This is a genomic window from Streptomyces sp. 6N223 (assembly GCF_052246635.1).
Classification (GTDB): Bacteria; Actinomycetota; Actinomycetes; order Streptomycetales; family Streptomycetaceae; genus Streptomyces.
Window position 1 is genome coordinate 55505 of the sequence record NZ_JBQQCA010000022.1, and the last position, 48714, is coordinate 104218.

The 48714-nt window shown below is 73.7% G+C and carries 50 protein-coding genes and 2 pseudogenes (1 of these 52 running past the window's edge); 24 read left to right on the plus strand and 28 right to left on the minus strand.

The genetic code is table 11. From position 1 onward, the window contains the following. The 3 genes from cobT to ACTWQH_RS15910 all read right to left on the minus strand — a co-directional run. Positions 1–1188, minus strand: partial view of a nicotinate-nucleotide--dimethylbenzimidazole phosphoribosyltransferase gene (cobT, locus tag ACTWQH_RS15900; RefSeq protein WP_443287189.1) — the 5' portion only. It extends 702 nt beyond the left edge of the window; the window shows 1188 of its 1890 coding nt (coding positions 1–1188); it begins with the start codon at positions 1186–1188; its stop codon lies off the left edge, out of view. Positions 1189–3137: 1949 nt separating this feature from the next. After that, positions 3138–4385: a precorrin-6y C5,15-methyltransferase (decarboxylating) subunit CbiE gene (gene cbiE / locus ACTWQH_RS15905; RefSeq protein WP_443287190.1), complete on the minus strand. Its 1248-nt coding sequence runs from the start codon at positions 4383–4385 to the stop codon at positions 3138–3140. Positions 4386–4479: 94 nt separating this feature from the next. Then, positions 4480–5094, minus strand: a complete 615-nt coding sequence (locus tag ACTWQH_RS15910; protein ID WP_443287191.1) for a GNAT family N-acetyltransferase — start codon at positions 5092–5094, stop codon at positions 4480–4482. Between the two features lie 227 nt (positions 5095–5321). Between ACTWQH_RS15910 and ACTWQH_RS15915 the strand changes: the two genes are divergently transcribed. Both ACTWQH_RS15915 and ACTWQH_RS15920 read left to right on the plus strand, forming a co-directional pair. Then, positions 5322–5696: a hypothetical protein gene (locus ACTWQH_RS15915; protein WP_443287192.1), complete on the plus strand. Its 375-nt coding sequence runs from the start codon at positions 5322–5324 to the stop codon at positions 5694–5696. Next, a complete protein-coding gene (locus tag ACTWQH_RS15920; RefSeq protein ID WP_443287193.1) occupies positions 5689–6135 on the plus strand; it encodes a hypothetical protein in 447 nt (148 codons plus the stop codon). The genes ACTWQH_RS15915 and ACTWQH_RS15920 overlap by 8 nt, the downstream gene beginning before the upstream one ends. A 28-nt stretch (positions 6136–6163) precedes the next feature. Here the strand turns inward: ACTWQH_RS15920 and ACTWQH_RS15925 are convergent, their stop codons facing one another. Both ACTWQH_RS15925 and ACTWQH_RS15930 read right to left on the minus strand, forming a co-directional pair. Further along, complete coding sequence (locus ACTWQH_RS15925) at positions 6164–6661, minus strand: GNAT family N-acetyltransferase (RefSeq protein ID WP_443287194.1); 498 nt, start codon at positions 6659–6661, stop codon at positions 6164–6166. A gap of 233 nt (positions 6662–6894) precedes the next feature. Continuing rightward, positions 6895–8061 (minus strand): glycerophosphodiester phosphodiesterase, encoded by a 1167-nt coding sequence (locus tag ACTWQH_RS15930; protein ID WP_443287195.1) that lies wholly within the window; start codon positions 8059–8061, stop codon positions 6895–6897. A gap of 235 nt (positions 8062–8296) precedes the next feature. Between ACTWQH_RS15930 and ACTWQH_RS15935 the strand changes: the two genes are divergently transcribed. After that, on the plus strand, positions 8297–8977 hold the full coding sequence (locus ACTWQH_RS15935) for a lysophospholipid acyltransferase family protein (RefSeq protein ID WP_443287196.1): 681 nt from the start codon (positions 8297–8299) through the stop codon (positions 8975–8977). Positions 8978–9121: 144 nt separating this feature from the next. On the opposite strand, the gene ACTWQH_RS15940 is transcribed toward ACTWQH_RS15935, so the two are convergent. Further along, positions 9122–10093, minus strand: a complete 972-nt coding sequence (locus tag ACTWQH_RS15940) for an aldo/keto reductase (protein WP_443287197.1) — start codon at positions 10091–10093, stop codon at positions 9122–9124. Between the two features lie 122 nt (positions 10094–10215). Here ACTWQH_RS15940 and ACTWQH_RS15945 point away from each other — a divergent pair, with 122 nt between their 5' ends. From ACTWQH_RS15945 to ACTWQH_RS15960, 4 genes are read left to right on the plus strand one after another with little or no spacing between them, the layout of a single operon-like run. Beyond that, positions 10216–11274: a Gfo/Idh/MocA family protein gene (locus ACTWQH_RS15945; protein ID WP_443287198.1), complete on the plus strand. Its 1059-nt coding sequence runs from the start codon at positions 10216–10218 to the stop codon at positions 11272–11274. Positions 11275–11305: 31 nt separating this feature from the next. Next, a complete protein-coding gene (locus ACTWQH_RS15950) occupies positions 11306–12865 on the plus strand; it encodes a circularly permuted type 2 ATP-grasp protein (RefSeq protein ID WP_443287200.1) in 1560 nt (519 codons plus the stop codon). Between the two features lie 2 nt (positions 12866–12867). Further along, positions 12868–13842 carry an alpha-E domain-containing protein gene (locus ACTWQH_RS15955; protein WP_443287240.1) on the plus strand — a complete coding sequence of 325 codons (975 nt, stop codon included), beginning with the start codon at positions 12868–12870 and terminating at the stop codon, positions 13840–13842. Beyond that, a complete protein-coding gene (locus ACTWQH_RS15960) occupies positions 13839–14708 on the plus strand; it encodes a transglutaminase family protein (RefSeq protein ID WP_443287201.1) in 870 nt (289 codons plus the stop codon). The genes ACTWQH_RS15955 and ACTWQH_RS15960 overlap by 4 nt, the downstream gene beginning before the upstream one ends. A 1-nt stretch (position 14709) precedes the next feature. Here ACTWQH_RS15960 and argH read toward each other — a convergent pair whose 3' ends face one another. Then, positions 14710–16158 (minus strand): argininosuccinate lyase, encoded by a 1449-nt coding sequence (gene argH / locus ACTWQH_RS15965; protein WP_443287202.1) that lies wholly within the window; start codon positions 16156–16158, stop codon positions 14710–14712. Continuing rightward, positions 16155–17351 carry an argininosuccinate synthase gene (locus ACTWQH_RS15970; RefSeq protein WP_443287203.1) on the minus strand — a complete coding sequence of 399 codons (1197 nt, stop codon included), beginning with the start codon at positions 17349–17351 and terminating at the stop codon, positions 16155–16157. The genes argH and ACTWQH_RS15970 overlap by 4 nt, the downstream gene beginning before the upstream one ends. 106 nt (positions 17352–17457) lie before the next feature. Between ACTWQH_RS15970 and ACTWQH_RS15975 the strand changes: the two genes are divergently transcribed. From ACTWQH_RS15975 to ACTWQH_RS15990, 4 genes are all read left to right on the plus strand, one after another. Continuing rightward, positions 17458–18090, plus strand: coding sequence for a pyridoxamine 5'-phosphate oxidase family protein (locus ACTWQH_RS15975; protein ID WP_443287204.1), 633 nt, complete (start codon positions 17458–17460; stop codon positions 18088–18090). Continuing rightward, positions 18068–18664 carry a GNAT family N-acetyltransferase gene (locus ACTWQH_RS15980; protein WP_443287205.1) on the plus strand — a complete coding sequence of 199 codons (597 nt, stop codon included), beginning with the start codon at positions 18068–18070 and terminating at the stop codon, positions 18662–18664. The genes ACTWQH_RS15975 and ACTWQH_RS15980 overlap by 23 nt, the downstream gene beginning before the upstream one ends. 192 nt (positions 18665–18856) lie before the next feature. Then, positions 18857–20020: a flavodoxin-dependent (E)-4-hydroxy-3-methylbut-2-enyl-diphosphate synthase gene (gene ispG / locus ACTWQH_RS15985; RefSeq protein ID WP_443287206.1), complete on the plus strand. Its 1164-nt coding sequence runs from the start codon at positions 18857–18859 to the stop codon at positions 20018–20020. Next, positions 20017–21069: a polyprenyl synthetase family protein gene (locus ACTWQH_RS15990; protein WP_443287207.1), complete on the plus strand. Its 1053-nt coding sequence runs from the start codon at positions 20017–20019 to the stop codon at positions 21067–21069. The genes ispG and ACTWQH_RS15990 overlap by 4 nt, the downstream gene beginning before the upstream one ends. Before the next feature lie 13 nt (positions 21070–21082). On the opposite strand, the gene ACTWQH_RS15995 is transcribed toward ACTWQH_RS15990, so the two are convergent. From ACTWQH_RS15995 to ACTWQH_RS16020, 6 genes are all read right to left on the minus strand, one after another. After that, positions 21083–21634, minus strand: a complete 552-nt coding sequence (locus tag ACTWQH_RS15995) for an arginine repressor (protein ID WP_443287208.1) — start codon at positions 21632–21634, stop codon at positions 21083–21085. A 19-nt stretch (positions 21635–21653) separates the two neighbouring features. Beyond that, positions 21654–22859 (minus strand): acetylornithine transaminase, encoded by a 1206-nt coding sequence (locus ACTWQH_RS16000; protein WP_443287209.1) that lies wholly within the window; start codon positions 22857–22859, stop codon positions 21654–21656. Next, positions 22856–23779 carry an acetylglutamate kinase gene (argB, locus tag ACTWQH_RS16005; RefSeq protein ID WP_443287210.1) on the minus strand — a complete coding sequence of 308 codons (924 nt, stop codon included), beginning with the start codon at positions 23777–23779 and terminating at the stop codon, positions 22856–22858. The genes ACTWQH_RS16000 and argB overlap by 4 nt, the downstream gene beginning before the upstream one ends. After that, a complete protein-coding gene (gene argJ, locus ACTWQH_RS16010) occupies positions 23776–24927 on the minus strand; it encodes a bifunctional glutamate N-acetyltransferase/amino-acid acetyltransferase ArgJ (protein ID WP_443287211.1) in 1152 nt (383 codons plus the stop codon). The genes argB and argJ overlap by 4 nt, the downstream gene beginning before the upstream one ends. 376 nt (positions 24928–25303) lie before the next feature. Beyond that, on the minus strand, positions 25304–26332 hold the full coding sequence (argC, locus tag ACTWQH_RS16015) for an N-acetyl-gamma-glutamyl-phosphate reductase (protein WP_443287212.1): 1029 nt from the start codon (positions 26330–26332) through the stop codon (positions 25304–25306). Between the two features lie 207 nt (positions 26333–26539). Further along, positions 26540–27370, minus strand: coding sequence for a helix-turn-helix domain-containing protein (locus tag ACTWQH_RS16020; RefSeq protein WP_443287213.1), 831 nt, complete (start codon positions 27368–27370; stop codon positions 26540–26542). Positions 27371–27473: 103 nt separating this feature from the next. On the opposite strand from ACTWQH_RS16020, the gene ACTWQH_RS16025 reads away from it, so the two are divergent. Continuing rightward, positions 27474–28244 carry an SDR family oxidoreductase gene (locus ACTWQH_RS16025; protein WP_443287214.1) on the plus strand — a complete coding sequence of 257 codons (771 nt, stop codon included), beginning with the start codon at positions 27474–27476 and terminating at the stop codon, positions 28242–28244. 38 nt (positions 28245–28282) lie between these two features. Then, positions 28283–29062 (plus strand): SDR family NAD(P)-dependent oxidoreductase, encoded by a 780-nt coding sequence (locus ACTWQH_RS16030; RefSeq protein ID WP_443287215.1) that lies wholly within the window; start codon positions 28283–28285, stop codon positions 29060–29062. A 119-nt stretch (positions 29063–29181) separates the two neighbouring features. Here the strand turns inward: ACTWQH_RS16030 and ACTWQH_RS16035 are convergent. Further along, a pseudogene (locus tag ACTWQH_RS16035) lies at positions 29182–29298 on the minus strand (HAD family hydrolase); the annotation flags it as partial. Between the two features lie 85 nt (positions 29299–29383). Further along, a complete protein-coding gene (locus ACTWQH_RS16040) occupies positions 29384–29902 on the minus strand; it encodes an AAA family ATPase (RefSeq protein WP_443287216.1) in 519 nt (172 codons plus the stop codon). A 627-nt stretch (positions 29903–30529) separates the two neighbouring features. Here ACTWQH_RS16040 and ACTWQH_RS16045 point away from each other — a divergent pair. Next, positions 30530–31243, plus strand: a complete 714-nt coding sequence (locus tag ACTWQH_RS16045; protein WP_443287217.1) for a glycoside hydrolase family 11 protein — start codon at positions 30530–30532, stop codon at positions 31241–31243. A gap of 72 nt (positions 31244–31315) precedes the next feature. On the opposite strand, the gene ACTWQH_RS16050 is transcribed toward ACTWQH_RS16045, so the two are convergent. The 8 genes and pseudogenes from ACTWQH_RS16050 to ACTWQH_RS16085 all read right to left on the minus strand — a co-directional run bounded on the left by ACTWQH_RS16050 (position 31316) and on the right by ACTWQH_RS16085 (position 36576). After that, positions 31316–31576 (minus strand): BBE domain-containing protein, encoded by a 261-nt coding sequence (locus ACTWQH_RS16050; protein ID WP_443287218.1) that lies wholly within the window; start codon positions 31574–31576, stop codon positions 31316–31318. Positions 31577–31588: 12 nt separating this feature from the next. After that, positions 31589–32761, minus strand: coding sequence for an FAD-binding oxidoreductase (locus tag ACTWQH_RS16055; RefSeq protein ID WP_443287219.1), 1173 nt, complete (start codon positions 32759–32761; stop codon positions 31589–31591). 36 nt (positions 32762–32797) lie between these two features. Further along, positions 32798–33169, minus strand: a complete 372-nt coding sequence (locus ACTWQH_RS16060; protein ID WP_443287243.1) for a hypothetical protein — start codon at positions 33167–33169, stop codon at positions 32798–32800. 131 nt (positions 33170–33300) lie between these two features. Then, positions 33301–34140: pseudogene (locus tag ACTWQH_RS16065) on the minus strand (pentapeptide repeat-containing protein); the annotation flags it as partial. A gap of 262 nt (positions 34141–34402) precedes the next feature. Continuing rightward, on the minus strand, positions 34403–34705 hold the full coding sequence (locus ACTWQH_RS16070; protein WP_443287220.1) for a hypothetical protein: 303 nt from the start codon (positions 34703–34705) through the stop codon (positions 34403–34405). 116 nt (positions 34706–34821) lie between these two features. Then, positions 34822–35298, minus strand: a complete 477-nt coding sequence (locus tag ACTWQH_RS16075) for a hypothetical protein (protein ID WP_443287221.1) — start codon at positions 35296–35298, stop codon at positions 34822–34824. 15 nt (positions 35299–35313) lie between these two features. After that, positions 35314–35664 (minus strand): hypothetical protein, encoded by a 351-nt coding sequence (locus tag ACTWQH_RS16080; RefSeq protein ID WP_443287222.1) that lies wholly within the window; start codon positions 35662–35664, stop codon positions 35314–35316. Positions 35665–35670: 6 nt separating this feature from the next. After that, positions 35671–36576 carry a helix-turn-helix domain-containing protein gene (locus ACTWQH_RS16085; protein WP_443287224.1) on the minus strand — a complete coding sequence of 302 codons (906 nt, stop codon included), beginning with the start codon at positions 36574–36576 and terminating at the stop codon, positions 35671–35673. Positions 36577–36922: 346 nt separating this feature from the next. On the opposite strand from ACTWQH_RS16085, the gene ACTWQH_RS16090 reads away from it, so the two are divergent. From ACTWQH_RS16090 to ACTWQH_RS16110, 5 genes are all read left to right on the plus strand, one after another. Further along, the gene (locus ACTWQH_RS16090) at positions 36923–37303 is read left to right on the plus strand and encodes a hypothetical protein (RefSeq protein ID WP_443287225.1); all 381 of its coding nucleotides are present in this window, start codon (positions 36923–36925) and stop codon (positions 37301–37303) included. Next, a complete protein-coding gene (locus ACTWQH_RS16095; RefSeq protein WP_443287226.1) occupies positions 37300–37548 on the plus strand; it encodes a hypothetical protein in 249 nt (82 codons plus the stop codon). Before ACTWQH_RS16090 ends, ACTWQH_RS16095 begins: the two co-directional genes overlap by 4 nt. Continuing rightward, positions 37545–37820 carry a hypothetical protein gene (locus ACTWQH_RS16100; protein WP_443287227.1) on the plus strand — a complete coding sequence of 92 codons (276 nt, stop codon included), beginning with the start codon at positions 37545–37547 and terminating at the stop codon, positions 37818–37820. Before ACTWQH_RS16095 ends, ACTWQH_RS16100 begins: the two co-directional genes overlap by 4 nt. 158 nt (positions 37821–37978) lie before the next feature. Beyond that, complete coding sequence (locus ACTWQH_RS16105) at positions 37979–38110, plus strand: hypothetical protein (protein WP_443287228.1); 132 nt, start codon at positions 37979–37981, stop codon at positions 38108–38110. Positions 38111–38292: 182 nt separating this feature from the next. Then, positions 38293–38478, plus strand: a complete 186-nt coding sequence (locus ACTWQH_RS16110; protein WP_443287229.1) for a hypothetical protein — start codon at positions 38293–38295, stop codon at positions 38476–38478. Positions 38479–38619: 141 nt separating this feature from the next. On the opposite strand, the gene ACTWQH_RS16115 is transcribed toward ACTWQH_RS16110, so the two are convergent. Both ACTWQH_RS16115 and ACTWQH_RS16120 read right to left on the minus strand, forming a co-directional pair. Then, positions 38620–39180 (minus strand): histidine phosphatase family protein, encoded by a 561-nt coding sequence (locus ACTWQH_RS16115; protein WP_443287230.1) that lies wholly within the window; start codon positions 39178–39180, stop codon positions 38620–38622. Between the two features lie 123 nt (positions 39181–39303). Continuing rightward, positions 39304–40755, minus strand: coding sequence for an aminotransferase-like domain-containing protein (locus tag ACTWQH_RS16120; RefSeq protein ID WP_443287231.1), 1452 nt, complete (start codon positions 40753–40755; stop codon positions 39304–39306). A gap of 16 nt (positions 40756–40771) precedes the next feature. Here ACTWQH_RS16120 and ACTWQH_RS16125 point away from each other — a divergent pair, with 16 nt between their 5' ends. After that, entirely contained in the window at positions 40772–41734 is a 963-nt protein-coding gene (locus ACTWQH_RS16125) for a DMT family transporter (protein ID WP_443287232.1), read from the plus strand. A 33-nt stretch (positions 41735–41767) separates the two neighbouring features. After that, entirely contained in the window at positions 41768–41971 is a 204-nt protein-coding gene (locus tag ACTWQH_RS16130; protein WP_443287233.1) for a DUF1918 domain-containing protein, read from the plus strand. Positions 41972–41999: 28 nt separating this feature from the next. Here ACTWQH_RS16130 and ACTWQH_RS16135 read toward each other — a convergent pair whose 3' ends face one another. Beyond that, on the minus strand, positions 42000–43298 hold the full coding sequence (locus tag ACTWQH_RS16135; RefSeq protein ID WP_443287234.1) for a glycoside hydrolase family 10 protein: 1299 nt from the start codon (positions 43296–43298) through the stop codon (positions 42000–42002). Positions 43299–43527: 229 nt separating this feature from the next. Here ACTWQH_RS16135 and ACTWQH_RS16140 point away from each other — a divergent pair, with 229 nt between their 5' ends. Next, positions 43528–45810, plus strand: coding sequence for a WD40/YVTN/BNR-like repeat-containing protein (locus ACTWQH_RS16140; RefSeq protein WP_443287241.1), 2283 nt, complete (start codon positions 43528–43530; stop codon positions 45808–45810). Between the two features lie 76 nt (positions 45811–45886). Then, entirely contained in the window at positions 45887–46747 is an 861-nt protein-coding gene (locus ACTWQH_RS16145; protein WP_443287235.1) for a 3-hydroxybutyryl-CoA dehydrogenase, read from the plus strand. Positions 46748–46752: 5 nt separating this feature from the next. Here ACTWQH_RS16145 and ku read toward each other — a convergent pair whose 3' ends face one another. Beyond that, positions 46753–47757: a non-homologous end joining protein Ku gene (gene ku / locus ACTWQH_RS16150; protein ID WP_443287242.1), complete on the minus strand. Its 1005-nt coding sequence runs from the start codon at positions 47755–47757 to the stop codon at positions 46753–46755. 44 nt (positions 47758–47801) lie between these two features. Here ku and ligD point away from each other — a divergent pair, with 44 nt between their 5' ends. Continuing rightward, positions 47802–48689, plus strand: a complete 888-nt coding sequence (gene ligD / locus ACTWQH_RS16155; protein WP_443287236.1) for a non-homologous end-joining DNA ligase — start codon at positions 47802–47804, stop codon at positions 48687–48689. Positions 48690–48714: the final 25 nt, after the last annotated feature.

The window sequence follows — 48714 nt, forward strand, 5'->3', positions numbered from 1 at the left end:
GCCGCGGACGCCCACGTCGACGACGCACACCTCGGCGCCGACCTGGTTGGCGAAGGCGTTGCAGACCGCTCCCCCGCCGAGGAAGTTGGCCACCATCTGGCCGGTGACCTCCTGCGGCCAGGCGGTGACGCCCTGGGCGTGAACGCCGTGGTCGCCGGCGAAGACCGCGACGGCGGCCGGCTCGGGCACGGGCGGCGGGCAGGAGCGGGCCAGGCCGCAGAGCTGGGCGGCGATGACCTCCAGGGCGCCGAGGGCCCCGGAGGGCTTGGTCATCCGCTTCTGCCGCTCCCAGGCCTCGCCCAGCGCCTGCGCGTCGAGCGGGCGGATCTCGGCGAGGGTCTCGCTGAGGAGGTCGTGCGGCGCGGCGCCGGGCAGGGCGCGGCGGCCGTAGGACTCCTCGTGGACGACCCACGACAGCGGGCGGCGCTGGGAGCCCGCGCCGGGCACGGGCTCGGGCTCGTCGGGGAACTCGTCGACGTAGCCGATGCAGAGGTAGGCGACGATCTCCAGGTGCTCGGGGAGTTCGAGGGCCTTGATGAGCTCGCCCTCGTCGAAGAAGCTGACCCAGCCGACGCCCAGGCCCTCGGCGCGGGCGGCGAGCCAGAGGTTCTCCACGGCGAGGGCGGCGGAGTACGGAGCGATCTGCGGGTGGGTGAGCGGCCCGAGCGCCTGGCGGCCGCCGCGGGTGGGGTCGGCGGTGACGACGATGTTGACCGGGGTGTCGAGGATCGCCTCGACCTTGAGTTCCTTGAACTGCCGGGCGCGGGCCTTGGGGAGGGAGGTGGCGTACGCCTCGCGCTGGCGGGCGGCGAGCTCGTGGACGCGCTGCCGGGTCTCGGCGGAGCGGATGATGACGAAGTCCCAGGGCTGGGTGAGGCCGACGCTGGGGGCGGTGTGGGCGGCCTGGAGGATCCGCAGCAGCACGTCGTGCGGGATGGGGTCGGGGCGGAATCCCTGGCGGACGTCGCGCCGCTGCCGCATGAGGCGGTGCACGGCCTCCCGTTCGGCCTCGGGGAGGCCGAGCGGGGCGGGCTGCTGCGGTTCCGGCGCCTCGGGCGCGGGGGCCGCGGGGGCGGCCGGGGCCGCCGAGGGCCAGGCGTTCGCCTGCGCGGGCACGACGACGGGCTGCCGCGGGGGCGCGGGGGCCGCGGGGGCGGGCTGCTGACCGTCCGCCGGGGCGTCGGGCACGGGAACGCCGGATGCCGGGGTTCCCGCGGCGGGCTCCCCTTGGGCGGCCGCCTCGGCGGCGGCCGGAGCGGGCGCGGTGGCGACGGGCGTTGACGCACCGGAGGCGGGGACAGCCGGGGTCGGGGTGCCTTCCGGCGGAGTCCCCTGTGCAGGGGTTCCGTGCGGCGGGGTGCCTGGCGCTGGCGCGGCACCTTGCGCGGGCGTGCCGTGCGGCGGGGTGCCGGAGGCGGACGGCGTTCCCGGGGCCGCCGAAGCAGCGGTTGCGGGGGGCGCGCCGGGCGTGCCAGGCGCGGGGGCAGGATCGCCGGGCGCGGGAGTTCCGGGGGCTTGCGCGCCAGCGGCCGGCGTGCCCGCGGCCGGGATCCCGGCGCCGGGAGCGCCGGTGGCCGGAGGACCAGGGGCCGCAGCACCGGCCGCCGGCGCGTCCGAAGCCGGAACGCCGGAGGCCGGAGTGCCCGCATCAGGAACGCCGGCCGCCGGAGCGCCCGGGACCGGCGTGCCCGACGCCGGCGTGCCCGACGCCGGGGTGCCCGGAACCGCAGTGCCGCCAGCCGGAGCACCGGCCCCCTGGGCATCGGGTGCCGGAGCACCCGAGCCGGGAACGCCCGGAGACGGGCTCCCGGCAGCCGGGACACCCGACGCCGGGGTTCCGTCGGCCGGAGCAGCGGACCCCGGGGCACCGGACGCTGGCGTGCCGGAGGCGGGAACATCCGCAGGCGAGCCGCCGGCAGCCGCGCCATCGGAGACGGGGGTGCCCGGAGATGGAGTACCGGACGCCGGCGTACCCGGATGGGGAACGCCCGGAGACGGGGGCACCGGACCTGGACCACCAGGATTCGCGGCACCCGCAGCCGGAACGCCCGAGGGCGGAGTAGCGGGGACCGGGGTGCCCGACGCCGGGGCGCCCGGAACCGCAGCGCCGCCAGCCGGCGCACCCGAGGCGGGAACATCCGGAGAAGGGCTTCCGGCAGCCGCAGCCGCACCATCCGGCACGGGAGTGCCCGAAGCCGGCGTGCCCGGAGGCGGCGTCACCGCATCCGAGCCGCCAGGAACCGCGGCACCGGCAGCCGGAACGCCCGCGGCGAGCGTGCCCGACGCCGGGGTGCCCGGAACCGCGGGCCCGGCGGCGGGAGTGCTGGGCCCCGGAGTACCGGGTGCCTGCGCGGCCGGGCCGGCGGCGGGGGCACCGGAGGACACAGGGGCCGGAATGCCCGCCGCCGGGGTGTTCGGAGACGGAGTTCCGGTGGCCGGGGCGCTGGGACCGGGAGCCCCGGGGACCGGAGTTCCGGAGGCCGGAGCAGCACCGGCGGCGGGAGCCGGCGTGCCCGCGGCGGGAGTCCCCGAGGCCGCCGGACCCGGGACCGGGACCGCGGTGCCAGAAGCCGGAGTGCTGGGCGACGGCGTACCGGAGGCCGGCGTGCCCGCGGCCGGAGCAGCACCGGCGGCGGGCGCGCCCGGCGCCTGGACGCCGGGGACCGGCGTTCCGGCGCTCGGCGTGGGCTGGCTGGGCACGCCCGCCGGGGGTGTGGCCGGTGAGGGCGTGCCGGAGGGCGGAGTCGCGTTGGAGGGCGGGGCCACGACGGCGTCGGCCCAGGCGCCGGGGGCGCCGGGCATCAGGAGTTCCTCGTCGTCGGCGTCGTCGGCCGGGTCGTCCGCCTGGCCGGGGAACGGGTACGGCGGGACGGCGGCGGGGAGTGGGGCGCCCGGCTGTCCCGGTGGCGCCTGCCGCATCGGCTGGGCCTGCCCCGCCGACTGCTCCCCCTCCTGGACCTGGCCGGTGTTCGTCATGCGTCCCTCGCCCATCGGTAGTGCTCCTTACCCGCCACATCCCGGACATTGACGGATGAACCATCAGCTCCGGCCGCGCGCACAACGATCCACCAGCCTACCCGGGTGCGTGGCTGGTACCGGTCATGGGTGCGCGAGTGGCCCGGGATGATCCTGGTTTGTCACTGGGGTGCCGGGAGGCGACTGCCGACGAGCAGAAAGGCAACGGACCGGCCGCGTTCCGTCCAGTCGCGGGTCTCCAGTTCGACCGATTGCAGCAGCGTGCACCGCACCTCGTACCCTGCGCCGCTCAGCACCCGCCCGGCGGCCTCGGCCTGATCCCGCGTCAGGGCATGGGTCACCAGGCGCTGCGGCCTGCGGTCCGCACAGGCGGCGAGCGTACGCGGGCCGCCGCCGCCGACCCGTACCACGTCGGGCTCGGGCAGCCGGGCCAGCGCCTGTGGCGCGATGCCGTGGACGACGTGGAGCTGTACGCCCAGCCGCCGCGCGGCCTCCTCGGCGCGGGCGCAGGCCGCGGCGTCGCGGTCCAGCGCGATGACCGCCGAGCCGAGGCGCGCCGCCTCCACGGCGGCGAGTCCGTCGCCCATGCCGATGTCCCACATCAGCTCGCCCACGCCCGGCCCGAGCGCGGCCAGTTGCAGGGCGCGCAGCCGCGGGTCCCGGCCGGGCGACGGGGCCCCGCCGCCCGGGTCGGCGGGCGCGGGCAGGCCGTACGCCGCCGGGTCGAGCCCCCAGCCGCGCGGCTGAACGCCGTGGCCCGGTTCGAGCCCGGCCAGCCAGCCGTCGGCGGCCGCGTGGGCCGAGCCCACGCCCCCGACCACGATCACCAGGTTGGGGTCGCTCCAGCGGTACTGCGAGACGGTGTCGGAGGTGAGGACGGAGACCCGTTCCCCCTCGGTGCCCAGCGCCTCGCAGATCACGAAGGTGCGGTGGACGTCGCCCAGCAGCAGGGCGATCTCGGCGGGCCCGGCGCCCGGCGAGGTCAGGACGGCGACCTTGGGGTGGGCCCGGCAGACGTTGACGGCGCGGCGCAGGGTGCGCCGGGTGGCGACGACGACGCGCGCGTCGTCCCAGGGCATACCGGCGCGGGCGAAGCCGGCGGAGACGGCGGAGACGGCGGGCACGACCTCCACCTCCAGGCCGTGCTCGGGGTCGCGCAGGGTGCGGACCACGCCGAAGAAGCCGGGGTCGCCGTCGGCGATCACGACGGCGGTGCCGCGGTGGGCGGCTATGCGGCGGGCGGCCAGGGCGACGCTGCCGAGCTGGACGCGCTCGGCGTGCGGCGGCACCTCGGGGAGCGCCAGGTGGCGCGGCGCCCCGGCGACCAGGGTGGCCGCGCGCAACGCCGCCCGCGCGGCGGGCTCCAGAGGGGAGCCGTCCCATCCGATCACGGTGACGCGGTCGGCCATGGTCGGGGCGCTCCTGGGCTTGGTGGCTTGGCTGTGCTTGGCTTGCAAGCCGGGACTACGCAGCTGGGGGACGCCAGGAGCCTACCGCGCCCGGTCAGCGGGCCGGCGAGCCCGGGGAGCCGAGGGCGTCCTCCAGGTCCTCGGGGAGCAGGCCCCAGACGATGAGGTCGGTGCGGATGTCGGTCCACCCGCCGTCCTCGGTGCGGGAGCGCACTATGACCGCGTTGCGCAGGACGCCCTCGCTGACGCAGCCGGTCTTCTGGGCGACCTGCTGGGAGGCGGTGTTGCCGGCCGCGGTGCGCAGCTCCAGGCGTTCGAACTTCTGGTCCCGGAAGAGCCACTGCACGAGGGCGAGGACGGACTCCGCCGCGTACCCCTCTCCCCTGGCCCAGGGCGCGATGACGTAGCCGACCTCCGTCGCCAGGGTGCGCCAGTTGGTGTTCATCAGGTGCACGCTGCCGACGAGGCGGTGGGTGAGGATCTCGGCGACGGCGAGCACGATGCCCCGGCCCTCGGTGCGCTCGGCGGGAGCGCGGCGCGTGACCCAGTCGCGGGCCTCCTGGAGGGTGTAGGGATGGGGCACGGAGGTCCACGCCGTGGTGAGCTCGTCGTTCATCATCTCGGCGAGATCCGGGATGTCCGCTTCCTCGAACGCGCGCAGCACGAGGCGGTCCGTGCTGATGGTGATGTCGGGGAAGGTGGATGTCATGCGCCGCTCCCTGCCTGGTTTCTGAGGGGACAGCATGCAGCATCGCCCTTGCGGGCGCAGCGCCGGGCCCCGGCATGGAGCGGGGCCCGTCGAAGCGCAGGCCGTGGTCGTCGGTGACGTCGGCGAGGGGGCGTCGGCGCCCCTGCGGCCGATGACACAGACGTCGCGATGGGTAACGCCGCGGACCGGTGTGCTGCGGTCAACAGCGCGCCAGTAAAGTCGGCGCCATGCTGACCCCGCTGACGGTCACCGTGGGCGTGGCCGCGCTGCTGCTGGCCGCCTGGTGCGGGTACGCGGCCCTGCGCGATCAACCGGTGAAGGACTGGCACTACATCGGCGTGGCCGTGGTGCTGCTGCTCACGCTCGTGCAGGCGGGCATCGCCGTGGCGCAGCTCGCCGGGGACGAGCGGCCGGCCGGGGGCGGCACCGCGCTCTTCGTGTCCTATCTCGTCGCGGTCCCGCTGTGCCTGCCGGTGGTCGCGGTCGTCGCGCTGGGCGAACGCAGCCGCTGGGGGTCGGTGACGGTGGCCGCCGGCGCCGTGGTGGTGGCGGCGCTGGAGCTGCGGCTGGCCGACCTGTGGGCGGGGGGCACCGGTGGCTGAGCAGACGGAGTCGCGGGTGGCCGGGGAGCGACGCGGCCTGCGGCACGGGCCGGGGCGGCTGCTGGTCACGCTCTACGGCATCTTCACGGTCGGGGCGGCGTCGCGGTCGGTCTACCAGCTCTCCACGCGCTTCGACGAGGCGCCGCTGGCGTATCTGCTCTCGGCGGTGGCGGCGTTGATCTACGCCTTCATCACGGTCTCGCTGGTGCGCGGCGGGGAGCGGGCTCGGCGGCTGGCGCTGGGGTGCTGCGCGGTGGAGCTCGCGGGCGTGCTGACGGTCGGCACGTGGACGCTGGTGGATCCCGGGGCGTTCCCGGACGCGACGGTGTGGTCGGACTACGGGGTCGGGTACCTCCTCTTCCCGCTCGTGCTCCCGGTGACCGGCCTGCTGTGGCTGCGGCGCGCGCGGCCGGAGCCCCAGGCGCCCGGCGGCGGATAGCCGACGGGCGCCTGCGCGGGCTCCACGATCAGGTGCTGGCCATGGAGCGGGGTGCCTCCTTCTCCATGGTGACCAGGCTGAGCTGGCGGGAGACCTCCTCGGTGGAGACCGGCGCGTAGCCGAGCCTGCGGTACAGGCGCAGGTTGCCGGTGCTGCGGTGGCCGGTGAACAGGCGGTAGCGGGCCGCGTGGCGCTCGGCTGTGAGGCGTTCCTCGATCGCGGCCAGCAGCCGCCCGCCCAGGCCGTGGCGCTGCATCCGGGGATGGACGATGAGCCGGCCGATGTGCGCGGTGCCGTCGGCGTCGACGGTGCCGCGCACCGATCCGACGACCTCCTCACCCAGCCTGGCCACCAGCACGCAGCCCTCCCGCACCTCGGCGCGGAGCGCGGCCAGGGACTGCGTCAGCGGCTCGATGGTGTAGTCGCCGTACAGCTCGGCCTCCGGCTGGTAGCACAGATACTGGAGTTTGAGGATCTGCTCGGCGTCGCGCTCCTCCGCCCTGTCGATGGTCACGCTCATGCCCATCCGCACACGCCTCCTCCGGTTGAGGTGTTCGGGCCGTTGCGCGCTTGGGATGAGGGTCGCGCGCCCGGCCGGTGTCAGCCCTGACGGCGCGGGGGGTGTGCGCCGCGCCGACAGCATTGTGCTAGGGAGCGGGTGCGGAGGGGAACGTGTGCGCCCCAACTACCTTTGAGATTTCTGTCTCTATGACGGTGGGCGATGTGAGGTGGACCGCGCCGCCGCGGGTCGCCCGGCGATCAGTCGCGCGAGGCCCGGAAGTCGGCCGCCGCGAGGAGCGCGGTGTCGGGCTGGTCGGCGAAGACCCCGTCGATGCCCTGCTCGAAGAAGGTTCCGATCGCGCCGAAGACGTCCCCGTAGCGGTTGGGGTCCGTGCCCGTGCGGAACTCGGCCGGCAGGAAGCTGTTTTCGTTGCGCAGGGTGTACGGGTGGACGACGAGGTCCTCGGCGTGGGCGTCGGCCACCAGCGTCGTGGGGGTGCCCAGGGTGCCGTCGGAGCGGCGGGGGATGACGAGGTCGAGCGTGGGCCCGATGCCGTGGGCGTATCCCGCTATCTCACGCAGCCCCTCCGGGGTGATGAGGTCGGCGACGGTGCGCGGGTCGCCGGAGACCTTGAAGTCCCAGGGCTGGGAGGTGAGCGAGCTGAGCAGCACCACGCGCGGGGTGTCCACCAGGCGGGACATGCGCTGCATGCTGGTGGGTTCGAAGGACTGGAGGAAGACGGGGGCGTCGGCGCCGTGGAGGCCGAAGCGGCGCAGCAGCCGGGCCAGCGGCTGCTCCAGGCCGAGGCCGAGCTCGCGGAAGTAGGTGGGGTGCTTGGTCTCGGGGTACAGCCACACCGGGCGGCCGCGGCGGCGTGCGGCGTCGGCGGCCCAGCGCAGGACCTCCTCGAAGCTGGGCACGGTCCAGCGGCCGTTGTAGAGGGTGTTGTTGGGGCGCTGGGCGGGGATGCGCTCGGTGGCGCGGAGCGTCCGCAGCTCGGCGAGGGTGAAGTCCTCCGTGAACCAGCCGGTGAGCTGCTGGCCGTCGACGGTCTTGGTGGTGCGCCGGCCGGCGAACTCGGGGTGGTCGGCGACGTCGGTGGTGCCGGTGATGTCGTTCTCGTGGCGGCAGACCAGGTGGCCGTCCTTGGTGGGCACCAGGTCCTGCTCGATGATGTCCGCGCCCATGTCGAGGGCGAGTTGGTAGGCGCCCAGGGTGTGCTCCGGCCGGTAGCCGGAGGCGCCGCGGTGGGCGATGACCGTGGGGACGGGCAGCGGGGACGGTCTGCCGCCGGCCGCGGAGGCGGCCGAGGCGGCGGATGTCGCGGCGTTGGCCCGCGCGGCCGGTAGCAGGGTGGCGGCCGAGGCACCCGCCACCGCCGCGCCCAGCACCGCCCGCCGTCGAGGGGTCGATTCAGCTGCCATGGTTGCCTCCTGGGGCTGGTGTGGCTGGGATCCGGTGATCGCGCCCGATCGTAGGGACGCGGACGTGCCCGCACGAGGACGCGCGGGCGAACAGCCGGCGAAGGCACGTCGACGGCGGGAGGCGCGCGCAGAGCGGTGAACGCAGAGTGAACCCCGTGCGCGGGGGATGGCCGACCCGGGTATCGTCCTGCAGTCATGCGGCCGGACGCATGACCATGACCTAATGGAGGGGAAGTTGTCCCGATTCGCACTGTTGAAGGTGCTGCTCGGCCCGCTGCTGTGGCTCTTCTTCCGCCCACGGGTCGAGGGCGGCGGCAACGTTCCGGAGAACGGTCCGGTGATCCTGGCCGGCAACCACCTGACCTTCATCGACTCGATCATCCTGCCGCTGATCAGCCGGCGGCAGGTGTTCTTCATCGGCAAGGACGAGTACGTCACGGGCCGCAGCCTGAAGGGCCGGGCGATGGCGTGGTTCTTCACGGCGGTCGGCATGATCCCCGTGGACCGCGACGGCGGCCACGGCGGGGTGGCGGCGCTGATGACCGGGCGGCGCGTGCTGGAGGAGGGGCAGGTCTTCGGGATCTACCCCGAGGGCACCCGCTCCCCCGACGGCCGGCTCTACCGGGGGCGCACGGGCATCGCCCGGCTGACGCTGATGACGGGCGCGCCGGTGGTGCCGTTCGCGATGATCGGCACGGACCGGGTGCAGCCGGGGGGCCGCGGGCTGCCGCGGATCGGGCGGGGGCGGCGGATCACCGTCCGCTTCGGCCAGCCGCTGGACTTCTCGCGGTACGAGGGCATGGACCGCGACCGCTACGTGCTGCGGGCCGTCACCGACGAGGTGATGACCGAGGTGATGCGGCTCTCCGGGCAGGAGTACGTGGACATGTACGCCACGAAGGTGAAGGCGGCGTAGGGGTTCTCCCCCACCCGCCCGCCCCCTGGACCCCGGAGGAATCCCCGCGTCCGGACCGTGGTTCGCCACGGCGGAAACCGCGAGACGGGGACGAGGGCGCGGCGCAGGACCTCCGCACGTGCGCGTGGCCCCGCCGAGGATGCGTCAGGTCCAGGCCATGGCCGAGCGGTGGCGCCAGTAGGCGTCGGGCGGCTCGGCGACCTCTGCCAGGCGCGCCAACTGCTCCTCCTCCAGGCGGAGGCGGACCGCGGCGAGGTTGCTCGCGAGCTGCGGCACGGTGGCAGCGCCGGAGAGGACGACGCCGGCCCACGGCTGGTGCAGCACGGCGGCGAGCGCGAGGGTGTCGGTCCCCGCTCCCGTCTCGCGCGCGAGATCGCGCAGCGCGGGCGGGGCGGCGTCGGGCGCCAGGCGGCCGTTGGCCATGGCCTCCTTGACGATGACGGTCAGGCCGGCCGCGTGCGCCTCGGCGAGCGCCTCACCGGCCGAGGGCTCCAGCAGGTTGAAGGTGGCCTGCACGGTGGTGAACAGCGGACGCCCGCCGCGCGTGAGGCGCAGCGCCGCGCGGATCGCCTCCGCCTGGCCCGGCCCGGAGGTGGACAGCCCGACGCTCACGCCCGCCTCCGCCAGGCCCTCCAGCCGCGCCAGCACGCCCGGGTCGCTCAGCGCCGGGCTCTCCGGGGTGACGGAGTGGATCTGGTACAGGTCGAGCCGGTCGCCCAGCAGCGCCCGGGTCTCGGCGTACTGGCGGTCGAGCGTGCCGGCGCCGTGGTCCTTCACCTCGTGCACCTCGGCGTCGGCTCGCCAGCCCGCCGTGTAGGTGTAGCCCCACTTGCTGCCGACGACCACGTCGGTGACCTCCGGGCGGGCGCGCAGCCAGCCGGCGAGGAACTCCTCGGCGCGGCCGTAGGAGCGGGCCGCGTCCAGGTAGCGCACGCCGCCGGCGTGGGCGGCGTCCAGCAGCCGGTGGGTGCGCTCGCGCAGCGCGTCCGGGGTGCGCTCGGCCGGGAGGTCCCGGGCCCGCCCGAGGTTGAGGTAGCCGGGCCTGCCGACGGCGGCCAGGCCCAGGCCGACGCGGGCGGTGGGGGTGGCCCGGGGGTCGAAGCGGGTGAACGCCACGGCGTCACGACCTCCTGACGGTGCCGACGATGTCGACGGTGTGTGGTGAGGGTGGGGCAGTCACGGTACCCAGCGCGCACCTACGCTGTCGGGACGTCGAGGGAGAGGCGGCTGAGACGAACGTGACCGACGCGACGAACGAGACGAACACGACGACCGGGGCAGAGCGGCCCGCGCGGCCGGTGCGCTGGGGCATCCTGGCGACCGGATCCATCGCCGCGTCGTTCACCGAGGACCTCGGCCGGTTGCCGGACGCCGAGGTGGCGGCGGTGGGCTCCCGCTCGACGGCGGCGGCCGAGGCGTTCGCCCGCCGCTTCAACATCCCGCGCGCCCACGGCAGCTGGGCGGAGCTGGCCGCCGACCCCGGCGTTGACGTGGTGTACGTGGCGACCCCGCAGAACGCCCACCACACCGCCGTCCGCGAGTGCCTGCTGGCGGGCAAGGCGGTGCTGTGCGAGAAGCCGTTCACCCTCAGCGAGGCGGAGGCCAAGCCGCTGGTGGCGCTCGCCCGGGAGCGGGGCGTCTTCCTCATGGAGGGCATGTGGACGTACTGCAACCCGGTGATCCGGCGGATGACCGACCTGGTGCGCGACGGCGCCATCGGCGAGGTGCGGGCGGTGCACGCCGACTTCGGGCTGTCCGGCCTCGCCCCGGGCCACCGGCTGCTCGACCCGGCCCGCGGCGGCGGCGCGCTGCTGGACATCGGCGTCTACCCGGTGTCCTTCGCGCACCTGGTCCTCGGCGAGCCCGAGGAGGTGGCGGCCTGGGCGCGGCTGGCGGACGGCGTGGACGAGAACACCGGGATCCTGCTGGGCTACGCCTCGGGCGCGCTGGCCGCGCTCAGCTGCTCGCTCGTCGCGGACACGCCGCTGCGCGCGTCGGTGACCGGGACCCAGGGCCGGATCGAGTTCCCCCGCGGCTTCTTCTTCGCCGAGCGGTTCGTGCTGCACCGGCGGGGCGCCGAGCCCGAGGAGTTCACCGGGCCCGCCCCGGGGCGCACCTTCGTCCACCAGGCGGCCGAGGTGATGCGCGCGCTGCGGGCGGGCGAGCTGGAGTCGCCGCTGGTGCCGCTGGAGGGGAGCCTGGCGGTGATGCGCACGCTGGACGCGGTGCGCGACCGGATCGGGCTGCGCTTCCCGGGGGAGCCCGGCGACGAGTTTTCCGAAGCATCGTCGACATGAATGGGAAACGCCTGCCTCATACTGTCACTTCATGGCGGACATATTCGACTCGTACACGATGGCGGGCGCGTGGGACGAGATGTTCGAGGGTCCAGGGGTGGTGCGCGCCGCCTACGAGCCGGTGTTCGCGGCGTTGCAGCCCCTGGACACCGCGGACCTGGCGTTCCGCGCCGAGCAGATGGCCCGGTCGTTCACCGACCGGGGCGTGACCTACGCCCACGCCGGGGAGGAACGTCCCTTCCCCCTCGACCTGGTGCCGCGCATCCTCGACGCGCTGGAGTGGGACACCATCGTGCGCGGCGTGCGGCAGCGCATCCGCGCGCTGGAGGCGTACCTCGGCGACGCCTACGGCGGCTGCCAGGTCTTCGAGGACGGCGTGGTGCCCTACCGGCTGCTGCACTCCTCGCCGCACTACCACCGGGCGGCGCACGGCGTGCAGCCGCCGGGCGGGGTGCGCGTCCACGTCGCCGGGATCGACCTGGTGCGCGACGTGGACGGCGCGTTCCGGGTGCTGGAGGACAACGTCCGCGTGCCGTCCGGCGTTTCCTACGTCATCGAGAACCGGCGGGCGATGACGCGGGTCTTCCCCGCGCTCTTCGCGGAGGCGCCGGTGCGGCCGGTGGACGAGTACCCGCAGCGGCTGCTGGCCGCGCTGCGCGCCGCCGCGCCCGAGGGCGTGGACGATCCGGTGGTCGTGGTGCTCACCCCCGGGGTGCACAACGCCGCCTACTTCGAGCACGCGCTGCTGGCCCGGCTGATGGGAGTGCAGCTCGTCGAGGGCCGCGACCTGGTGTGCTCGGGCAACCGCGTCAGGATGCGCACCACGCGCGGCGAGGCGCCGGTGCACGTGGTCTACCGGCGGCTGGACGACGACTTCCTCGATCCGCTGCACTTCCGGCCGGACTCGGTGATCGGCTGCCCGGGGATCATGACGGCGGCGCGGGCGGGCACCGTCACGCTGGCGAACGCCGTGGGCAACGGCATCGCCGACGACAAGCTGCTGTATACCTACGTGCCCGAGCTGATCCGCTACTACCTGGGCGAGGAGCCGGTGCTGCCCAACGTGGAGTCCTACCGGCCCGAGGAGCCGGGCCAGCTGGAGGCGGTGCTCGACCAGCTCGGCTCGCTCGTGCTCAAGCCGGTGGACGGCGCGGGCGGCGCGGGCATCGTCATCGGCCCGCAGGCCGACCGCGCCACCCTCGACCGGCTGCGCGCGCAGGTGATGGCCAACCCCCGGGGCTGGATCGCGCAGCGGCCGGTGATGCTGTCCACCTCGCCGACGCTGACCGGCGGCGGCATCGCGCCGCGCCACGTGGACCTGCGGCCGTTCGCGGTCAACGACGGCCGCGACGTCTGGCTGCTGCCCGGCGGCCTGACGCGGGTGGCGCTCGGGGAGGGCAGCCTGGTGGTCAACTCCAGCCAGGGCGGCGGCTCCAAGGACACCTGGGTGCTGCCGCGCCACCGCGTGCCGGGCGCCGCCACCCGGTCGGTGCTCACCGCCATCGCCGAGGGCGACGAGCTGCCGCCGCCGCGCGACGTGGCGCCGCGCGAGCTGGGGCCGGCCGCGGCGGCGCGGGGAGGCCAGCAGTGAGCATGCCGACCACCGCCGACGTGATGCTGTCGCGGATCGCCGAGTCGCTGTTCTGGACCGGGCGCTACGTGGAGCGGGCCGACGACACCGCGCGCATCCTCGACGCCTACCTGCACCGCCTGCTGGAGGATCCCTGGAGCGACGAGGACGCCGCCTGCCGCTCGCTGCACGCCATCCTCGGCGTGGCGCCCCATCCCGACCGCCCCTGCGACATCGACCAGGTGCTGGAGCATCTGGCGTTCGACCGCGACGGCGGCGGCGCGATCGAGGGCGCCCTCGGCGCGGCGCGGGAGAACGCCCGCCGCGCGCGCGAGGTGGTCTCCACGGAGATGTGGGAGTGCCTGAACTCCACCTGGCACAGCCTGGGCGAGCACCGGGCCGCCGCCCGCCGCACCGGGCCGCACGCCTACCTGGGGGCGATACGCAACCGGGCGGCGCTCTTCTTCGGCCTGGCCGACTCGACGATGAGCCGCGACGACGGCTGGCGGTTCGTGGTGCTGGGCCGCAGTCTGGAGCGCGTCGACATGACGGCGCGGCTGCTGGCGGTGCGGGTGCTGGCGGCCGTGCACGCCCCCGACTGGCCGACGCTGCTGGGGGCCAGCGGCGCGGTGGAGTCGTTCCTGCGGACGCACGGCGGGTCGGGCGACGCGGCGAGCGTCGCCGGGTTCCTGCTGCTGAACCGGGACTTCCCGCGCTCGGTGCGGCACGCGCTGGCCACGGCCGAGCGGTGCCTGGCCGAGCTGGGAGACGGCGCGGGCGGGCGCGGGCGCGACCCGTACGGCCGGCCCGACCCGGCGCTGCTGCCGATCGGCCGGATGCGGACGCGCCTCGAGTACCTGGACCCCTCGCAGCTCGGCGGCGTGCTGCCGGGCCTGCTGCGGGAACTCCAGGACGCCTGCGGCGAGTCGGCCGCCGCCGTGGCCGAGCGGTACTTCCCCTACGACGGCCCGGTGGCCTGGTCCCAGGAGGGCGTGTGAGCGCGGAGGACGTCGGCGAGGGCGCGGGGCGCAGGCTGCGGATACGCCACGAGACGCGGGTGGAGTACGCCGGCGCGGCCAGCTCCTCCCACAACGAGCTGCGGATGACGCCGCTGACGCTGCCCGCGCAGACGACGCTGGACGCGCGGATCGAGATCGGCCCGGCCGCCCAGAGCTGGAGCTACTGGGACTACTGGGGCACGCGGGTGACGAGCTTCGACCTGATGGAGCCGCACGAGAGGCTCACCGTGGTGGCGACCAGCCTGGTGGAGACCGCTCCCCCGCCGCCGCTGCCGGAGGCGCCGGCGTGGGAGGCGATCGCGGATGCGCTGAACGCCACGCGGCTGGCGGAGTTCGGCTTCGCGACGCGGCGCACCACGGTCGAGGACGGCCCGGAGGAGGAGGCCCGCGCGGCCGTGCGCGGGCTGGGGCCGCACGACGCGGCGCTGGCCGTGGCCGGGCTGGTGCGGGACCGGGTGGCGTACCTCGCGGGCAGCACCGGGGTGCACACCGGGGCGCAGGAGGCGTGGACGCAGCGGGCGGGGGTGTGCCAGGACATCGCACACCTCACGGTGGCGCTGCTGCGCCGCGTCGGGCTGCCCGCCCGCTACGTCTCCGGCTACCTGCACCCCGACCCCGAGGCCGAGCCCGGCCGGGTGGTGGCGGGCGAGAGCCACGCGTGGGTGGAGTACTGGGCCGGGGGCTGGGTCGGCTACGACCCCACCAACCGGACCCGGCCCGGCGTCTCGCACGTCGTCGTGGCGCGGGGCCGGGAGTACGGCGACGTGGTGCCGCACAAGGGCGTGTACCACGGGGCGCCCAGCGGCCCGCCACGGGTGACGGTGGAGTTCACCCGGCTCACGTAGCTCAGGCGCCGGCGCCCCGCGAGGCCCACGCGCGCTGGGCGGCCAGGTCCTGCTTCGCCTCGGCGAGCTGGACGGCGACGGCCGACGGCGCGGTGCCGCCACGGGCGGAGCGGGCGGCGAGCGAGCCCGCGACGCTCAGCACCGACCGCACGTCCGGGGTGAGGTGCGGGGAGATCTTGGCGAACCGCTCGTCGGTGAGCTCGTCGAGCTCGATGCCCTCGGCCTCGCACGCCTTCACGCACTCCCCCGCGACCTCGTGGGCGTCGCGGAACGGCACGCCCCGCCGCACCAGCCACTCGGCGATGTCGGTGGCGAGCGAGAACCCGGCCGGGGCCAGCTCGGCCATGCGCTCGGTGTGCACGGTGAGGGTGGCGATCATGCCGGTGAACGCGGGCAGCAGGACCTCCAGCTGGTCGCAGGAGTCGAAGACGGGCTCCTTGTCCTCCTGCAGGTCGCGGTTGTACGCCAGCGGCAGCGCCTTGAGGGTGGCCATCAGCCCGGTGAGGTTGCCGATCAGGCGCCCGGACTTGCCGCGCGCCAGCTCGGCGATGTCCGGGTTCTTCTTCTGCGGCATGATCGAGCTGCCGGTGGAGAAGGCGTCGTGGAGCGTGACGAAGGAGAACTCCTTGGTGCTCCAGAGGATGACCTCCTCGGCGATGCGGGAGACGTCCACGCCGATCATCGCGGTGATGAAGGCGAACTCGGCGACGAAGTCGCGGGAGGCGGTGCCGTCGATGGAGTTGGCCGCCGAGCCGCCCTCGAAGCCGAGGTCGGCGGCGACCGCCTCCGGGTCCAGGCCGAGGGAGGAGCCGGCCAGCGCCCCCGAGCCGTACGGCGAGACGGCGGTGCGCTCGTCCCACTGCCGCAGCCGCTGCGCGTCCCGGGCCAGGGCCTGGACGTGGGCGAGCACGTGGTGGGCGAAGAGCACGGGCTGGGCGTGCTGGAGGTGGGTGCGGCCGGGCATGGCGGCGTCGGGGTGGGCCTCGGCCAGGCCGATCAGCGCCTCCTCGAGGTCGGCGACGAGCCCGGCGACGGCGCGTGCGTGGTCCCGCAGGTACATGCGGAAGAGGGTGGCGACCTGGTCGTTGCGGGAGCGCCCGGCGCGCAGCTTGCCGCCCAGCTCGGGGCCGAGGCGTTCCAGCAGGCCGCGTTCCAGGGCGGTGTGCACGTCCTCGTCGGCTTGCGTGCCGGTGAAGGAGCCGTCGGCCACGTCGGCGGCGAGCCGGTCGAGCCCGGCGAGCATCCGCGTCAGCTCGTCGTCGCTCAGCAGCCCGGCGCGGTGCAGCACCCGGGCGTGGGCGCGGGAGCCCGCGATGTCGTAGGGGGCCAGCCGCCAGTCGAAGTGGACCGAGGCGCTCAGCCGCTCCAGGGCCTGGGCCGGCCCGTCGGCGAACCGGCCGCCCCACAGGCGTACGTCCGGCTGTGTCGTGTCGTCGTGTGCGTCGGTCACTGGGTCAGGTCCCGCCTGCTCGCGATCCGGCTGGACATGCCGAAGATCTCGATGAATCCCTTGGACAGGGACTGGTCGAAGCTGTCGCCGGTGTCGTAGGTGGCGAGGCTGAAGTCGTACAGCGACTGGGCGGAGCGGCGGCCGGTGACGACGGCGCGGCCGCCGTGGAGGGTCATCCGGATGTCTCCGCTGACGTGCCGGCTGGCCTCGGTGACGAAGCCGTCCAGGGCGCGCTTCAGGGGGGAGAACCACATGCCGTCGTAGACGAGCTCGGCCCAGCGCTGCTCGACCTGCCGCTTGTAGCGGGCGAGTTCGCGCTCGACCGTGACGTTCTCCAGCTCCTGGTGGGCGGTGATCAGCGCGATGGCGCCGGGGGCCTCGTACACCTCGCGGGACTTGATGCCGACGAGCCGGTCCTCGACCATGTCGATCCGGCCGACGCCCTGGGCGCCGGCCCGCTCGTTCAGCTCGGTGACGGCCTGGAGCGGGGTGACCGGGCGGCCGTCGACGGCGACCGGGGCGCCCGCCTCGAAGGTGATGACGACCTCGTCCGGCTCCCGGGGGGCGGCCGGGTTCCGGGTGTACTCGTAGACGTCCTCGACCGGCGCGTTCCAGATGTCCTCCAGGAAGCCGGTCTCGACGGCCCGCCCGAAGAGGTTGGCGTCGATGGAGTAGGGCGACTTCTTGGTGGTGGCGATCGGCAGCCCCTTGTCCTCGGCGAACGCGATGGCCCTGTCGCGGGTCATGGCGTAGTCGCGGACGGGCGCGATGCACGTCAGGTCCGGGGCGAGGGCGGCGATGCCTGCCTCGAACCGCACCTGGTCGTTGCCCTTGCCGGTGCAGCCGTGGGCGACGGTGTCCGCGCCGTGCGCGCGGGCGGCCGCGGCGAGGTGCTTGACGATGAGGGGCCGGGAGAGCGCGGAGACCAGCGGATAGCGGTCCATGTACAGCGCGTTGGCCCTGATCGCGGGCAGGCAGTACCCCTCGGCGAACTCGTCCCGGGCGTCGACGACCTCCGCCTCGACCGCGCCGCAGGCGAGCGCCCGCTTGCGGATGACGTCGAGGCTCTCGCCGCCCTGGCCGACGTCGACGGCGACGGCGATGACCTCCGCGCCGGTGGCCTCGGCGATCCAGCCGACGCAGACGGAGGTGTCCAGGCCACCGGAGTAGGCCAGGACGACGCGCTCGGTCACGGTGTCTCCTTCGGAATCCATGCATGGACTGGAATAATTATGCGGAGCTGTGCATGATTCGTCAAACCGGAGGCGTCCGCGCCGTCCGGGGACCGATACTTCCCCCATGGGTAAGTCATACGAGCGCATCACGGGCAGGCTTCGGACATTCATCGAAGAGCAACGCGTCTTCTTCACCGCCACCGCCCCGCTCTCCGCCTCGGGCACCGTCAACCTCTCTCCCAAGGGCCTCACCGGTTCCTTCGCGGTGCTCGACGAACGCACCGTCGCCTACCTGGACTTCGCCGGCTCCCACTCCGAGACCATCGCCCACCTGCGGGAGAACGGCCGCATCACGCTCATGTGGTGCGCCTTCACCGGCCCGCCGACCGTCGTGCGCGTCCACGGCCGCGGCGAGCCCGTCTTCCGCGACGACCCGCGCTTCCCCGAGCTGCTGGCGCGCTTCCCCGCCATCGACCACACGCGGCACGGCCTGCGCGCGATCATCGTCGTCACCGCCGAGGAGATCCGCGACAGCTGCGGCTTCGCCGTGCCGTTCATGACCTACGAGGGCGACCGGCCGCTGCACGGCTCCCGCTTCGAGCGGGAGACGGACGAGACGCTGGACGAGTACTTCCACAAGAAGGAGTACAGCGCCCGCAGCATGGACGGCCTGCCCGGCCTGCCGCTGCCCCTGCCGCCCCTTCCCGCGGCCGCCGCGACCCCGGGAGGTGACGATGCTGAGCGCCCCGCTCGGTGACGGCGCCGAGCTGCGGCCCCTGGAGCCGTGGCAGGCCGCGGAGCTCGCGGCGTACACCGACCGCGTGCGCGAGCACCTGACGCCCTGGCTGCCCTGGGCGCACGACGTGACCGACACCGAGTCGGCCCGGCGGTTCCTGCGGCGGTACGCCGAACGCCAGGCCGCCGACGAGGGCCGGATCTACGGCATCTGGCAGGGCGAGGACCTGCTGGGCGGCATGATCTTCCGGCTCTTCAACACCGAGGAGGGCTCCTGCGAGCTCGGCGCGTGGCTGGCGCCCGAGGCGCAGGGCCGGGGCCTGGTGACCCGGGCAGCCTCCCTCATGATCGACTGGGCCGTCGGCGCGCGCGGCATCACGCGCGTGGAGTGGCTGGTCAGTCCGGCCAACGCCCCCAGCATCGCCGTCGCCAAGCGGCTGGGGATGACGCACGAGGGGACGCTGCGCAGCGTCTTCGCCATGGGCGGCCGGCGGCACGACCTCCAGATGTGGTCCGTGCTCGCCGAGGAGTGGCGGCGGCGCGGCGGCAGCGGCGGACGGGCGCGTCCCGTCGGTTCCGATCACTCACACGGGTGATTGGCGCGCGCGTCGCGCGACTCCGCGCCAGGCCTTGGCCTGAGCGGAACAGCAGGTCAGCTCCGTTACCCTGCGGCGGACGGCGCGAAGCGGGCAGGGGACGGCGCACGCGGCGGGGCGCGCGCGCCGTTTCCGCCGACCGGCCGGGCGGTCAAGCTGAAGTGGCAGATCAGCCTGCGAGGGAGTCCTGTGATGCCCGTACACCTCGGCCTGCCCGCGCCGCCCGCCCCGCCCCGCCGCGCCACCCGCCACGTCATGGTCGGCGCGGTCCCGGTCGGTGGCGGCGCCCCGATCTCCGTGCAGTCCATGACGACCACCGTGACCGCCGACGTCGACGCCACCCTTCAGCAGATCGCCGAACTCACCGCGGCCGGCTGCCAGATCGTCCGCGTCGCCGTCCCCTCCCGGGACGACGCAGACGCGCTGGCCGTCATCGCCCGCAAGTCGCAGATCCCGGTGATCGCCGACATCCACTTCCAGCCGAAGTACGTCTTCGCCGCCATCGACGCCGGCTGCGCCGCCGTCCGCGTCAACCCCGGCAACATCAAGCGCTTCGACGACAAGGTCAAGGAGATCGCCAAGGCCGCCACCGCCGCCGGCATCCCGATCCGCATCGGCGTCAACGCCGGCTCGCTCGACCCCAGGCTGCTCGCCAAGCACGGCCGGGCGACGCCCGAGGCGCTGGTGGAGTCCGCCCTGTGGGAGTGCTCGCTCTTCGAGGAGCACGGCTTCACCGACATCAAGATCTCCGTCAAACACCACGACCCCGCCACGATGGTCGCCGCCTACCGGCTGCTCGCCGAGCGCTGCGACTACCCCCTGCACCTCGGCGTCACCGAGGCGGGCCCGCTGCTGCAGGGCTCCATCAAGTCGGCGGTCGCGTTCACGCAGCTCCTCACCGAGGGCATCGGCGACACCATCCGGGTCTCGCTCTCCGCCCCGCCGGTGGAGGAGATCAAGGCGGGCGTGGGCATCCTCGCCTCGCTCGGGCTGCGCGAGCGCTCGCTGGAGATCGTCTCCTGCCCGTCCTGCGGCCGGGCCCAGGTGGACGTCTACCGGCTGACCGAGCAGGTGGCGGCGGCGTTCGACGGCTTCCCGCACCCGCTGCGCGTCGCGGTGATGGGCTGCGTCGTCAACGGGCCGGGCGAGGCGCGCGAGGCCGACCTCGGGGTGTCCTCCGGCAACGGCAAGGGGCAGATCTTCGTCAGGGGGCGTACGGTCCGCACCGTCCCCGAGTCGGGGATCGTGGAGGCGCTGGTCGAGGAGGCGCTGCGCCTGGCCGAGGAGACGGAGACCGCGGCAGAGCCCGTGCGGGCGACAGATCCGGAGCCGGCCGAGCCGGGAGGGCCGTCATGACGACCACCGCCGAGACCACCGGGCGGGACCACCCGCTGACGGCGCGGGAGGCGCTGCGGCGCACGCGCGCCCTGCTCGACCCGGCACTGCGTTCCTGGGTCGAGCGGCTGCCCGGCCCCGTGGCCCGGGTCGCCTCCTACCACTTCGGCTGGACCGACAGCGAGGGCCGGCCCGACAACGCCCCGGCCGGGAAGGCGCTGCGGCCCGCCCTGGTCTTCGGCTGCGCCGAGGCGGTGGGCGGCACCGCCGAGGCGGCGCTGGCCCCGGCCGTCGCCGTGGAGCTGGTGCACAACTTCTCGCTGCTCCACGACGACATCCTGGACCGCGACACCACGCGCCGTCACCGGCCCACCGCCTGGACGGTGTTCGGCATCCCCGCCGCGCTGCTGGCCGGGGACGCGCTGCTGAGCCACGCCAGCCGGGTGCTGGGCGACCAGCCGGACGAGTCGCGCGCGGGCACCGGCATCAGGTGGCTGAGCGAGGCGACGATCTCGCTGATCGAGGGCGAGCAGACGGACGTCAGCTTCGAGGAGCGCTCGCACGTCCCGCTGGCCGAGTGCCTGGCGATGACCGAGCGGAAGACGGCGGCGCTGCTGGAGTACTCCTGCGCGCTGGGCTCGCTGTGGGCCGGCGGGTCGCCGGAGCAGACCGAGGCGCTGCGGCGGTTCGGCAGGCACCTGGGCATGGCGTTCCAGCTCGCCGACGACCTGCTCGGCATATGGGGCGACCCGGACGTCACCGGCAAGCCGGCCGGCGCGGACCTGGCCAGCCGCAAGAAGTCGCTGCCGGTGGTGGCGGCGCTGGACTCCGGCACGCCGGCGGGTCGCAGGCTCGCCGAGCTGTACGCCGCCCCCTCCGGCGGGGAAGCGGGCGAGGTGACGCTGCTGGCCGATCTCGTGGTGGAGGCGGGCGGGCGGTCCTGGGCGGAGGCGACGGCCGAGGAGGAGCTGAGCCTGGCGCTGGACTCCCTGCGGGTGGCCGAGCCCGCCGAGCCGGCGGCGGCCTGCCTGGCGGCGCTGGCACGCCTGGCCTGCCGCCGGGACCGGTGAGGCCCGGCGGCCGTCACGGCTCGTCCGACTGCTGTTCCTTCTCCTTCTGCGCCAGGCGCAGCAGGTGGTCGGCGAGGGCCTGGCCGCCCTCGGGGTCGCGGCTGATGAGCAGCAGGGTGTCGTCGCCCGCGATGGTGCCGAGGATGTGGTGGAGCTCCGCCTGGTCGATGGCGGAGGCGAGGAACTGTGCCGCGCCGGGCGGGGTGCGGGCCACCACCAGGTTGGCCGAGGCCTCGGCGGAGATCAGCAGCTCACCGGCGAGCCTGGCCATCCGTTCCTCCTTCGCCGACTCCCCCAGGGGCACCTGGGGGGTGCGGAACCCGCCCTCGCTGGGCACGGCGTAGATCAGCTCCCCGCCGGTGTTGCGGATCTTCACCGCGCCCAGGTCGTCCAGGTCGCGGCTGAGCGTCGCCTGCGTGACGCTCAGCCCGTCGTCGGCGAGGAGCTTCGCCAGCTGGCTCTGGGAACGCACCGGCTGCTTGCCCAGGATCTCCACGATCCGGCGGTGACGGGCGGTGCGCGTCTGGGGCACGGACGGCCCGTTGTGGTGCCGATCCTGCGTCATGCTCCCTCTCCGGGTCGGGTCATCGGTGCGCCGCGGACTCCCCCGCGGCATCCACGTCCACGGCATCGAGAACGCCGGGCAGCGTCGCGAGGAACGCGTCCACCTCGGCGTCGCCGATGATCAGCGGCGGCGCGAGGCGCACCACGTCGGGTGCGACGGCGTTCACGAGCACTCCGGCGTCCTGTGCCGCCTGCTGCACGCGGGGCGCGAGCGGCTCGGTGAGCACGATACCCAGCAGCAGGCCGCTGCCCCGGACGCGGTCCACCAGCGGGTGTCCGAGATTCCAGATGCCGTCCCGCAGCCGCTCGCCGGTCTCCTTGACGCGCTGCAGGAGGTTCTCGGACTCGATGGTGTCGAGGACCGCGAGCGCGGCGGCGCAGGAGACCGGGTTGCCGCCGAAGGTGGAGCCGTGCCGGCCGGGGCCGAGCAGCTCGGCCGCCTCGCCGAAGGCCAGGGTCGCGCCGATGGGCAGCCCCGCGGCCAGGCCCTTGGCGAGGGTGATGACGTCGGCCTCGACGCCCTCGGCCTGGCCGGCGAACCAGTGGCCGGTCCGGCCGATGCCGGTCTGCACCTCGTCCAGCACGAGGAGGGTGCCGGTCGCGCGGGTGATCTCGCGGGCGGCGGCCAGGTAGCCCTCGGGCGGCACGATCACGCCGTTCTCGCCCTGGATGGGCTCGATGACGACCAGCGCGGTGTCGGTGGTGACGGCGCCGGCCAGGGCCTCGGCGTCGCCGTAGGGCACGTGGGTGACGTCGCCGGGCAGCGGGTGGAAGCCCTCCTGCTTCTTCGACTGGCCGGTGAGGGCGAGGGCGCCCATGGTGCGGCCGTGGAAGCCGCCGCTGGCGGCGACCATGTGGGGGCGGCCGGTGAGCCGGCCGATCTTGAACGCCGCCTCGACCGACTCGGCCCCGGAGTTGGAGAAGTAGACGCGGCCGGCGCGGCCGGCGAGGGCGAGCAGCCGCTCGGCGAGGGCGACGGGCGGCTCGGCGACGAAGAGGTTGGAGACGTGGCCGAGCAGCGCGACCTGGTCGGAGACGGCCCGGACGACGGCGGGGTGGCCGGTGCCGAGCGAGTTGACGGCGATGCCGGCGACGAAGTCGAGGTACGCCCGGCCGTCGGCGTCGTAGAGCGTGGCGCCCTCGCCGTGGGTGATGGCGAGGCGGGGGGTGCCGTAGTTGTCCATCAGGACGTTCTGCCAGCGGGTGGTCAGCTCCCGGTTGCTCATCCCTGCTCTCCCTGCGGCCGTTCGTCCGGCACGACCATCGTGCCGATCCCCTCGTCGGTGAAGATCTCCAGCAGGATCGCGTGCTGGACGCGCCCGTCGATGACGCGCGCGGTGCGTACGCCGTGCCGCACGGCGTACACGCAGCCCTCCATCTTGGGCACCATGCCGCTGGCCAGGTCGGGCAGCAGCTTCTCCAGCTCGCTGACGGTCAGCCGGCTGATCACCTCGTCGCTGGCGGGCCAGTCGGCGTACAGGCCCTCGACGTCGGTGAGGACCATCAGCGTCTCGGCGCCGAGCGCGGCGGCGAGGGCGGCCGCGGCGGTGTCGGCGTTGACGTTGTAGACGTGGTGGTCGTCGGCGCTGCGGGCGATGGAGGAGATGACCGGGATGCGGCCGTCGTCCAGGAGCGCCGCGATGGCGCCGGTCTCGATGGCGGTGATCTCGCCGACGCGGCCTATGTCGACGGGCTCGCCGTCGACGTCGGCGAAGTGCTGGGTGGCGGTCATCAGGTGGGCGTCCTCGCCGGTCATGCCGACGGCGAGCGGGCCGTGCCGGTTGAGCAGGCCCACGAGCTCGCGCTGCACCTGGCCGGCCAGGACCATGCGCACCACGTCCATGGTCTCGGGGGTGGTGACGCGCAGTCCGGCGCGGAACTCGGAGGTCAGGCCCAGCCGGTCGAGATGGGCGTTGATCTGCGGGCCGCCGCCGTGGACGACGACCGGGCGCAGGCCGGCGTGCCGGAGGAAGACGACGTCCTGGGCGAACGCGGCCTTGAGGGCGTCGTCCACCATGGCGTTGCCGCCGAACTTGATGACGACGGTCTTGCCGTGGTGGCGGGTGAGCCAGGGCAGCGCCTCGATGAGGATCTGCGCCTTGGGAAGGGCGGTGTGCTTGCGGGTCGTGCCCGTGGTGGTCGTCATGTGGAGTAGGCGCTGTTCTCGTGGACGTAGTCGGCGGTCAGGTCGTTGGTCCAGATGGTGGCGGAGTGCTCGCCGGCGGCGAGGTCGGCGGTGATGGTGACCTCGCGGAAGCGCATGTCCACCCGGTCGCGGTCCTCGCCGACCGAGCCGTTCTTGCAGACCCAGACGCCGTTGATGGCGACGTTCAGCCGGTCGGGCTCGAAGACGGCGCCGGTGGTGCCGATGGCGGACAGCACCCGGCCCCAGTTGGGGTCCTCGCCGTGGAGGGCGCACTTGAGGAGGTTGTTGCGGGCGATGGAGCGGCCCGCCTCGACGGCGTCGGCCTCGCTGGCGGCGTTCACCACGTCGATCCGGACGTCCTTGGAGGCGCCCTCGGCGTCGCGGACGAGCTGGAGGGCGAGGTCGGCGCAGACGGCGCGGACGGCCTCGGCGAACGCGGGGTGCGGCGGCGTGGCGCCGGAGGCGCCGGAGGTCAGCAGCAGCACGGTGTCGTTGGTGGACATGCAGCCGTCGGAGTCGACGCGGTCGAAGGTGGTGCGGGTGGCGGCGCGCAGCGCCTGGTCGAGGGCGGCGGAGTCGAGGTCGGCGTCGGTGGTGAGGACGACGAGCATGGTGGCCAGGCCCGGGGCGAGCATGCCCGCGCCCTTGGCCATGCCGCCGACGGTGAAGCCGTCGCCGGTGACGACGGCGGTCTTGTGGACGGTGTCGGTGGTCTTGATGGCGATGGCGGCCTTCTCGCCGCCGTGCGGGGAAAGTTCCTTTGCCGCCTTGTCGACTCCGGGCAGCAGGCGGTCCATGGGGAGGCGTACGCCGATGAGGCCGGTGGAGGCGACGGCGACCTCGGCGGCGCTCACGCCGAGGGCGGCGGCGGCGCGTTCGGCGGTGGCGTGGGTGTCCTGGAAGCCGAGGGGGCCGGTGCAGGCGTTGGCGCCGCCGGAGTTGAGGACGACGGCGGAGACCCGGCCGCCGGCGAGGACCTGTTCGGACCAGACGACGGGGGCCGCCTTGACGCGGTTGCTGGTGAAGACGCCGGCGGCGTCCAGCCGGGGCCCGGTGTTGACGACGAGGGCCAGGTCGGGATCGCCGCTGTCCTTGAGCCCGGCGGCGACGCCCGCCGCCGTGAATCCCTGCGCGGCCGTGACGCTCACTGTGCTCTCCTGTTCGCTCCGCCGCGGCAGCGGCTCATGTCACCGTCGCCCGCGCGGCATCCCGCGGGCATCAACCTCACCCGCGGCCCGGCAGCCGCACGTGCGACGCTCACTGTGCTCTCCTGTTCGCTTCTCCGCCCGCGCGGCATCCCGCGGGCATCAACCTCACCCGCGGCCCGGCAGCCGCACGTGCGACGCTCACTGTGCTCTCCTGTTCGCTTCTCCGCCCGCGCGGCATCCCGCGGGCATCAACCTCACCCGCGGCCCGGCAGCCGCGCGTGCGACGCTCACTGTGCTCTCCTGTTCGCTTCTCTGCCCGCGCGGCATCCCGCGGGCATCAACCTCACCCGCGGCCCGGCAGCCGCGCGTGCGACGCTCACGGAGCGACTCCGATCGTCGGCAGCCCCAGGTCCTCGGGGAGGCCGAGGGCGATGTTCATGCTCTGCACCGCGCCGCCCGCGGTGCCCTTGGTGAGGTTGTCGATGGCGCTGATGGCGACGACGCGGCCGGCGGCCTCGTCCAGGGCGACCTGGAGGAGCGCGGCGTTGGAGCCGTGGACGGCGGCGGTGGCGGGCCACTGGCCCTCCGGCAGCAGCCGGACGAACGGCTCGGCGGCGTACGCCTTGTCGTACGCCTCGCGCAGCGCGGCCGCGGTGGTGCCGGGCCGGGCGCGGGCGGTGCAGGTGGCGAGGATGCCGCGCGGCATCGGCGCGAGGGTGGGGGTGAAGGAGACGGTGACGCGCTCGCCCGCCACGGCGGAGAGGTTCTGGATCATCTCGGGGGTGTGGCGGTGGACGCCGCCGACGCCGTAAGGGCTCATGGAGCCCATGACCTCGCTGCCGAGCAGGTGCGGCTTGAGCGACCGCCCGGCGCCGGAGGTGCCGGAGGCGGCGACGATCACGGCCTCGGGCTCGGCCAGGCCGGCGGCGTACGCCGGGAAGAGCGCGAGGGTGACGGCCGTCGGGTAGCAGCCGGGGACCGCGACGCGCCTGGTCCCCCGGAGCGCGTCGCGGCTGCCGGGCAGCTCGGGCAGGCCGTAGGGCCAGGTGCCGGCGTGCGGGCTGCCGTAGTAGCGCTCCCAGTCGGCGGCCTCGCGCAGCCGGAAGTCGGCGCCGCAGTCGACGACGAGGGTGTCCTCGCCGAGTTGGCGGGCGATCTCGGCGGACTGCCCGTGGGGCAGGGCGAGGAACACCACGTCGTGCCCGGCCAGCGTCTCGGGCGTGGTCGGCTCAAGCATCCGCTCGGCGAGCGGCACCAGCTGCGGCTGGAGCGCGCCGAGCGGCTGGCCCGCGTTGGAGCCGCCGGTCAGGGATCCGATCTCGGCCTCGGGGTGCTGGAGCAGCAGACGCAGGAGCTCGCCCCCCGCGTAACCGCTCGCGCCCGCCACCGCAGCGCGCACTGTCATCGCCTCCTCGTGAGTATGGCATGACTATACGCACCACTGAAGTTTTATGCAATCGCGGGAGATGCGGGTGACCACGTGGCTGTTGTGACGAGGATCGATAGGTGGCCCTCCCGAGGGACAGATGGCCCCGAGGTCGCTTGCGGCCGGCCAATACCCAGGTGGGCCAGGTCAACGCGGCCCGCTGGGCGGGCGCCGCGTCGCGCCGGCTCAGGACTCGCGGCGCGAGGTCGCGGCCAGCGAGCCGAGGAGCGCGAGCGCCTCGCTGCTGGGCGAGGCGGGCTCCGCGTGGTAGACGACGAGTTCCTGGCCCGGGGCCGAGCGGACATCGAAGGTCTGCATGGTCAGCGTCAGCGGCCCGACGTCGCGGTGCTCGAAGCGCTTGTCCTCCAGCGCCTTGCCCCGGGCGTCGTGGCGGGCCCACAGCTCGGCGAACTCGGGGCTGCCGTCCAGCAGTTCGTTCAGCACCTGCCGCACCCGCGGGTCGTCGGGCGCCGCGCCGTGGCTGAGCCGGAGGCCGGCCACGGAGTTGCGGGCGACGTCGTGCCAGTCGCGGTAGAAGGCCCGGGCGGCCGGATCGGTGAACACGACGTGCATGAGGTTGCGCGAGTGTGCCCAGTCGTGGAAGAGCGCGTCGGCTATCTCGTTGGACGCCAAGACGTCGTAGGCGCGGTTGTAGACGATGGCCGGGTTGTGCGGCCAGGCGTCCATGAGCACCAGCAGGCTCGGCTCGACCCGGCCGGGCACCGCGGCAGCCCGGGCGCGCGGTCCGAGGCCGGCGAGCCGGAACAGGTGCAGGCGGCCGTCCTCCTCCAGCCGCAGGGCCGCGGCCAGCGCGTCGAGCACCTGCGCGGAGGGCGTGCGCTCCCGGCCCTGCTCCAGGCGTACGTAGTAGTCGGCGCTGACCCCCGCGAGCAGGGCCACCTCCTCCCGCCGAAGCCCCGGCACCCGGCGTTGCCCCGTGGCCGGAAGGTTCACCTCGGCCGGGGTGACGCGGGCGCGCCGGGCGGTGAGATAGGCGCCGAGCTCTGAGCGTGCCATGCGGCCATGCTAGGTCCGGGCGCTGCCGCTCTGCCTGGGAGCGCCGCACCCAGGAGGATTCCGCCTCTCCCGCGGGCGCTCCGGCCGGGCCAGCCTCGAGGTCATGACCACACAGCAACCCGAACGCGCCGAGCCGGCCGACCGCAAGGTCGTCCTCGTCACCGGCGCCAGCAGCGGCATCGGGGCGGCCGTCGCCGCACGACTCGTGGCAGAGGGGCACCGGGTCGTGGCCGGTGCGCGCCGCATCGACCGCCTGCGGGCCTTGGCGGAGAGCACGGCCGAGACGGCCAGCCGCTCCGGCGGCGGCCTGCAGCCGGTCCGTCTCGACGTGACGGACCGCGCGGACGTCGCCGCCTTCGTCCAGACCGCCCGCGACCGGCACGGCCGGGTCGACGTCCTCGTCGGCAACGCCGGCGTCATGCCCCTGTCGCGGCTGGATTCCCTGCTCGTCGACGAGTGGGACCGGATGATCGACGTGAACGTCCGCGGCCTGCTGCACGGCATCGCCGCGGCGCTGCCCGTGTTCACCGCGCAGCGCTCGGGGCACTTCGTCACGGTCGCGAGCACCGGCGCCCACGAGGTCGTGCCCACCGGCGCCGTCTACTGCGCCACCAAGTACGCGGCGTGGGCGATCACCGAGGGCCTGCGCCAGGAGACGGCCCCCTTCATCCGAGTCACGACCATCTCACCCGGAGTGGTCGAATCCGAGCTCGCCGACACCATCACCGAGCCCGGCGCCGCCGAGGCCATGCGCGCCTACCGGGCCCACGCGATCGGACCCGCCGCCATCGCCGGCGCGGTCTCCTACGCCCTCGCACAGCCGCCCGACGTCGACGTCAACGAGATCGTCGTACGCCCCGTCCGCCAGCGCTGACCCGCACCGACACGCACCGACACCGACCGGAGGAGCTCATGACCACGCCCCCGCACCGCCCCGCCGTCCCCGCGGCGTGGGACCTCACCTCACGGGTGGCCGTCGTGACCGGAGCCGCCCGCGGCATCGGCCACGCCACCGCCACGCTCCTGCGGGCCCGAGGCGCCCGACTGGTTGTCACCGACCGGTCCGAGGCAGTCGAGGAACTCGCCGCGGAGGACCCCGACAACGTGGCCGCGCTTGTCGGCGATGTCGCCGACGAGAACCTTGCCCGGGCCACCGCGGCGCTCGCGATCAGCCGCTTCGGCTCGCTCGACATCCTGGTCAACAACGCAGGCCGCACCCTGAACAAGCCGGTCACCGAGACCACCGTCGAGGACTTCGACGACATCCTGCGCGTCAACGCCCGCGGCAACTTCGTCCAGGCCCGTGAGGCGTTCCGCGCCATGGCGGCCGGTGGCGGCGGCACGATCATCTCGATCGCCTCCGTCTCGTCGCTCGTCGCCTTCGAGACGCAGACCGCCTACGCCGCGTCGAAGGGCGCCCTGGCCCAGATCACCCGGGTGCTGGCCATCGAGGGTGGCCCCAAGGGCATCCGCTCCAACGCCGTGCTACCCGGAGTCATCAACACCGACATCATGGAGGGCGTCGTCGACAACGGTCGCGAGATGCTCGCCTCGTTCGGCCCCGCGCACCCCGTCGGACGGATCGGGCGTCCCGAAGAGGTCGCGGAAGCCGTCGCCTTCCTGGCCTCCGACGCGGCCTCCTTCGTCACCGGCGCTCTCCTGACCGTCGACGGCGGCTGGACCGCCCAGTGACCATCGATGAGCCCCGCCTCCAGCAGCAGCACACGCACGCGGGTGAGCGCTTGAGTTGGCGGGGCTGAGCATGTGCTGTCCTCGACGACGATGCAGGCCGACGGGTGGACGCCCATCTGCTTGGCGGCGTGCAGGAACAGGTCGGGGGCCGGTTTGCCGTGGGCGACCTCACTGGCGCTGAAGATGCGGCCTTCGACGTATGGGTGGATCCCGGTGTGACCCAGGGTGTGGCGCATCGTGTCGTGGCTGACCGGAGGCCCGCTCACACAACGCTGATCCCGCGCGGGCCGAACGGGTGACGCGTGGCGGGCGGATCAAGCCTCAGCCCTTGACGGCCTCCGCGATCCGCAGCGCGGCCTGGGCGGGCGTGAGGTGCGTGGTGTCGACGACCTCGGCCTCGTCGTGCAGCCACGTGCGGGCCGCCTCGGCGTAGGGCTCGAGGTATGTGAGGCGAAACGGTGAAGGGACGGGGTGCTCCCCCTCGATGCGCCGGCGGAGGGTGTCCTGGTCAGCGTGGAGGACGAAGTGCCTTACCGGGATGCCATGGTGGGCGAGGCCCGTGCTGATCTCGCGCCAGTACTGCTCGACCAGGACAGTCATGGGCATCACCAGGGTGCCGCCGGTGTAGTCGAGTACGCGGCGGGCGGTCTCGACGACGAGTTGCCGCCACGGCGGCCAGTGCTGGAAGTTGTCCGTTCCCGGCAGCCCGGGCGTGATGTCCATGAGCGTCTCGCCGACCTTCTCGGCGTCCAACACCCGTGAATCCGGGAGGAGCGGCTGCACGAGTGCGCTGGTCGTCGTCTTGCCTGCGCCGTGGGTGCCGTTGAGCCATACGATCATGGGCCCGACGCTAGCGGTGTGCGGGCCGCGGCCGGTGCCGATCGCGTCACAGAACGGGCACGGCAGAAACCGTGATCGCGACAGCCCAGGCGCTCCCATCCACGCTCGCGATGAGTGTTGATGAGTGTTATGGCGACAGGGCGGGGGGAGGCCGGTCCAGTCCAGTCACTTTGTGTCAACCGCGCGAGGCTCCTCCCTGGCCTCATCCTCCCGATTGATTCCGGAAAGTTCCCGATAATTTTCGAGCCCCATACCTCGTTCATTAGATCTCCACGCGACCTGGCGAGTCGCTGACCAAGCTTGCGCTTAACCAGTTGAGGGACCTATGACCTGGTGCGATGGTGGCTCAAAGTCACCCCGGGGGGAGGAAGGATCCTTCCGGAATTCTGTGGAAACTGTTGACAGCATCGGCGGCTAATTCGACACTGTTCCGCGTCGACGAGCCTGACCCACTGTCGACGAGGGTCACTTGTCGTGACCTTCTCTGGGGTCGCGAGCGGCACGACGACCCGGCAAGCCTTCGCGTTGTTCAACACCCACGCGGGCGGCGCCCCCGGCCCCCCACAGGCCGGCCGAGCCGTCGGACGCCGCCTGGCCTCCTGCCAGCCATTCACGAGGAGGATTGAGATGCGCAGGGAAGACAACTCCCCCACACCGGACGCGACCAGGCGTCCGCTGCTGAGCCGTCGGGGGCTCATCGGCACCGGTGCCATGGGGCTGATCGCGGGCACGATGATGCTCCGGCCCGGCACTGCCAGTGCACAGGAAACCATCACCACCAACCAGACGGGCACCCACGACGGGTTCTACTTCTCCTTCTGGACCGACACCGAGGGCACAGTGTCGATGACGCTGAACCCCGGGGGCGGCTACAGCACCCAGTGGAGCGGCACGAACAACTTCGTCGCCGGTAAGGGCTGGAGCAACGGCAGCGCCCGGACCGTGAACTACAGCGGCACCGTCGACCACGGCAGCAACGGCTACCTGGCGCTCTACGGCTGGACCTCCAACCCGCTGGTGGAGTACTACATCGTGGAGTCCCACGGGCCGTACAACCCCAGCACCGGCGCCGAGAACCGCGGCTCGCTCGACGCCGACGACGGCACGTACACCCTCCTCCACTCCATGCGGTACGACGCCCCGTCGGTGGAGGGCACCGCGACCTTCCCGCAGTACTGGAGCGTCCGGCAGAGCCACCGGACCAGCGGCACCATCGACACCGGCGTCCACTTCGACGCGTGGGCCAGCGCCGGCATGACCCTCGGCAGCTTCGACTACTACATGATTATGGCCACTGAGGGCTACCAGAGCAGCGGGAGCTCCGACATCACGGTGAGCTGAGCCCCGCACAAGGACGCGCCGTCGCGCGGCGGCCAGGGAGCCGCCGCGCCACGGCGCTGCCAGCACCCCCGGTCACGCCTCCCGTGGCGGGATGTTGTGGTTGAGCCGGAAGGTGTTGGCCGGGTCGTGGGCCGCCTTGAGGGCGGTCAGGCGCGCGAAGTCCTGCGGCTCGTAGGCGGTTTGGACCAGTTCGGGCGAGGCCGCCTCGCCGTGGCCCATGAAGTTGACGAACCGGCCGGTGGTCCAGGGGCGCAGCGCGTCGGTCAGCGCCCGGTGGGCGCGGCGTACCCGGTCGGCCTCGTCGTCGCCGCCCGCGCCGGTCAGCCGAGACACCGTGCCCACCAACTAGGCGGCGGCACGATGTCCGACGGCGTTCGGGACGGCGGGCGGCCGGGCGAGCGCGCCGCCGAGGCGGCGTACTTCGACGACGCAGGGCACGGGCGCGCCCGGCCCGGCGTGCGCGATGAGGTGGCCGGCCGCCGCCTCGTCCAGGTCGTCGAGCATGGCGGTGTCGCCGTTGAAGCCCATGGGCTGGGTGGGATCGCCGTGGATGGAGCCGGACTCGGCGTAGGGCATCTCGGCGAGGGTGTCGAGCAGCCGGGGGCCGAGGGCGCGCAGCTGCGCCACCAGCCGCTCGCCGCGCGCCGCGTCGCCGACGTGGGCGACGCGGATGTGGGCCACGTACCGGCCGCGATGGGGGTACCTCCCAGGCCCCCCAGGGCCTGGGGGAGGCTCGGGCAGGGCGGGGACGGGCGGGAAGGGGACGAGGGCGAGCGAGGTGTTCGTCTCCTCCGGCAGGTCGGCGCTCCAAGCGCGCCACGCCTGGAGGATCTCCTCGGCGCGCCCGGGCGCCCCGGCGTCGAAGAACAGCCCGCCGCCCAGGATCCGCTCCAGCGGCACCAGGTCGATCTCCAGCGCCGTGACCACGCCGAAGTTGTCGCGCGCGCCGCGCAGCGCCCAGAAGAGCTCGGGGTCGGCGTCGGGCGTGACCGTGCGGGCGCGGGCGTCGGCCGTGACCACGTCCAGGGACCGCACCCGGTCGGCGGCGTACCCGAAGGTGCGGCCCAGCAGCGGCAGGCCGCCGCCGAGGGTGTACGCCACCGCGCCGACGTGCGGGGCCGATCCGCTGAGCGGGGCGAGGCCGTGTTCCGCCGCCGCCTCCACGACCCGGCCCCACGGGACGCCGGCCTCCAGCCGGGCGCGCCGGGCGTCCGGGTCGACCCGGACGCCGGTCATGCGGCGGGTGGTGATCAGCACGCCACCGTCGCCGGTGCCGGCCGTCCCGTGCCCGGTGCCGCGCACCGCCACCGGCAGGCCATGGGCGGTGGCGAAGGCGACGGCCGCGCGCACGTCGCCGGCGTCGGCGGCCCCGACGGCGACGGCGGGGCGCCCGTCGGCGGCGGTGTTGAAGCCGGTGCGCTCGGCGCCGTACCCGTCATCGCCGGGGAGGCACACGGCCCCCCGGACCTCGTCGCGCAGCGTCTTGACGTCGTCGTATGCGGTGTTCTGCAGGCTCATGGACGGCAGCCTGCCGCGCTAACCTGACAGCGGCCGTCAACTTTTCTCGCGCAGGGCGGCGAGAGTGGCGCCGAACTGGGTCAGCGGATCGGGGCCGATCGGGCGGAGGACGACCGTGGTGGCGCCGGCCCGCCCCAGCTCGCGGACGCGCTCGGCGGCGGTGGCCGGGTCGCCGGCCGCCAGGAACGCCTCCTCCGGCGGGATGCCGAGCCACTCGGCCTGGCCGGCGAGGACGGGCGCGATGCGCTCGCGGTCCTCCGGCACGCACAGGTCGGTGAAGGCGATCAGCTCGTGGGGGCGGGAGGTGTCCGCGGCGGCGCGGCCCCTGTCGATCTGGCCGAGCGCGGCGGCGACCACGGGCGGCGGCGTGGCGGGCGGGTGCACCAGGCGTACGCCCTCGACGCGCACGGCGCGGCCCGCGGCGTTCGCCTCCTCGCCGGACAGCAGGAGCTAGCCGTCAGGTTTGGATCAACTAGATCCATGCCAGGCGGAGGCTGTTCGGTTAGAAGTGTTGGATCTGCCGAACTTGGATCTGTGCCATCAAGATATGCATCGCGTAGATCTGCGCCGGCAAGGTTTGCTCCTGACAGGTCTGCGGCATACAACACCGTTCCGCTAAGGTTCGCGCCACTCAAGTCAGCGTGCGTCAGATTCGCTGAGACTAGACCTGCTCGCCGGAGGTCAACATTGCTGAGATCATTCCATGACAGATCCACGCCCATCAGGTTCGCGCCAGAGAGGTTCGCGCCGTGCAGTTCTGCATCTATCATACTCGCATACTGCAATGAGGCGCCCGATAGGTTTGCACCCTCCAACGACGTCTTGAACAAGTTCGCTCCCCTTAGGATGGAGTTGGGCAAATTCGTCCCGGAGAAGTCGGCGTTGCTCAAGTCGGCTCTGGTTTCCGGGTCCGGACCCACCGGGGTCCACTCCGGGGCCAAGTCGGCTTCAGCGAGATAGGCTGAACTCACGTCTATGGGAGTATCCTCGTCACTAGAGGCGTTGCGGGAAGCTAGTACGGTTAGTGCCGCATGGACATCAGGCGTTATACCCCGGGTGTTTTCCTGGGGGGTCGTGGCATGGATACGAATGTAAGCGGCCAGGACGTTGACGATGGTTGAGTGGTCGCGGGGAGAGTCCTGCATGATTCGCTCGAGGGCATAGATTCCGCCGAGGCGGATCTCCATGGTGTCGCTGCCGAGATTCTCCACGGCGGCGGTGTACCGGTCCGTGATCTGCCCTTCCCGAGTGGCTCGGAGTTCTTCCCGGCTGATGCTTAGCTCCTCCTGCACTTGGTTCGTCGATTCTCGCGTGTACCAGATCGACGCGATGGCCACGACCGATGCGATCAGCACGCCGAGCACCTCGATGCGTCGCATCCAGTCGCGTTGTCCAGCAGCAGGCGGTTCTGCTTCGGGCCTGCTCCTCGCGTAGGCGATACGGGCGGCGAGCGGGGTTCGTCCGCCGCGGTCCGACGTCGCGTGGCTATCCGCCGCAGTGCGGTTCGCCGCTCCGGTGAAGTCCTCATCGTCATAGGTCTATTCGACCCGAACGCGGGCAGCTGTGTCCGGCGATCCGTCAGAAGTCTGTGGCAACCGACTCGCCCCGTATGGCCCATCACGGGCCTGGCGGGGCGTTTCGTCACGTCCGCCGCTGCCCCGGCCTGCACACCTCGCATCGCAGGATTCGCCCGCCGTACTCGGCCAGCAGCGCCTGCCCCTGCTGCGCGGTCAGCATCGGCTCTCCCGGGTGCCAGCAGCCCTCTTCATGGAGTAGTCCGTGCCGCGCCTCACCCTCCCGTCGCCGGGCCCACTGCACCCACCACCGGGGCCGCTGCTCGGCCTCGGCCAGCGCGGCGTGGACGGCGGCGAGCTGGAGTTCGAGGTAGCGGGCGATGGCGTGGAGCCGTGCCGGGTCGTTCGGGAGCGGCGACGGGTCGGCCATGTGTTCGAATACTAGGCCCGTGCGCGCCGGGCGCTCCCGGGTGCGTGCGGCGGTACGGTCGGGTCACCCCCGCCGGCCCCCGCCGCTCCCCCTCCCACCTCGCCGGCGGGGGCCGCTCAGTCGCGCGTGGCTCCCTCGGGCCACAGGACCCGCACTGGAATCCCAGTGCGCTCTGCATAGGCCACCACATCGGCCGTGCCGCCGTAGCCCCGCGCTGGCTGGCCATCCCAGACCGCGATCAGTTCGTCGATCAGGCCCACCATGATCTCGCTGCCAGCCATGTGCGCCTGCGAGTCAGAGGTGTCCATTCCCGTCTGGTGTACCTCGGTGGCGGCGGACAGGAGTTCGTCATAGGTGGGGTGGTGCCACTCGGGCAACCCATCCCGGTAGGCGGCGGCCGGGACGACGACCTCGATCGTGCCGCCGAGGTCGAGCACCCCCTGGGCGAACCAGGCGTCCGGACCGTCCGCGATGCAGGACACGCCCACAAGCCCGTCGAGAGGGAGCGCGGCCAGCTCGGCTATGAGCCTCTGGCGGACTTGCTCCGCAATATCCTCCGACAGCCCCCGGTGGCCAGTGATCCCAACTCGCACCGCTTCCTCCCGTGATCACAAGTAGACGCCGTGAAGCCGCTCGTCGAAATCTCGCACGACCTTCGCCGGATTCGTCGGTGCGTGCGCCCGGCGCAGCGCTCGCGCCCGCTCGATGATCCGTCCGGAACGGTAGCGCAGACCGACCTCCAACGCCCGCGTACCGAGCGCGAACGCACCATCGATGCGCCCGGCGGCGAGGTGCGCGAACGCGAGGTCCAGCACGAGCAGCGAACGCTGCTTCTCATGGCCTGAGGCCAGCGCCGAGCCAGCGGCCTCCTGCGAGTCGAATGCCCACTCCGGGATGCCGAGCCTAGCGCCGCAGGAGATACGGCACGCGGCGACCTTGCTGCTGTTGAAGTTGAACACCCATGGTCAAGGCGGCGGCTCCTCAGACGAGATGCGCCCCGTAGCGTCCTCGGCCGCAGACAGGAAGTCGGCGGCGCCCCCGGCGTCGCCGCCTCCCGCATAGGCCAGTGCCTCGATGGTGGCCAGCCACGCCACGGCGATCGCGGGCAGCCGGTCGCCCAGCTGCAGACGTGCCGAGCGGACCAGTGCCAGGCTCTCCGCGGCGTTGCCCACGTGCGCTTCGAGCTGCGCGAGACTTCCGACCTGATAGGCGGTGAGCAGTCGGTCTCCTGAGCGGCGCGCGGCGGTGATGCCGGCGCCGTACCAGGTGCGTGCTGAGCCCAGGTCGCCCATGTCCCACGACAGCCAGCCAGCGAGGCTTGCGGCTTCGCTACCGGCGGCGGCCAGGCGGGCGCGCGCTCTGTCCTGGCCCGCCTCGGTGGCGAGGTTCTGGGTGAGCTTGAGGTGGGCGAGGACGGGTTCGATGAGGTGTCGGGAGGCGGTCGAACCCTCCGTTCGTCGAAATGCCGTGGTCGCCACGCGGAGCGTGGCCGTCTGGCTGGTCTCCGCGTTCGCCTCGGAGGCGAGCGCGGTCATGGCAGGTGCTGCTGCGACCGCCGCACCGGCGGCCAAAAAGAAGTTGCGGCGTTCCACTGATGATCCATCCACGGCGGCGACGTGTGCCGCCTGGTGATCGGCGAGGCCGACGAGCCGCGGTGGAAGCCGTAGATGCAGGGCGGCACTCGCCAGGACGTTCATGTTGTATGAGGCGGTCCCGTGGCTCTCCAGCCGCGAGACGGCCGATTGGCTGATCCCGCAGGCTTCTCCGAGTTGCTTCTGTGAGACACCCGCGTCGGTGCGCGCCAGCCGGATGACGCGCCCGTAGTCGCCGCTACTCGACGCCTCTCGGATGGTCCTGCTTGACCAATTCACCGGCGTGCACCTCGGGTCGATTCGTACAGCGAGCCTGTTGTGGTCCCGCCAGCGCCATGCAGGTAACGCATACCCATATGCGCGGGCCGGATCGTCACTGGCTGTCTTCTTATGCGCGCGATTCGCTATCCGTCAACCGCAGATGAGCGGCCGTCCGCTGTAAACGGAGCCGATCATGCCTGAGCACCCCTCACCCTCCCCACCGGCTACATCGCAGTCACCCGCGCCGCCGAAGCCGCCGCCCGTGCGCCGTCTGGTCCAGTGCGCTACTGCAATGGCCGGCTGAACGAGGGCGACGAGGCCACACACACCGAGGTGTGCCCCGCCCGAGGCCGAGGGGGTGAGCGTGGTGGGAGCACCGACCGGCGCCGTGGCCCTGGACGACCTCCTGCCGCCGCGCCCCATCACCCCGCCGACCGATGACGTTCTCGGCCTGGACGACGTGCGCGCTCGCGTCATCCGCTACGCCACCCGGATGGGCGGCGGCGTGTGGGTGCTGACCAGCGTGCAGCGCTTCGAGAGAGCGCATGACCTGGTCGGCGTGTATGAGGACGCCGCCGACGCCCTACGGGACCTGGACGACGAGATCGCGACCGAGTGCCTGTCGGCACACGACGCGGTCACGGCCGACGAAGTGCACGAAGCGGCGTGGGAGATCACCGTGGGCACCGTCGTGCTCCGGCTGGCGTGGGACAGCATCGTCCCGAGGCAGCAGGCCCAGCGGTGAGGCGGCGACCGGTGCGCCTCGGGTACGTCTCCCTGGTCGTCACGCCCGAGACGATCCGCCCCGGCGACATCGTATGGATCGAGGGCCGGGAGATCACCGTCACGGACATGCGGGCCGGGGGCGGCAGGCGCGACGCCGTCACGCTGATACTCCCCGGCGGCCAGGCCCGGCTCATGGGACCCGGCGACACCCTCGACGCCCTGCGGCCCGTCGAGTTGCCCGCGCAGCCGGAGCGGGCGCGGTGACCGCCGTGGCGGCCGAGCGCGAGCAGACGACGGCCGAGGCGCTGCCGGAGCTGGAGGCGCTGACGCTGCGGCAGCAGATCCGCGCGGACTGTGTGTGGTGCGGGCGCCGCCTCGGCGTCCGCGCCCGGCCCGTCGGCGTCATCACCGACCACGGGCAGCGGCTCCCGCTGGCAGCGTGCCTGCCGTACTGCTGGCACGACACCACGGTGTACACCCTCCGCCGCGTCCTGGACGGGCTGCACCGCCTGCCCGACCCCCCGCCGCCGCCCTGACGCCCCCAAGCTGCCTGCCCCGGCGTCCACCCCCCGCCGGGGGCGGGCACCCACAGTCCCCTGCTCCGGCCCGAGGGCCGGACGGACCGGCCCACGGTACGCCGGGCCGGAGCAGGGACCGGGGCGCCCCAACCCACACCACAGAAAGGGACCGAGTCATGGGAGAGCCCGGCGACCCCGGCGAGCGCGATCTCACCTACGACGACCTCACACCGGAGGAGAAGGAGGAGTACAAGGCGCTGGAATGCGAGAAGTGCGCCCCTACGGGCGGCCTGTGCGACTGCGACTGACGACGCCCACCCGTCCGGCCCGCAGCCCTCGGCAGGCCGGACACCACGCCCCCGCCACCACCACGAGCCGATGGGTAGGAAGCAGGTGATGACCATGAGCGACCCGATCAACGGCCACGACCTCGGCGAGGACGAGATCGTCACCCTCCCCGACGAGGACGACAAGGACGACAGTAAGGACGATGGCAAGTAACGCGGTCGACCCGAGCGAGCCGCCGCGCGCGAAGGACATGATCTGTTGGTCCCTGCCGGACCGGACGCCGCTCGGCAGATGGTGCGGCAAGCACCCCAGGAAGCGCACGGCCCGGATCCTGCGGGCGGCGTGGGTGTGCCGCGACTGCGTGCGGGAAAGCGCGCTCGGCATCTGAACAACGGCCCCGGCCGCCACGCGCGGCCGGGGCTTCGTCGTACGTGCGCCACAGCCGGACGCGCTGCCGCCTCCGGACGCGATCCTGGTGGCCCCGGCGCCGGCGTCGCGGCCCTGACAGGATCCGGGAGAGACGGCCTGCCTATCCCAGGCGCAGGTTCCAGCGGCCCCGGTGGCCGCTGAGGCTGACCACCGACAGGGGGTAGACCTCCGTGCGCCAGTACGACTGCGGTGGCGCGCCGAGGGCGTACAGCATGGCGGCGCGGATCACGGAGGGCTCGGTGACGGCGACGATGCGGTCGTCGCCGTCCGCGGGGCGGGTGTCGAGCCATCCGCCGACGCGGGAGACGAAGGAGAGCAGCGGCTCGCCGCCGTGCGGCGCGGAGCGCGGGTCGGACAGCCACTGCTCCACCGCGTCCGGCTCGCGGGCAGTGACCTCCTGGAGGGTCAGCCCGCGCCAGCGGCCCATGTCGCAGTCGCGCAGCGCGGGTTGCGCGATGGGCGAGAGGCCGAGCGCGTCGCCGGTCTGGCGGCTGCTCGGCGTCGGGGAGCAGTAGCGCAGCTCCGCGGCGGCGAGCGGCACCAGGGCCGGGGCAGCGCGCTCCACCGCGCGCCATCCGGCCTGGTCGAGGGGGCGGTCGTCACCGAAGCGGGAGTCGAGCAGCGACGAGCCGCGCGCTGCCGCGATCAGCGTCACCAGCATGCGGCGATCGTATGAGCAGCCGAACAAACGCACCAGCATGGACGCAGCCCCGCCACGGCGGCGGCAGGCGGCAGGGAACGGCCGCACCACGCCGCCCGGGTCCAGGGGCGGCGCTCCCGGAGGCTACGCCCCGCGAGGCGTCGCGCCCGCGGCCAGCGCGGCGCCCAGGCGGCGGACGCCCTCGTCGATCTCGGCGACCCCGGCGGGCGGGGCGAAGCTGAGGCGGATGTGCGGGGAGCCGGGCTCGGCGGGGAAGTACGGGCGGCCGGGGGCGATGGCCACCCCGGCGCGCAGTGCGGCGGCGGCCAGCGCGGGCTCGTCGGTGCCGTCGGGAAGCGGGAGCCACAGGTGGTAGCCGCCGCTCGGCAGGTGGCGGGGGCGTGCCGCCCGTGCGGTGTGCGGGTCGCGGGCCAGGGCGGCGGCCATCGCCTCGCGGCGCAGCCGCAGCTCGGCGGCGACGGCGCGCTGGTGGCGTTCCCAGGCGGGGGCGCCGACGAGTTCGAGCGCCGCCTCCTGGAGCGGGCGTGGCACGAAGAAGCTGTCCACGATCTGGATGGCGGCCAGCCGCTGGAACGCCGGGCCCCGGGCGGCGATGGCGCCGACCCGCATGCTGGGCGAGGTCACCTTGGTGAGGGAGCAGACGTGCACGACCGTGCCGTCGCGGTCCCCGGCGGCGAGGGTGGGCGGCAGCGGCCCGGCGTCGGCGTGGGCGAGCCGGCGGGCGAAGTCGTCCTCGACGACGAACGCCCCGGCCTCGCGGGCGGCCCGGAGGATCGCGGGGCGCCGGTCGGCGGACAGCACCGCGCCCGTGGGGTTCTGGAAGAGCGGCTGGCAGACGAAGACCCGGGCGCCGCTGGCGGCGAGGGCGCGCTGAAGCAGCTCGGGCCGCACGCCGTCGCGGTCCACGGGCACCGGCACCGTCCGCAGCCCGGCGGCGCGGGCGATGGCGAGCAGGCCGGGGTAGGTGGGGGATTCGACGAGCACGGCGGAGCCGGGCGGCGCCAGGGCGCGCAGCGCGGCGCTCAACGCGCTCTGGCCGCCGGCCGTGACCAGCACCTCGGAGGCGGCGACGGCCCCGCCCGGGCCGCCGATCTCCCGCGCGAACCAGGCGCGCAGCTCGTCGATGCCCGCCAGGGGCGGACGCTCCCAGGCGCCGGGGCGGCGGCCCGCGCGGGCGAGGGCGGCGGCCAGGGCGCGCTCGGGGCGGAGGGCGGCCGGCAGGTATCCGCCGCTGAACTCGATGACGCCGGGCGGCGGGGCGGCGAGGGTGGCGACGACGGCGCCGGCGTCGACGCCGCGCGGCACGTGCTCGAAGGACGCCTCGGCGGAGAGGGTGATCTCCTGCCAGGAGGTGTCGCCGCGCTCGGGTGGCCGGGCGGCGTGCGGCTCGGCGCGGTACGCCCCCGAGCCGGGCCGGGTGATGACCAGGCCCTCGGTGGCGAGCTGTGCGAGGGCGCGCGTGACGGTGACGGGGCTGACGCGGTAGCGGGCGACGAGTGCCCGACTGGCGGGCAGCTTCTCCCCCGGCGAGTAGCGCTTCAGCTCGTCGCGGAGGGAAGCGGCCAGTTGAGCCATGCTGCTATCGTCAGACATGAGACCGAAGGATAGCGCTATCGCCGCGTCGCCGATAGCGGTTCCCGGCCGGGTCCGGCCCACCCCCTCCGCCCGCGGCGGCCTGGTGCTCGCCGCGCTCGGCGTGACGGCGTTCTCCCTCACCTTCCCGGCCACCGCATGGGCCCTGGAGGGGCTCGGCCCGTGGACGGCGACGTGCGCGCGCCTCGTGCTCGCCGCGCTGGTCGCGGGCTGCTGCCTGGCCGCCGCGCGGGCCAGGCCGCCCGGCCGGCGCCACTGGGCGGGCCTGGTCACGGTCGCGACGGGCGTGGTGATCGGCTTCCCGCTGCTGACCACGCTCGCCCTGACGACCTCCACCACCTCCCACGCCGCGGTCGTCACCGGGCTGCTGCCGCTGACCACGGCCTGCTACGCCGCGCTGCGCACCGGCGTCCGGCCCCCTCCCCTCTTCTGGGCCGCGGCCGTGGCCGGGGCGGCGGTGGTGGCCACGTTCACGGTCGCCGAGAGCGGCGGCCCGCCGACCACGGGCGACGCGTACCTCTTCGCGGCGCTGCTGGTCTGTGCCGCGGCCTACGGCGAGGGCGCGCGGCTCGCGGCGGTGATGCCGGGCTGGCAGGTGATCTCCTGGGCGCTGGTGCTGTGCCTGCCGCTGTCGCTGCCCGGTCTTGGCGCGGCGCTGCTGGCCGAGCCCGCCGACCTGACGACGCGCTCGGCGGCCGGGCTGCTGTGGGTGGCGGTGGGCTCGCAGCTCCTCGGCCTCGTCGTCTGGTACCGGGGGCTGGCGCGCGCCGGGACCGCCCGGGCCAGCCAGCTCCAGCTCGCCCAGCCGCTGCTCACCCTGGCCTGGTCGGCGGCGTTGCTCGGCGAGGACCTCACCCCGGCCACGGCCGTGGCGGCGCTGGCGGTGGTCGCCTGCATCACGGCCACCCAGCGCGCGGGCGCGCCCCGGCGGCCGCCCGGCCGTAGACTGGAGGACACGTGACGCAGATCACTCACGGACAGGAGGGCACCCCTGATGCGAGCCAAGAAGGGTGACCGGCTGCTGACGCACGGCAGAGTCGTCGGGCAGCACGACCGCGAGGGAGAGATCGTCGAGGTCATGGGGCCGCGGGGCGAGCCGCCCTTCCGCGTCCGCTTCGAGAACGGCCACGAGACCGTGATCACCCCGGGCCCCGACTCCGTCGTCGAGCCCACCGGGAAACGGCAGGGGCGGGGCTGACCCGCCCGCGCCCTCCCCCGCCGGGCCCCTACCTGGCCGGGGCGGCCCGGCGCGATGTGGCTTGTCGTGACGTCTTGTAGTGGTCCTCGTACACGCGGGACATGGCACCGATCGGGTCGGCCGCGACGTACTTGGCGGAGTAGAAGACGTTGCCGCCCACCTGCCGGTGGTCGCGGCACAGGGTCAGGTGGCGGGACAGCTCCGCCGGGTCCTGCCAGGCCTCGGACTGCGCCGGATCGCCCGCCTTGTACAGCGCCTCCCCGATGTAGAGGTCGACACCGGTGCCCGCCGCCACCTCCGACCACCAGGGCACCAGCGTGGCGTAGTCGGCGGCGGCGAATCCGATGTTCCAGTAGACCTGCGGGACGACGTAGTCCAGCCAGCCCTCGCGCACCCAGGTGCGCACGTCGGCGTAGAGGTCGTCGTAGGTCTCCACCCCGCCCTGGGTGTCGGACCCCAGCGGGTCCGTGGCGGCGTTGCGCCAGATGGCGAAGGGGCTGACGCCGAAGGGGACTCCGGGCCGCACCCGCCGGACCCTCTCGCGCATCTCCGTGACCAGCAGGTCGATGTTGTGCCGACGCCAGTCCCCCCGGTCGGCGAAGCCGCCGCCGTGCTCCTCGAAGGCGGCGGCGTCGTCGAAGGTCTCGCCCGCGACCGGGTACGGGTAGAAGTAGTCGTCCCAGTGCACGCCGTCGATGGCGTATCGCTCGACGGCGTCGGCCATGGCGTCCTGCACGAAGGCGCGCACCTCGGGGATGCCGGGGTTGTAGTAGAGCCGCCCGCCGTAGGGGACGACCCACTCCGGGTGCTCCCTGGCCGGGTGGCCCTCGGCCAGGCGGGAGGGGTCGGCGTGCATGGCGACGCGATAGGGGTTGAACCAGGCGTGCAGCTTCAGGCCGCGCGCGTGGGCGGCGCGGACCGCGTGGTCCAGCGGGTCCCAGCCGGGGTCCTGGCCGGGTACGCCGGTGAGCCACTCCGACCACGGCTCGTACGGCGAGGGCCAGAACGCGTCCGCCGTCGGGCGCACCTGGAGGAAGACGGTGTTCAGCCGCCAGCCGACGGCGACGTCGAAGAGGTCGTCCAGCTCCGCCCGCGCCTCGGCCGGCGTCAGGCCGGGCTGGGAGGGCCAGTCGATGTTGGCGACCGAGGCGATCCACATGCCGCGCAGCCCGCCCGCGCCGCCGTGGCCGTGCCCGCGTCCCCGGGCCGCGTCGTCGGTGGCCGCGGCGCCACGCTGCGCCGAGGCCGAGGCCTGAGTGAGCGTCAGCATCCCCGTCAGCGCCCCGGTGGCGGCAACGGCCAGGCCCCTACGGGTGATTCGTCCCATGTGTGCTACCCCCAGCGGTGATCGTCGGCAGTCTGATGCCCGCTCAGCCTGACCGGAGATCCTAGCGATGTCCCCGTGACACACCCTTATGCGAGCCACATTCGACAGTTAGCATCAGCCGAACGCCCAGATGTGGGAGCGCTCCCACGCACTTCTTTCTGCTTTCACCCCCACCCGAAGGAGCGTCAGCGTGCGCAGACGGAAACAGGCCACCGCCCTCCTGGCGGGCATGGCACTGGCCGGCGGCCTGTTGGTGGCCACCGTGTCCACGGCCAGCGGAGACCAGAACTCCGACTCGGGCACCGGGGCGGGCGCCGGCGCGGCGGGGCAGCCCCTGCAGGCGGCGTACTCCTGGGACAACGTCGAGATCAACGGCGGCGGCTTCGTGCCGAGCGTCGTCTTCAACCGCAGCGAGCCGGACCTCGTCTACGCCCGCACCGACATCGGCGGCGCCTACCGCTGGAACGAGCAGGGCCAGGAGTGGATCCCGCTGCTGGACGAGTTCGGCAACGACCACTGGGGCTACTCCGGCGTGGCGTCGATCGCGACCGACCCCGTCGAGCCCGACAACGTCTACGCCGCCGTCGGCTCCTACACCAACGACTGGGATCCGGGCAACGGCGCCATCCTCCGCTCCGCCGACCGGGGAGAGACCTGGCAGGTCACCGAGCTGCCGTTCAAGGTGGGCGGCAACATGCCGGGCCGCGGCATGGGCGAACGGCTCGTGGTCGACCCCCACGACAACGACGTGCTGTACTTCGGCGCCCCGAGCGGCGAGGGCCTGTGGCGCAGCACCGACGCGGGCGTGACCTGGCGCGAGGTCGCCTCCTTCCCCAACCCCGGCGACTACGCCATCGACCCGAGCGACAGCACCGGCTACCTCAGCGACATCATCGGCGTCGCCTGGGTCACCTTCGACCCGCGCACCGGCTCGGCCGGCAGCCCGACGCAGACGATCTACGCCGGGGTGGCGGACCTCCAGCGGAGCATCTACCGCTCCACGGACGGCGGCCAGACCTGGCAGCCGGTGCCCGGCGCGCCGACGGGCTTCCTGCCGCACAAGGGCGTGCTGGACGAGGAGACCGGCGAGCTGTACGTCACGACGAGCAACGACCCCGGACCGTACGACGGCAGCGACGGCGAGGTGTGGCGTTACGACACCGCCGCCGGGACGTGGACCGACATCTCGCCCGTGCCCGCCGGCCCCGACCGCTCCTTCGGCTTCAGCGGCCTGGCCGTCGACCGGCAGCAGCCCGGCACGCTGATGGTGTCGGCGTACAGCCTGTGGTGGCCCGACACGCAGTTCTTCCGCTCCACCGACGGCGGCGAGACCTGGACCCGGGCCTGGTCGTACACCAGCTACCCGGACCGGGAGAACCGCTACACCCTGGACGTCTCCGCCGTGCCCTGGCTCGACAACGGCGCCAGCCCCGCGCCGCCGGAGGAGAACCCGAAGCTCGGCTGGATGACGCAGGGCCTGGAGATCGACCCCTTCGACTCCGACCGCCTGCTGTACGGCACCGGCGCCACGCTGTACGGCACCACCCAGCTCACCAACTGGGACAGCGACCAGACCTTCACCATCACGCCCGTGGTCAAGGGCCTGGAGGAGACGGCCGTCCTCGACCTCGCCGCGCCGCCCGGCGACAGGACCGAGGTGCTCAGCGGGCTGGGCGACATCGGCGGCTTCCGCCACACCGACATCGGCCAGGTCCCGGCCCGCTCCTTCCCCAGCTTCGGCACCACCCAGAGCCTGGACTTCGCCGAGTCGGCCCCGAACACCGTGGTGCGGGTGGGCACCCACGTCGGCGAGGGCACCGCGCCCACGATCCAGTTCTCCACCGACGGCGGCGCCACCTGGTCCGACGGCACCCGCCCATCCCAGGGCGTCAACGGCGGGACGGTCGCGGCGGCGGCCGACGGCAGCCGCTTCGTGTGGGCGCCCTCGAACGGCGCGGTGCACGTCACGCGGGGCATCGGCCAGTCCTGGACCGCCTCGCGGGGCATCCCGGAGGGCGCGCGGGTGGAGGCCGACCGGGTGGACCCGGACGTCTTCTACGGCCTCCACCAGGGCACCTTCTACGTCTCGGCGGACGGCGGCGCCACCTTCACCGCCTCGCCCGCCACCGGGCTGCCCGCGGGCGGCTCGTACTTCGCCACCACCTCCGCCGCCCGGGGCGACATCTGGGTCGCGGGCGGCACCGGCCTGTGGCACTCGGCCGACGCGGGCGAGACCTTCGCCCGGGTCGCGGGCATCGAGGCGGAAACGATCGGCTTCGGCGCGCCCGCGCCCGGCGCCGGCTACCCCGCCCTGTACGCCTACGGCGTGGTGGACGGCGTACGCGGCATCTACCGGTCGACGGACGCCGGGGCGAGCTGGGAGCGGATCAACGACGACCAGCACCAGTGGGGCTGGACCGGGGCCGCCATCACCGGCGATCCGGACGTCTTCGGCCGCGTCTACCTCGGCACCAACGGGCGCGGCGTGATCTACGGCGAGCCCGCGAGCTGAGCCAGGCGAGGGGAGGACCGTTCGGCCGGTCCTCCCCCGCCCGGTAACGTCGTGCCCGGCAGAAAGGGGCAGGGCGTTGACCGACATCGAACGGGTCGGAGTGGTGGGCTGCGGCCAGATGGGCGCCGGCATCGCGGAGGTGTGCGCGCGGGCGGGGCTGGCCGTCCTCGTCGCGGAGACCACCGGGGAGGCCCTGGAGCTGGGCCGCACCCGGCTGGTGGCCTCACTCGACCGGGCCGTCGAGCGCGGCAAGATGGCCGAGGCGGACCGGGACGCGACGCTGGGCCGGCTCTCGTTCACCACCGACCTGGGAGGGTTCGCCGACCGCGACCTGGTGATCGAGGCCGTGGTGGAGAACGAGCAGGTCAAGACGGAGATCTTCCAGCTGCTCGACCAGGTCGTCACCCGCCGGGACGCCATCCTGGCGACCAACACCTCCTCCGTCCCGGTGGTGCGGCTGGCGACGGCCACCTCCCGCCCCGCCCAGGTGCTCGGCATCCACTTCTTCAACCCCGCCCCGGTGCAGCGGCTGGTGGAGCTGATCCCGGCGCTCACCACCGGCGAGGACACCATCAGGCGGGCCGAGAGGCTGGTGGTCGGGACGCTGGGCAAGCACCCGATCCGGGCCCAGGACCGCTCGGGCTTCGTGGTGAACGCGCTGCTCGTGCCCTATCTGCTGTCGGCGATCCGGATGTTCGAGGCGGGCGCGGCGAGCCGGGAGGACATCGACAGCGGCATGGAGCTGGGGTGCGCCCACCCCATGGGCCCGCTCAGGCTGGCCGACCTCATCGGCCTGGACACGGTCGCGGCGATCGCCGACTCGATGTTCGAGGAGTACCGGGAGCCGACGTACGCCGCTCCCCCGCTGCTGCGCCGGATGGTGACGGCGGGGCGCCTGGGGCGTAAGACGGGCGCGGGGTTCTACGCCTACGAGTAGCGGGCTCAGGAGGCGCGCCTGCGGCTGCCCGTCTTCTTGTCGGCGGCGGCCTTCTTGGCGGTGCTCTTCTTCGCCGCCGTCTTCTTGGCCGTCGTCTTCTTGGCCGCCGTCTTCTTCGCGGGCGTCTTCTTCGCCGGGGCCTGCCTCCCGGCAGGGCGCCCCGCCGCACCCTTCCCGCCACCCTCGCCGATCTCCGAGACGGTCGCCTCCTCGCCCTCGCCGCGCGCCTGCCGCGCTCTGCTGACGCTGTCCTCCAGGGCGGACATCAGGTCGATGACGCGCCCGGGGGCGGCGGGCTCGAGCGGGCGTTCCGGCTCGGTGCCCGCGAGCTTCGCGCTGACCAGGGCGTCCACGGCCTCCCGGTACTCGTCGTGCAGCTCGCTTAGCTCGACGCTGCCCAGGGTGTCCATCAGCGTGTCGGCGAGGTCGAGCTCGGCGTCCCGCACCGTGACCTTCTCGGTGGGCGCCAGCCCGGCGGCGGGGCGTATCTCGTCCGGCCACAGCAGGGTGTGCATGCCCAGCACGTCCCGCTGCTCCTCCCCCTCCAGGGCGCGCACCAGGGCCAGGTTCTCCCGGCCGCGCATGGCCAGCTTGGCGATGGCGCCCTTGCCCGAACGCCGCAGCGACTCGCGCAGCAGCACGTAGGGCTTGGCGGCGCCCGCGTCCGGGGTCAGGTAGTAGGAGCGGTCCAGCTGGTAGGGGTCGATGGACTCGATCGGCACGAAGCCGAGGATGTCCACCGTCCGGGCGGTGGGCAGGGGCAGCGCGGCCAGGTCGGCGTCGGAGAGGGGCACGAGGCCGCCGTCGGCCGTCTCGTACGCCTTGCCGATCTCCTCGGCGGGCACCTCACGGCCGCCCTCGGTCTCGCAGACCTTCCGGTAGCGGATCTTGCCCTCGTCCGTGGTGTGGATCTGGCGGAAGGAGACGCTGTGGCTCTCGGTGGCGCTGACGACCCTGACGGGAATGCTCACCAGGCCGAAGGAGATCGAGCCTTTCCACACGGTTCGCATCGGCATCATTAGCCCCTTTCGCACCTTTCATGCAGTCTCAGGGTATGCCTGTCGTCGAAGTCGAGGGCCGCCGTCTCACGCTGACCAATCTGGAGAAGGTGATCTATCCGGACGGCACCACCAAGGGGGAGATCGTCCACTACTACGCCGTCAACGCCGACGTCCTCCTCCCTCATCTGGCGGGCCGGCCGCTGAGCCTGCTGCGCTACCCGGACGGCCCGGACGGGGAGCGCTTCTTCACCAAACACGTGCCGCAGGGCACGCCCGACTGGGTGACGGTGGGCGAGTTCGGGCGGGCCGAGGGCGGCACGATGTGGCAGGTGATGATCGAGGACGTGGCCTCGCTGGTGTGGGCGGCGAACCTGGTCGCCGAGCTGCACGTGCCGCAGTGGACCGCCGCCGCGCCCGGCACGGCCGACCGGCTGGTCTTCGACCTCGACCCCGGGGAGCCCGCCACGGTCGTCGAGTGCTGCCGGGTCGCGCTGTGGCTGCGCGAGCGGCTGGCGGCGGACGGGCTCACGGCGTACGCCAAGACCTCCGGCGCGAAGGGGCTGCACCTGCTGTGCCCGCTGCGGCCGGTGGACTCCTCGGCGCGGGCCTCGGCGTACGCCGCCGAGCTGGCGGGCGAGGCGAGCGCGGCGCTGCGGGGGCTGGCCATCGCGGCGATGGCCAAGCGGCTGCGGCCGGGGAAGGTGTTCATCGACCACAGCCAGAACGCGGCGCGGAAGACGACGGCGGCGCCGTACACGCTGCGCGCGCGGGCGGAGCCGGCGGTGTCCACGCCGGTGGCGTGGGAGGAGGTGGAAGGGTGTGCCTCTCCTGACCAGCTGGTCTTCACGCTGCGCGACATCCCGGCGCGGGTGCGCGCTGCTGGCGACCTGATGGCCCCGCTCGCGGACCCGGCCGCGGCGCGCCCGCTGCCGCCGGGGTAGCACCGGGGGCTCCGCCCCCGGTGCT

Excerpts from the sequence above, each read along its gene's own strand:
- ACTWQH_RS15915 (WP_443287192.1), top strand. The coding sequence starts at position 5,322 with ATGCTGACCCCGCTGACGGTCACCGTGGGCGTGGCCGCGCTGCTGCTG.
- ACTWQH_RS15925 (WP_443287194.1), bottom strand. The coding sequence starts at position 6,661 with ATGGGCATGAGCGTGACCATCGACAGGGCGGAGGAGCGCGACGCCGAG.
- ispG (WP_443287206.1), top strand. The coding sequence starts at position 18,857 with ATGCCCGTACACCTCGGCCTGCCCGCGCCGCCCGCCCCGCCCCGCCGC.
- ACTWQH_RS16070 (WP_443287220.1), bottom strand. The coding sequence starts at position 34,705 with ATGGCCGACCCGTCGCCGCTCCCGAACGACCCGGCACGGCTCCACGCC.
- argC (WP_443287212.1), bottom strand. The coding sequence starts at position 26,332 with ATGACAGTGCGCGCTGCGGTGGCGGGCGCGAGCGGTTACGCGGGGGGC.
- ACTWQH_RS16130 (WP_443287233.1), top strand. The coding sequence starts at position 41,768 with ATGCGAGCCAAGAAGGGTGACCGGCTGCTGACGCACGGCAGAGTCGTC.
- ACTWQH_RS15955 (WP_443287240.1), top strand. The coding sequence starts at position 12,868 with ATGCCGACCACCGCCGACGTGATGCTGTCGCGGATCGCCGAGTCGCTG.
- ACTWQH_RS15975 (WP_443287204.1), top strand. The coding sequence starts at position 17,458 with ATGGGTAAGTCATACGAGCGCATCACGGGCAGGCTTCGGACATTCATC.
- ACTWQH_RS15995 (WP_443287208.1), bottom strand. The coding sequence starts at position 21,634 with ATGACGCAGGATCGGCACCACAACGGGCCGTCCGTGCCCCAGACGCGC.
- ACTWQH_RS16020 (WP_443287213.1), bottom strand. The coding sequence starts at position 27,370 with ATGGCACGCTCAGAGCTCGGCGCCTATCTCACCGCCCGGCGCGCCCGC.
- ACTWQH_RS16040 (WP_443287216.1), bottom strand. The coding sequence starts at position 29,902 with ATGATCGTATGGCTCAACGGCACCCACGGCGCAGGCAAGACGACGACC.
- ACTWQH_RS16055 (WP_443287219.1), bottom strand. The coding sequence starts at position 32,761 with ATGAGCCTGCAGAACACCGCATACGACGACGTCAAGACGCTGCGCGAC.
- ACTWQH_RS16115 (WP_443287230.1), bottom strand. The coding sequence starts at position 39,180 with ATGCTGGTGACGCTGATCGCGGCAGCGCGCGGCTCGTCGCTGCTCGAC.
- ACTWQH_RS16000 (WP_443287209.1), bottom strand. The coding sequence starts at position 22,859 with ATGAGCAACCGGGAGCTGACCACCCGCTGGCAGAACGTCCTGATGGAC.
- ku (WP_443287242.1), bottom strand. The coding sequence starts at position 47,757 with ATGCGAACCGTGTGGAAAGGCTCGATCTCCTTCGGCCTGGTGAGCATT.
- ACTWQH_RS15910 (WP_443287191.1), bottom strand. The coding sequence starts at position 5,094 with ATGACATCCACCTTCCCCGACATCACCATCAGCACGGACCGCCTCGTG.
- ACTWQH_RS15950 (WP_443287200.1), top strand. The coding sequence starts at position 11,306 with ATGGCGGACATATTCGACTCGTACACGATGGCGGGCGCGTGGGACGAG.
- ACTWQH_RS16030 (WP_443287215.1), top strand. The coding sequence starts at position 28,283 with ATGACCACGCCCCCGCACCGCCCCGCCGTCCCCGCGGCGTGGGACCTC.
- ACTWQH_RS16125 (WP_443287232.1), top strand. The coding sequence starts at position 40,772 with ATGAGACCGAAGGATAGCGCTATCGCCGCGTCGCCGATAGCGGTTCCC.
- ACTWQH_RS15980 (WP_443287205.1), top strand. The coding sequence starts at position 18,068 with ATGCTGAGCGCCCCGCTCGGTGACGGCGCCGAGCTGCGGCCCCTGGAG.
- ACTWQH_RS16140 (WP_443287241.1), top strand. The coding sequence starts at position 43,528 with ATGGCACTGGCCGGCGGCCTGTTGGTGGCCACCGTGTCCACGGCCAGC.
- cbiE (WP_443287190.1), bottom strand. The coding sequence starts at position 4,385 with ATGGCCGACCGCGTCACCGTGATCGGATGGGACGGCTCCCCTCTGGAG.
- ligD (WP_443287236.1), top strand. The coding sequence starts at position 47,802 with ATGCCTGTCGTCGAAGTCGAGGGCCGCCGTCTCACGCTGACCAATCTG.
- ACTWQH_RS15990 (WP_443287207.1), top strand. The coding sequence starts at position 20,017 with ATGACGACCACCGCCGAGACCACCGGGCGGGACCACCCGCTGACGGCG.
- ACTWQH_RS16135 (WP_443287234.1), bottom strand. The coding sequence starts at position 43,298 with ATGGGACGAATCACCCGTAGGGGCCTGGCCGTTGCCGCCACCGGGGCG.
- ACTWQH_RS16105 (WP_443287228.1), top strand. The coding sequence starts at position 37,979 with ATGGGAGAGCCCGGCGACCCCGGCGAGCGCGATCTCACCTACGACGAC.
- ACTWQH_RS16045 (WP_443287217.1), top strand. The coding sequence starts at position 30,530 with ATGCGCAGGGAAGACAACTCCCCCACACCGGACGCGACCAGGCGTCCG.
- ACTWQH_RS15930 (WP_443287195.1), bottom strand. The coding sequence starts at position 8,061 with ATGGCAGCTGAATCGACCCCTCGACGGCGGGCGGTGCTGGGCGCGGCG.
- ACTWQH_RS16120 (WP_443287231.1), bottom strand. The coding sequence starts at position 40,755 with ATGGCTCAACTGGCCGCTTCCCTCCGCGACGAGCTGAAGCGCTACTCG.
- argB (WP_443287210.1), bottom strand. The coding sequence starts at position 23,779 with ATGACGACCACCACGGGCACGACCCGCAAGCACACCGCCCTTCCCAAG.
- ACTWQH_RS16110 (WP_443287229.1), top strand. The coding sequence starts at position 38,293 with ATGGCAAGTAACGCGGTCGACCCGAGCGAGCCGCCGCGCGCGAAGGAC.
- ACTWQH_RS16025 (WP_443287214.1), top strand. The coding sequence starts at position 27,474 with ATGACCACACAGCAACCCGAACGCGCCGAGCCGGCCGACCGCAAGGTC.